This is a genomic window from Leisingera sp. S232, from assembly GCF_049800895.1.
GTDB lineage: Bacteria > Pseudomonadota > Alphaproteobacteria > Rhodobacterales > Rhodobacteraceae > Leisingera.
The window spans coordinates 168204-225237 of the sequence record NZ_JBNAFX010000001.1 but is presented as its reverse complement, the minus strand read 5'-3'; the positions used below and the strand labels follow the sequence as shown (position 1 = coordinate 225237).

50 protein-coding genes (2 of these 50 only partly in view) are annotated in these 57034 nt (G+C 61.5%); 30 read left to right on the top strand and 20 right to left on the bottom strand.

Annotated elements, in window-relative coordinates; all coding sequences use genetic code 11:
* Positions 1-153, bottom strand: partial view of an Asp-tRNA(Asn)/Glu-tRNA(Gln) amidotransferase subunit GatB gene (gene gatB, locus ACP151_RS01095; protein ID WP_424976976.1) — the 5' portion only. The gene continues 1452 nt to the left of window position 1, outside the view; only the first 153 of its 1605 coding nucleotides appear in the window; its start codon is at positions 151-153; its stop codon lies beyond the left edge, outside the window.
* 272 nt (positions 154-425) lie between these two features.
* Between gatB and ACP151_RS01090 the strand changes: the two genes are divergently transcribed.
* On the top strand, positions 426-2792 hold the full coding sequence (locus ACP151_RS01090; RefSeq protein WP_424976975.1) for a Tex family protein: 2367 nt from the start codon (positions 426-428) through the stop codon (positions 2790-2792).
* Positions 2793-2823: 31 nt separating this feature from the next.
* Here the strand turns inward: ACP151_RS01090 and ACP151_RS01085 are convergent, their stop codons facing one another.
* The 3 genes from ACP151_RS01085 to pepN all read right to left on the bottom strand — a co-directional run bounded on the left by ACP151_RS01085 (position 2824) and on the right by pepN (position 7271).
* Positions 2824-4107, bottom strand: coding sequence for a hypothetical protein (locus ACP151_RS01085; RefSeq protein ID WP_424976974.1), 1284 nt, complete (start codon positions 4105-4107; stop codon positions 2824-2826).
* 160 nt (positions 4108-4267) lie between these two features.
* Positions 4268-4726, bottom strand: coding sequence for a hypothetical protein (locus ACP151_RS01080; RefSeq protein WP_424976973.1), 459 nt, complete (start codon positions 4724-4726; stop codon positions 4268-4270).
* A complete protein-coding gene (pepN, locus tag ACP151_RS01075; RefSeq protein WP_424976972.1) occupies positions 4719-7271 on the bottom strand; it encodes an aminopeptidase N in 2553 nt (850 codons plus the stop codon). The genes ACP151_RS01080 and pepN overlap by 8 nt, the downstream gene beginning before the upstream one ends.
* 222 nt (positions 7272-7493) lie before the next feature.
* Between pepN and ACP151_RS01070 the strand changes: the two genes are divergently transcribed.
* The 3 genes from ACP151_RS01070 (at position 7494) to ACP151_RS01060 (ending at position 11066) form a co-directional block, all read left to right on the top strand.
* Positions 7494-9641: a malate synthase G gene (locus ACP151_RS01070; RefSeq protein ID WP_424976971.1), complete on the top strand. Its 2148-nt coding sequence runs from the start codon at positions 7494-7496 to the stop codon at positions 9639-9641.
* 114 nt (positions 9642-9755) lie between these two features.
* Positions 9756-10184, top strand: a complete 429-nt coding sequence (locus ACP151_RS01065; protein ID WP_424976970.1) for a GlcG/HbpS family heme-binding protein — start codon at positions 9756-9758, stop codon at positions 10182-10184.
* 102 nt (positions 10185-10286) lie between these two features.
* Positions 10287-11066 (top strand): gamma-glutamyl-gamma-aminobutyrate hydrolase family protein, encoded by a 780-nt coding sequence (locus ACP151_RS01060; RefSeq protein ID WP_424976969.1) that lies wholly within the window; start codon positions 10287-10289, stop codon positions 11064-11066.
* 21 nt (positions 11067-11087) lie between these two features.
* Here the strand turns inward: ACP151_RS01060 and ACP151_RS01055 are convergent, their stop codons facing one another.
* Both ACP151_RS01055 and ACP151_RS01050 read right to left on the bottom strand, forming a co-directional pair.
* Positions 11088-13328 (bottom strand): molybdopterin cofactor-binding domain-containing protein, encoded by a 2241-nt coding sequence (locus ACP151_RS01055; protein WP_424976967.1) that lies wholly within the window; start codon positions 13326-13328, stop codon positions 11088-11090.
* Positions 13329-13331: 3 nt separating this feature from the next.
* On the bottom strand, positions 13332-13796 hold the full coding sequence (locus tag ACP151_RS01050; RefSeq protein ID WP_424976966.1) for a (2Fe-2S)-binding protein: 465 nt from the start codon (positions 13794-13796) through the stop codon (positions 13332-13334).
* 92 nt (positions 13797-13888) lie between these two features.
* Here ACP151_RS01050 and ACP151_RS01045 point away from each other — a divergent pair, with 92 nt between their 5' ends.
* Positions 13889-14470: a TetR/AcrR family transcriptional regulator gene (locus tag ACP151_RS01045; RefSeq protein WP_424976965.1), complete on the top strand. Its 582-nt coding sequence runs from the start codon at positions 13889-13891 to the stop codon at positions 14468-14470.
* A 34-nt stretch (positions 14471-14504) separates the two neighbouring features.
* On the opposite strand, the gene kynA is transcribed toward ACP151_RS01045, so the two are convergent.
* From kynA to ACP151_RS01025, 4 genes are all read right to left on the bottom strand, one after another.
* Positions 14505-15338 carry a tryptophan 2,3-dioxygenase gene (gene kynA, locus ACP151_RS01040; protein WP_424976964.1) on the bottom strand — a complete coding sequence of 278 codons (834 nt, stop codon included), beginning with the start codon at positions 15336-15338 and terminating at the stop codon, positions 14505-14507.
* Positions 15339-15486: 148 nt separating this feature from the next.
* Positions 15487-16680, bottom strand: a complete 1194-nt coding sequence (gene kynU, locus ACP151_RS01035) for a kynureninase (protein WP_424976963.1) — start codon at positions 16678-16680, stop codon at positions 15487-15489.
* 86 nt (positions 16681-16766) lie between these two features.
* A complete protein-coding gene (locus ACP151_RS01030; RefSeq protein WP_424977070.1) occupies positions 16767-17150 on the bottom strand; it encodes an MmcQ/YjbR family DNA-binding protein in 384 nt (127 codons plus the stop codon).
* The gene (locus ACP151_RS01025; protein ID WP_424976962.1) at positions 17150-17902 is read right to left on the bottom strand and encodes an SDR family NAD(P)-dependent oxidoreductase; all 753 of its coding nucleotides are present in this window, start codon (positions 17900-17902) and stop codon (positions 17150-17152) included. Before ACP151_RS01025 ends, ACP151_RS01030 begins: the two co-directional genes overlap by 1 nt.
* Before the next feature lie 350 nt (positions 17903-18252).
* On the opposite strand from ACP151_RS01025, the gene ACP151_RS01020 reads away from it, so the two are divergent.
* The 4 genes from ACP151_RS01020 (at position 18253) to ACP151_RS01005 (ending at position 23352) form a co-directional block, all read left to right on the top strand.
* Positions 18253-18705, top strand: coding sequence for a methyltransferase family protein (locus ACP151_RS01020; protein WP_424976961.1), 453 nt, complete (start codon positions 18253-18255; stop codon positions 18703-18705).
* A gap of 137 nt (positions 18706-18842) precedes the next feature.
* Complete coding sequence (locus tag ACP151_RS01015; protein ID WP_424976960.1) at positions 18843-20414, top strand: Re/Si-specific NAD(P)(+) transhydrogenase subunit alpha; 1572 nt, start codon at positions 18843-18845, stop codon at positions 20412-20414.
* A 15-nt stretch (positions 20415-20429) separates the two neighbouring features.
* Positions 20430-21857, top strand: a complete 1428-nt coding sequence (locus ACP151_RS01010) for an NAD(P)(+) transhydrogenase (Re/Si-specific) subunit beta (protein WP_424976959.1) — start codon at positions 20430-20432, stop codon at positions 21855-21857.
* A 214-nt stretch (positions 21858-22071) separates the two neighbouring features.
* Positions 22072-23352, top strand: coding sequence for a DUF3422 family protein (locus ACP151_RS01005; protein WP_424976958.1), 1281 nt, complete (start codon positions 22072-22074; stop codon positions 23350-23352).
* Positions 23353-23424: 72 nt separating this feature from the next.
* Here ACP151_RS01005 and ACP151_RS01000 read toward each other — a convergent pair whose 3' ends face one another.
* The 3 genes from ACP151_RS01000 to ACP151_RS00990 form a co-directional block, all read right to left on the bottom strand.
* Positions 23425-24336, bottom strand: a complete 912-nt coding sequence (locus ACP151_RS01000) for an ABC transporter permease (RefSeq protein ID WP_424976957.1) — start codon at positions 24334-24336, stop codon at positions 23425-23427.
* Positions 24329-25336: an ABC transporter permease gene (locus tag ACP151_RS00995; RefSeq protein WP_271905908.1), complete on the bottom strand. Its 1008-nt coding sequence runs from the start codon at positions 25334-25336 to the stop codon at positions 24329-24331. The genes ACP151_RS01000 and ACP151_RS00995 overlap by 8 nt, the downstream gene beginning before the upstream one ends.
* Before the next feature lie 147 nt (positions 25337-25483).
* Complete coding sequence (locus ACP151_RS00990) at positions 25484-27187, bottom strand: peptide ABC transporter substrate-binding protein (RefSeq protein WP_424976956.1); 1704 nt, start codon at positions 27185-27187, stop codon at positions 25484-25486.
* 334 nt (positions 27188-27521) lie between these two features.
* Between ACP151_RS00990 and ACP151_RS00985 the strand changes: the two genes are divergently transcribed.
* The 4 genes from ACP151_RS00985 to ACP151_RS00970 all read left to right on the top strand — a co-directional run bounded on the left by ACP151_RS00985 (position 27522) and on the right by ACP151_RS00970 (position 33067).
* Positions 27522-29342 (top strand): ABC transporter ATP-binding protein, encoded by a 1821-nt coding sequence (locus ACP151_RS00985; RefSeq protein WP_424976955.1) that lies wholly within the window; start codon positions 27522-27524, stop codon positions 29340-29342.
* A gap of 4 nt (positions 29343-29346) precedes the next feature.
* The gene (gene argE, locus ACP151_RS00980) at positions 29347-30513 is read left to right on the top strand and encodes an acetylornithine deacetylase (protein ID WP_424976954.1); all 1167 of its coding nucleotides are present in this window, start codon (positions 29347-29349) and stop codon (positions 30511-30513) included.
* 190 nt (positions 30514-30703) lie between these two features.
* A complete protein-coding gene (locus ACP151_RS00975; RefSeq protein ID WP_424976953.1) occupies positions 30704-31870 on the top strand; it encodes a M20 aminoacylase family protein in 1167 nt (388 codons plus the stop codon).
* Positions 31871-31903: 33 nt separating this feature from the next.
* On the top strand, positions 31904-33067 hold the full coding sequence (locus ACP151_RS00970; RefSeq protein WP_424976952.1) for a M20 aminoacylase family protein: 1164 nt from the start codon (positions 31904-31906) through the stop codon (positions 33065-33067).
* Between the two features lie 94 nt (positions 33068-33161).
* Here the strand turns inward: ACP151_RS00970 and ACP151_RS00965 are convergent, their stop codons facing one another.
* The 3 genes from ACP151_RS00965 to moaA are packed head-to-tail and all read right to left on the bottom strand — an operon-like array spanning position 33162 to position 36541.
* Entirely contained in the window at positions 33162-34220 is a 1059-nt protein-coding gene (locus tag ACP151_RS00965) for a glycosyltransferase family 4 protein (protein ID WP_424976950.1), read from the bottom strand.
* Complete coding sequence (locus tag ACP151_RS00960; protein WP_424976949.1) at positions 34207-35529, bottom strand: 3-deoxy-D-manno-octulosonic acid transferase; 1323 nt, start codon at positions 35527-35529, stop codon at positions 34207-34209. The genes ACP151_RS00965 and ACP151_RS00960 overlap by 14 nt, the downstream gene beginning before the upstream one ends.
* Position 35530: 1 nt before the next feature.
* Entirely contained in the window at positions 35531-36541 is a 1011-nt protein-coding gene (gene moaA, locus ACP151_RS00955; RefSeq protein WP_424976948.1) for a GTP 3',8-cyclase MoaA, read from the bottom strand.
* Between the two features lie 91 nt (positions 36542-36632).
* Here moaA and ACP151_RS00950 point away from each other — a divergent pair, with 91 nt between their 5' ends.
* A complete protein-coding gene (locus ACP151_RS00950; RefSeq protein ID WP_424976947.1) occupies positions 36633-37082 on the top strand; it encodes a hypothetical protein in 450 nt (149 codons plus the stop codon).
* A gap of 57 nt (positions 37083-37139) precedes the next feature.
* On the opposite strand, the gene ACP151_RS00945 is transcribed toward ACP151_RS00950, so the two are convergent.
* The 3 genes from ACP151_RS00945 to glmU are packed head-to-tail and all read right to left on the bottom strand — an operon-like array spanning position 37140 to position 41007.
* A complete protein-coding gene (locus ACP151_RS00945; RefSeq protein ID WP_424977069.1) occupies positions 37140-37823 on the bottom strand; it encodes a DNA alkylation repair protein in 684 nt (227 codons plus the stop codon).
* Positions 37824-37828: 5 nt separating this feature from the next.
* On the bottom strand, positions 37829-39652 hold the full coding sequence (gene glmS, locus ACP151_RS00940) for a glutamine--fructose-6-phosphate transaminase (isomerizing) (RefSeq protein ID WP_424976946.1): 1824 nt from the start codon (positions 39650-39652) through the stop codon (positions 37829-37831).
* Positions 39652-41007, bottom strand: a complete 1356-nt coding sequence (gene glmU / locus ACP151_RS00935; protein WP_424976945.1) for a bifunctional UDP-N-acetylglucosamine diphosphorylase/glucosamine-1-phosphate N-acetyltransferase GlmU — start codon at positions 41005-41007, stop codon at positions 39652-39654. Before glmU ends, glmS begins: the two co-directional genes overlap by 1 nt.
* A gap of 132 nt (positions 41008-41139) precedes the next feature.
* On the opposite strand from glmU, the gene ACP151_RS00930 reads away from it, so the two are divergent.
* The 3 genes from ACP151_RS00930 to ACP151_RS00920 all read left to right on the top strand — a co-directional run bounded on the left by ACP151_RS00930 (position 41140) and on the right by ACP151_RS00920 (position 44438).
* Entirely contained in the window at positions 41140-41802 is a 663-nt protein-coding gene (locus ACP151_RS00930; protein WP_424976944.1) for an HAD-IA family hydrolase, read from the top strand.
* Between the two features lie 79 nt (positions 41803-41881).
* Positions 41882-43075, top strand: a complete 1194-nt coding sequence (locus ACP151_RS00925; protein WP_424976943.1) for a DegT/DnrJ/EryC1/StrS family aminotransferase — start codon at positions 41882-41884, stop codon at positions 43073-43075.
* 202 nt (positions 43076-43277) lie between these two features.
* Positions 43278-44438, top strand: coding sequence for an isovaleryl-CoA dehydrogenase (locus ACP151_RS00920; protein WP_424976942.1), 1161 nt, complete (start codon positions 43278-43280; stop codon positions 44436-44438).
* Between the two features lie 95 nt (positions 44439-44533).
* Here ACP151_RS00920 and ACP151_RS00915 read toward each other — a convergent pair whose 3' ends face one another.
* Entirely contained in the window at positions 44534-44749 is a 216-nt protein-coding gene (locus ACP151_RS00915; RefSeq protein ID WP_424976941.1) for a hypothetical protein, read from the bottom strand.
* Positions 44750-44897: 148 nt separating this feature from the next.
* Here ACP151_RS00915 and ACP151_RS00910 point away from each other — a divergent pair, with 148 nt between their 5' ends.
* The 13 genes from ACP151_RS00910 to ACP151_RS00850 all read left to right on the top strand — a co-directional run.
* Positions 44898-46424, top strand: a complete 1527-nt coding sequence (locus ACP151_RS00910; RefSeq protein ID WP_424976940.1) for an AMP-binding protein — start codon at positions 44898-44900, stop codon at positions 46422-46424.
* Positions 46425-46500: 76 nt separating this feature from the next.
* Complete coding sequence (locus ACP151_RS00905) at positions 46501-48105, top strand: carboxyl transferase domain-containing protein (protein ID WP_424976939.1); 1605 nt, start codon at positions 46501-46503, stop codon at positions 48103-48105.
* 9 nt (positions 48106-48114) lie between these two features.
* The gene (locus tag ACP151_RS00900; protein ID WP_424976937.1) at positions 48115-50052 is read left to right on the top strand and encodes an acetyl/propionyl/methylcrotonyl-CoA carboxylase subunit alpha; all 1938 of its coding nucleotides are present in this window, start codon (positions 48115-48117) and stop codon (positions 50050-50052) included.
* A gap of 66 nt (positions 50053-50118) precedes the next feature.
* Entirely contained in the window at positions 50119-50973 is an 855-nt protein-coding gene (locus tag ACP151_RS00895; RefSeq protein ID WP_424976936.1) for a hydroxymethylglutaryl-CoA lyase, read from the top strand.
* Positions 50974-51495, top strand: a complete 522-nt coding sequence (locus ACP151_RS00890) for an AAA family ATPase (RefSeq protein WP_424976935.1) — start codon at positions 50974-50976, stop codon at positions 51493-51495.
* Between the two features lie 3 nt (positions 51496-51498).
* Positions 51499-52281 (top strand): crotonase/enoyl-CoA hydratase family protein, encoded by a 783-nt coding sequence (locus ACP151_RS00885; RefSeq protein WP_424976934.1) that lies wholly within the window; start codon positions 51499-51501, stop codon positions 52279-52281.
* Positions 52282-52516: 235 nt separating this feature from the next.
* The gene (locus tag ACP151_RS00880) at positions 52517-52882 is read left to right on the top strand and encodes an NADH-quinone oxidoreductase subunit A (RefSeq protein WP_424976933.1); all 366 of its coding nucleotides are present in this window, start codon (positions 52517-52519) and stop codon (positions 52880-52882) included.
* Entirely contained in the window at positions 52873-53406 is a 534-nt protein-coding gene (locus tag ACP151_RS00875; RefSeq protein WP_424976932.1) for a NuoB/complex I 20 kDa subunit family protein, read from the top strand. The genes ACP151_RS00880 and ACP151_RS00875 overlap by 10 nt, the downstream gene beginning before the upstream one ends.
* 15 nt (positions 53407-53421) lie before the next feature.
* A complete protein-coding gene (locus ACP151_RS00870; RefSeq protein WP_424976931.1) occupies positions 53422-54030 on the top strand; it encodes an NADH-quinone oxidoreductase subunit C in 609 nt (202 codons plus the stop codon).
* Positions 54031-54175: 145 nt separating this feature from the next.
* Positions 54176-55399: an NADH-quinone oxidoreductase subunit D gene (locus ACP151_RS00865; RefSeq protein ID WP_424977068.1), complete on the top strand. Its 1224-nt coding sequence runs from the start codon at positions 54176-54178 to the stop codon at positions 55397-55399.
* Entirely contained in the window at positions 55396-55707 is a 312-nt protein-coding gene (locus ACP151_RS00860; protein ID WP_424976930.1) for a hypothetical protein, read from the top strand. Before ACP151_RS00865 ends, ACP151_RS00860 begins: the two co-directional genes overlap by 4 nt.
* Positions 55707-56852: an NADH-quinone oxidoreductase subunit NuoE gene (gene nuoE, locus ACP151_RS00855; RefSeq protein ID WP_424976929.1), complete on the top strand. Its 1146-nt coding sequence runs from the start codon at positions 55707-55709 to the stop codon at positions 56850-56852. Before ACP151_RS00860 ends, nuoE begins: the two co-directional genes overlap by 1 nt.
* A 44-nt stretch (positions 56853-56896) precedes the next feature.
* Positions 56897-57034: the 5' portion of a DUF5337 domain-containing protein gene (locus ACP151_RS00850; RefSeq protein ID WP_424976928.1), read on the top strand. It continues 90 nt past the right edge of the window; the window shows 138 of its 228 coding nt (coding positions 1-138); it begins with the start codon at positions 56897-56899; its stop codon lies off the right edge, out of view.

Here is a 57034-nt window from a genome sequence, read left to right as displayed (position 1 = left end):
CGGCTCGGCGCCGAAGCGTGTGGAGGCGCCGGAGAACAGCTTGGCATTGGAACTGACCTGGGCATGCACTTCCATGCCGATGACCAGTTCCCAGTCATGCTTGGCGCCCGCGATCACCTTGGGCTTGGGGAGTTCATATGTCAGGTCGAGCATGGTTTTCCGCCGTATCCGAATGTCTGTATCTGGCAAGCGTTCTAGGCCCGTGCGGGCAGAGGGGCAAGGGGGCAATGAGGCTTGCACCCGGTTGCAAAAGGCAATCTGGCACAGGCTGCAGGCCCCGGCTGCGCCCGCGCTTCCCCACAGAAGAGGGCATTCGCTCCATTCCAGGTCCGGGCGCGGTCCGCCGCCGGCAGTGAAACATTTCCTTGGCGGGGTCTTCCGGCAGGGCTAAGAAAGACATCCGAAATCAAGAAGGAGCAGCCGCCTTGGACACATCCGCCCGTATCAGTCAGACTATTGCCGGTGAAATCAGCGCCAGCGCACAACAGGTGGGCGCCGCCGTTGCACTGCTGGATGAAGGCGCCACGGTGCCCTTTGTTGCACGCTACCGGAAGGAAGCGACCGGGGGGCTGGATGACACCCAGTTGCGGACACTGGCGGAGCGGCTGGAATACCTGCGCGAGCTGGAAAAGCGGCGGGCGGCGATCCTGGAATCGGTGAAATCCCAGGACAAGTTGACTGATAAATTGGCCGCGTCAATTGCCAAGGCAGAGACCAAGGCGCAGCTGGAGGATATCTATCTGCCCTATAAGCCCAAGCGGCGCACCAAGGCGATGATTGCGCGTGAGAACGGGCTGGAGCCGCTGGCAGAGGCGATTCTGGGCAACCGCGGTGCCGATCCGGAGAAACTGGCCGAAAGCTATGTCACCGGGGCAGTCGAGACGGCGAAGGATGCGCTGAACGGCGCGCGGGATATTCTGACCGAGCGTTTGACCGAAAATGCTGAGCTGCTTGGTCGGCTGCGGGAGTTTCTGCAGCGCGAGGCGGTGGTCACCGCCAAAGTGATTGAGGGCAAGGAGCAGGAGGGCGCTAAATTTTCGGATTACTTTGCCCATAATGAACGCTGGGCGGACGTGCCTTCGCACCGGGCGCTGGCGATGCTGCGCGGCTCCAACGAAGGCGTTCTGACGCTGGACGTAGGCCCTGAGCCGGAAGAAGGCGCGGCACGGGCTGAGGCGATGGTCGCCGCCGTGCTGGGTGCGGGCGGCAATGGGCCGGGGGATACTTGGCTGCGCAAAGTGGCGGGCTGGGCCTGGCGGGTGAAGCTGAGCCTCTCGATGATGCTGGAGCTGATGGGGGATCTGCGCGGCCGTGCGCAGGAGGATGCCATTCAGGTCTTTGCCCGTAACCTCAAAGACCTGCTCTTTGCTGCGCCAGCCGGTGCGCGGCCGACTCTCGGGCTGGACCCGGGCATCCGCACCGGCGTTAAGGCGGCAGTGGTTGATGCAACCGGGAAACTGGTGGCCACCGAGACCCTGTACCCGTTTCAGCCCAAGAATGATCTGCGCGGCGCGCAGGTGTCGATTGTGAAACTGATCGCCGAACACGGGGTGGAACTGATTGCCATCGGCAACGGCACCGCCAGCCGTGAGACCGAACGGATGGTGGCGGAGGTGTTGAAACATCTGCCGGCCAAGGTGAAGGCGCCGACCAAGGTTGTGGTGAGCGAGGCGGGTGCCTCGGTTTATTCCGCGTCAGAGCTGGCCGCACGGGAGTTTCCGGATCTGGATGTCAGTTTGCGCGGAGCGGTGTCGATTGCCCGGCGCCTGCAGGATCCGCTGGCGGAGCTGGTGAAGATCGAACCCAAGAGCATTGGCGTCGGCCAGTATCAGCATGATGTAGACCAGCACAAACTGTCGAAGTCTCTGGAGGCGGTGATCGAGGATGTGGTGAACGCGGTGGGGGTTGATCTGAATATGGCGTCTGCCCCGCTGCTGAGCCATGTTTCGGGCCTTGGCCCCGGTTTGGCAGAGGCGATTGTGGCGCACCGCGACGTGAATGGTGCGTTCAAGTCGCGCAAGGAGCTGTTGAAAGTGGCGCGGCTGGGGCCGAAAGCCTTTGAGCAATGTGCCGGCTTCCTGCGGATTCGGGATGGCAAAGAGCCGCTGGATGCCTCATCGGTGCATCCCGAGGCCTATGATGTGGCGCGCAGGGTGGTGGCGGCCTGTGGCCGGGATATCCGCCAGATCATGGGGGATGAAAGCGCTTTGAAGCTCCTGCGGGCAGAGGATTTCGTGAGCGACAGTTTCGGCCTGCCCACCGTGCGCGATATCTTTCAGGAACTGGAAAAACCGGGCCGCGACCCGCGCCCGTCATTTGTGACCGCGTCTTTCAAAGACGGGGTGGAGGCGATCACCGACCTGAAACCTGGTATGGTGCTGGAAGGCACGGTGACCAATGTGGCGGCCTTTGGTGCCTTTGTGGACATCGGCGTGCATCAGGACGGGCTGGTGCATGTGAGCCAGCTGGCTGACCGCTTTGTGAAAGACCCGCATGAGGTGGTGAAAACCGGCCAGGTCGTGAAGGTCACCGTCACCGAGGTGGACGTGCCGCGCAAGCGGATTGGCCTGACCATGAAGAAGGACGGTGGCGCCTCGGCCAAGGAAGACCGCAACGCGCGTGGGGCATTAAAGGGCGGGGAGCAGCGTCGCGGCGGCAAGCCCGGCGGGCATCATGGCGGCCAGAAAGGCGGTATGAGCAAGATGTCCGCGGGGCCCAGGGGCGGGCAGGACCGGGATCAGGGAGCTGGCGCGCTGGGCGCTGCCCTGATGGACGCGTTCAAGAAAAAGTAAAGGAGCGGGGCCAACGGCCCCGTTACCGTTTTCAGGCCGGGCTGAACTGCAGACCTTGCTTGGTGAAGGCAATCCGTTGGCCGCTTTGGATTTCATCGCGGAATTGGGCGGCGATGGCTTGCAGCGCCCCTGCGTGACCCCGTGCGGCAAAGCGGCTGACGCAGCGGATGCGGGCACTGTTGTCAAAACCTTCGGCAGCATGCGCCCAGATCAGTGGGTGAAGTTCGCTGAGATGGCTGCGGATCAGCCAGTCAGCGGCGCCGGCGATTTTCAGCCGTGGCACGTCAGCCTGCAGATCCCGACCCAGCCCCTTGGGCAGGGCAATGGTGCAATAGGCGGCCAGCAGATTGATCATCTCCTGCGAGGGATTGGCCTGCACGATGTCGCGGAGCCCGTCCAGGAAGAACCGGGTATCGACACGGGCACAGGCCTGATCATCAATGGTGATGGTATCGAAATAGACCCAGGTGTAGCCGCCAGCACCCCAGGTGGCTTCGGTGCGCGCAGCAGTGCGGCGGGCCTCCAGTTCCAGTGCCTCATAAGAGCCGGAGGCGCGGGGCAGCATCTGGGTCCCAAGCGTGCGCATGTGACGGTGGTTGTCGGGAGCCAGGTCAATCAAAGCGCTGTAAGCGTCTGCAACCTGCATAGTGCCGCCTTTGCGGCCGGCATGGAGAGCGCATTGCGCGGCCAGAAGAAACGCGCTGTGCCGGCTGGCCTCTGCAATCGGGTCCAGCAGGGCTGCGGCGCGGTCGAAATGGGCGGCACAGCGCCGCTGGCTGGACTGCAGGGTTTTCTCGCTGGCGGCACTGCGCCAGGCCCAGCCGATGTCGATATGGGCCAGCGCCACAAGGGCTGTCAGATACGGATCGTGCCGGTTTTCCGCCCGCAGCGCCTCAAAGGCCATCAGGCCGCGGATCAGGGCGCGACTGCGGGCGTTTTGGTCTTCGGAAAGCGCATGCTCGGTTGCGGTAACCACATCGGCACGGGCGCCATAGGCGATGAGATCAGCCAGCGGCAGGCCGCAAGGGGCAGTGGCGCGGGTTTCATCGGCCTCGCGGATTTGCGAGGAGAGGTCGGACCAGAGCTCCTGCCGGGCCAGGAACTGGCCGCAGTCCTGGGCGTCGATGCACTCTGGATCACCCTGCGCGCTGCGTATTGGAATTGACAGGCTGTCTTCCAGGTGTCGGGGTAAGGGCTGGTCGGCAGGCGCCGGAGCCGGGACTGGTTTCCAGAACGCGGCGGGCCTGGGCCAGCTGGTGGCCAGGTCGGAAATCCGGGAGAGAAAATCCCGCGCCTGTCGTGACTGTGTGAGCATTTATGCTTCCTGATACGTGGCAGCTAATCGTTGTTCACAGTCTTGTCAGGCAATGGGGCGCAAAGATGGCGGCACTGAGGAAGTTAACGCACGCTGGCGGGGAATTGCGCATGGCGGCCTAAATCTGAACAGGTTCCGGCGGATGCTTGCCGGAAGGGTGTCAGAAAGCGGTAAAATGGTGGCGATCAGTGCGGATTTTACGGGTTTGAAACGCGGCATTGACCTCTGCGTAAGGTGGAGTGGCCTCCTGCGGTAAGCGGATGCGCTTGCCGCTGTGCAGGATCAGCGTAGTCCGCACAGAAAAGTCCCAGCGGGTGTCGAACCGGACCCGCTCGATTTCGCGCAGTTCTGCGGAAGCCGTCAGGCCGCCGGAAAACCATTCAATTCGATCGCCGGAAATCTTCAGTCCGGAGAAGGGGTTGCGGATCAGGTCAAAAAGCGCAGGAAGGACTGGCAGGGCCAGCAGGACAACAATCCAGAGCACGGCGCCGAGCCCCAGCCACAGCACCAGCAGTCCCGCCAGCCAGCCGCCTGTTGCCAGTATGGTTGCAAGGGAGCGACCCTGGCGGGAGAAGCTGTAGTCCTCCGCCGGAGGTTGAGTTTCAGGCGTTTCAGGCATCGAGAATCCGGGTGACCATTTCGTTGGTGTCGCGGCTGAGACCGTCTGTATCGGCGATCCGCGTCAGCTGTGCGCGGATCAGCGCCTGGCGGTCGTTGTCATAGCGTTTCCAGGTCTGAAAGGCGGCGCACATGCGGGCGGTGGTCTGGGGGTTCAGCTTGTCCAGCGCGATCAGCTTGTCGGCCAGCAGCTGGTAGCCTTCGCCGCTGGCTTGGTGAAAGCCTGCGTGATTGCCCGCCAGCGCACCCATGACGGCGCGGAAACGGTTGGGGTTCTTCATGTCAAACAGCGCATGCCGGGTCAGATCCGCTGCGATGCCCGCGGTTTTGTCCGGTGTGGCGCAGGCGATTTGCAGGGCAAACCATTTGTCCATCACCAGCCGGTCGTCTTTCCACTGATCGAAGAACGCCTGGGATTGGGCCGCACCGTTTTCGGCCTTCAACAGCGCCGCCAGTGCTGCGTATTGCTGGGTCATGTTGTCCGCGGCTTCATACTGGCGCGCGGCCTGTTCGCCGCCGTCCAGCCGGGTCAGCAGCGACAGAATGCGACCGTTGAGGGCGCGTTTGCCGGCACCGTCGGCATCCGGCGAGTAGCGGCCTTCGACCGTGGTGGCCGCATAAAGCCGGGGCAGGCTGGTTTCCAGCTGCTGCGCCAGCGTTTGGGTGAAAGTCTCTGCCGCGTCGTAGATTTTCTGCGGATCAGGTGTGAAACCACGCTCAAACAGGGTTTGGGCAATGTCGGCCTGGCTGGGCGGCGACAGCACCAAGGCACGAAAGGCGGCATCCTGTTCGTCGTCGCGCACCAGTTTCTCCAGCGCGTCCAGATAGGCGGCATCCGGTGCGGCGCCGTCCAGAACCATTGCCACGCGGGTTTCCTTGGCCAATGCGTTGCCGGCCTCCCAGCGGTTGAACGGGTCGGTGTCATGAGCCAGCAAAAAGGCGCGCTCAGCGTTGGTGGTGTCGCGCTCTAGGATCACCGGCGCAGAGAATTCGCGCAGGATCGAAGGCACGGGTTTGGAAGCGAGACCGTCGAAGGTGAAGCTCTGCTTGGCTTCGGTCAGCTCCAGCACCTGCGTGCCACGCAGCTCGCCACCGTTGGGCGATAGCAGGCCGACGGCAATCGGGATCACCCGCGGCGCTTTGTCGGGCTGGCCCGGCGTTGGCGGTGTCGACTGCTCAAATGTCAGAGTATAGGTGCCATCTGCATAGTCTTCGCTGACCTTCACCCGCGGCGTGCCGGCCTGGCTGTACCACAGCTTGAACTGGCTCAGATTGCGGCCGGTGGCGTTCTCGAACACTTTCAACCAGTCCTCGATAGTGCAGGCCTGGCCGTCGTGGCGTTCAAAGTACAGCTTCAGCGCCCTGTAATAATCCTCATCCCCGACCAGCCGTTTCAGCATGCCGATCACCTCGGCGCCTTTTTCATAGACGGTGGCGGTGTAGAAGTTGTTGATCTCCTGGAATTCCTCGGGCCGTGGCGGATGGGCCAGCGGGCCGTTGTCTTCCGGGAACTGGCGGGCGCGCAGAGTGATTACATCGTCGATCCGCTTGACCGATTCCGAGCGCATGTCAGAGGTGAACTGGGCATCCCGGAAGACGGTCAGACCTTCCTTCAGGCACAGCTGAAACCAGTCGCGGCAGGTGATGCGATTCCCGGTCCAGTTGTGGAAGTACTCATGCGCAATAATGGCTTCGATTCGTTCGAAATTTGCATCTGTTGAGGTTTCTGGCGACGCCAAAACGCAAGAAGAGTTGAAAATGTTCAAGCCCTTGTTTTCCATCGCCCCCATGTTGAAGTCATCCACGGCAACGATGTTGAACAGCTCCAGGTCGTATTCGAGACCGTAGACCTCCTCGTCCCATTTCATCGATTTCTTCAGCGCCTCCATGCCGAAGGCGCATTTGTTCTCATCCCCCGGGCGGACCCAAATGTTCAGTTCCACCTCTTTGCCAGAGCGGGTGGTGAAACTGCCCGGATGATTGACCAGATCACCTGCAACCAGCGCAAACAGATAGGCCGGTTTCGGCCAGGGATCATGCCACTCGGCCCAGCCTTCGCCTGCGCCCATCGGGTTGCCGTTGGACAGCATCACCGGTTCGTCGCCTTCGATCCGCACAGTGAAGGTGGACATCACGTCGGGGCGGTCGGGGTAATAGGTGATCTTGCGGAAACCCTCGGCTTCACATTGGGTGCAATACATGCGGTTGGACATGTAGAGCCCCTCCAGCGCGGTATTGCCGGCCGGGTTGATTTCCACTTCGGCCTCCCAGGTGAAAGGGGCGCCGGGCACATCGCATTTGAGACCGCCATCGACCAGCTGGGGTGTGACGGCGGTGCCGTCAATACTGGCCGAGATCAGCCGCAGCTCTTCACCGTGCAGAAAGAACGTCTTATCCACTGCGTCCACCTTGGGCACAAAGCGGATCTTGCTGAGGACCCGGGTTGTTTCCGGCGTCAGGCGGAACGTCAGGTGGACGCTTTCAACGTCGAACCCAAAAGGGGTGTAGTCTTTCAGGTAGAAGGTCTGGGGCGTGTCTTTGGCCATTCTCGTTCTCCTCTGCTCTGCTTCCTTTCAGGTGTAGCGGACAGGCGCGGGACTGCAAGCGGATTGGCAGCAGAATTGCGGGTTCAGAATAATCCGCAGCACTTTCTTGAAAATCAAGAAATTGAGTTCGGTTTCACAAGGCGCCAGTTTTGTTGCCGATCGGAAACCTCTGTCCTACACAGGTGTTAGCATACAGTGGTGTACCGCCAAAAGGAGCAGAACATGAGCCGGATCGGGAAACAAGGAATTCAGGTGGCGCCGGAGCTGGCGGAGTTCATTGAAAAGCAGGCGCTGCCCGGCACCGGGATCGAGGCTGAGACGTTCTGGACGGGTCTGGCGGAGCTGGTGAATACATTTGGGCCGGAAAACCAGGCGTTGCTGGCTAGGCGGGAAGAGATACAGGCCAAGATCGATGCCTGGCATATCGCCAATCGGGACAAGCCACACGACCACGAAGGCTATAAGGCGTTCCTGACGGAGATCGGCTACTTGTTGCCGGAGGGCGGGGATTTTGAGATTGAGACCCAGAACGTCGACCCTGAGATCGCATCGGTTCCCGGGCCGCAGCTGGTGGTGCCGATCACCAATGCCCGCTATGCGCTGAACGCGGCCAACGCGCGCTGGGGCAGCCTGTATGACGGGTTCTATGGCACCGATGCCATGGGAACGGCGGCGCCCCGGGGTGGTTATGACAAAGGCCGCGGCGCGCGGGTTGTGGCGCGGGCGCGGGTGTTTCTGGATGAAGCCTTTCCGATTGTTGGCACCAGCCATGCCGACGTGCGCCGCTATCATGTGCAGGACGGCCAGCTGCTGATCGACGACCTGCCGCTGGCACAGCCGGAGAAATTTGCAGGCTATCGCGGCAACCCCAAGGCACCTGAGGCCGTGCTGCTGCGCAACAACGGCCTGCATGTGGAGCTGGTGTTTAACCGCGCCCACGCGATTGGCGCCCGCGATCAGGCCGGTCTGGCCGACGTGCGGCTGGAAAGCGCGATGTCGGCGATCATGGATTGTGAGGATTCGGTCGCCTGCGTTGATGCCGAGGACAAGGTGCAGGCCTATGCGAACTGGCTGGGCCTGATGCGCGGTGATCTGGAGGCGGTGCTGGACAAGGGCGGTCAGACCATCACCCGCCGTCTGAACCCGGACTTTGGGTTCCTTGCACCGAACGGCTCGGCAATGACCGTCAAGGGCCGCGCGCTATTGTGGGTGCGCAATGTGGGGCATCTGATGACCAATCCGGCGGTGCTGGATCAGGACGGCAACGAAGCCTATGAGGGCCTGCTGGACGCGATGATCACCGTCACCATTGCCATGCATGACCTGAAACGCGACGGCGGCAACTCGGCCCATGGGTCGGTCTATGTGGTGAAGCCTAAGATGCACGGGCCGGAAGAGGTCGCCTTCTCTGACCGGATCTTCGCCAAGGTCGAGGATATCCTGGGTCTGCCACGCCATACGGTGAAAATCGGAATCATGGACGAGGAACGCCGCACCTCGGTGAACCTCAAGGAATGCATCCGGGCGGCCAAGCACCGGGTGGCCTTTATCAACACCGGTTTCCTGGACCGCACCGGCGACGAGATCCACGCTTCGATGGAGGCGGGGCCGTTCAGCCGCAAGGATTTCATCAAGCGCAAGGGCTGGATCGGTGCCTATGAAAACCTGAATGTGGACATTGGCCTGGAATGCGGCCTGTCCGGCAGGGCGCAGATCGGCAAGGGCATGTGGGCGATGCCCGACATGATGGCGGCAATGATTGAACAGAAGATCGAGCATCCGAAATCCGGCGCCAGCTGCGCCTGGGTGCCAAGTCCGACCGCCGCCACCCTGCACGCGCTGCATTATCACAAGGTCGATGTGCTGGCAGTGCAGGAACGGCTCAAGGCGGGCGGCCGCCGCGCCCATGTGGATGGCATTCTGGAAATCCCGCTGGCCACCTACCGCAAATGGACCCCGCGCCAGATCTCCCGCGAGGTGGACAACAACGCCCAGGGCATCCTGGGCTATGTGGTGCGCTGGGTGGATCAGGGCGTCGGCTGTTCCAAGGTGCCGGACATCAACGACGTCGGCCTGATGGAGGACCGCGCCACCTGCCGGATCTCCGCCCAGCATATCGCCAACTGGTTGCACCACGGCGTTGTCAGCGAAGACGAGGTGATGGGCAGCTTGCGCAAGATGGCCAAGGTCGTGGATGAACAAAACCGCGGCGACAACAGCTACCGCGCGATGGCGCCGGGTTATGACACCATCGCCTTTCAGGCCGCCTGCGATCTGGTATTCAAGGGGCGGGTGCAGCCTTCTGGCTATACTGAGCCGGTGCTGCACGCCCGGCGGCTGGAGCTGAAGGCGCAGGAAACCACAGTCTGAGCGCGGCAAACTGACCGGATGAAACAGTTTCCCTGGCAATAGGGGTAGTCAAAGGGGGTCAATTGGCCTCCTTTTCTATCTTGTAATGTCATTCAAACAAAAGGAACCACGCCCATGGCAAGGATTTCACTGGATCAGGCCCGCACGATTATCCGGGTGGCGCTGGAGAAGGGGCGAGAGCTGAACCTGAAGCCGCTGTCCGCAGTGGTGCTTGACGCGGGCGGTCATGTGCAGGCGTTTGAGCGCGAGGACGGTGCCGCGCCGGGCAGGTTCCCGATTGCACATGGCAAGGCCTATGGCTCGGTCATGCTGGGCATGGCGGGATCTGCGCAGATGGCGCGGGCTGAGGCGCAGGGATATTTCATGGCAGCGGTGAACGGCGTTTACGGCGGCCAGGTGGTGCCGGTGCCGGGCGGTGTGCTGGTGCGTGGGGCAGATGGCGCGGTGATCGGAGCGGTAGGCGTCACCGGCGACACCTCTGACAACGATGCGCTCGCCGCCGTGGCAGGGATCGAAGCTGCTGGCCTGCAAGGTGAAATCTGACCCACCCGTGCACCTGTGAACACTGCATTGCGCCGTCACAGCGGTTGAACACGGTCCCTGGCGGGGCTAGGTTTTCTGTCAGGGAACGGAGATAAGCAGAACATGGCGCGTCCAAAGGTTGGCATTATCGGAAACTCATACCTGGTCAATGATCAGTACCCGGTGCATGCAGGCGGCACGATGAATTCTGAAGCAATTGCCGAGGTCGCAGGCTGCATGCCGCTGATGATCCCGTCGGATCCACGGTTTGTGACTGTCGCGGAGTTGCTCGATACGTTTGACGGCTTTTTGCTGACTGGCGGGCGGCCGAATGTGCACCCCAATGAATATGGTGAGGCCGAGACAGAGGCGCATGGCGCCTTTGACCGGGCGCGCGATGCCATCACCTTGCCGCTGGTGCGTGCCTGTGTCGAGCGCGGCCAACCGTTCCTGGGCATCTGTCGCGGCTTTCAGGAGGTGAACGTGGCGATGGGCGGCACTTTGCATCCGGAAATCCGTGACCTGCCGGGCCGTATGAACCACCGGATGCCGCCGGACGGTACGCTGGAGGAGAAGTTCGCCCTGCGCCATATGGTCAGGTTTTGCGAAGGCGGCGTGTTTCATGGGCTGATGGGCGCCAAAGACGTGATGACCAACACGCTGCATGGTCAGGGCATCAAACGTGCAGGCGCGCGGGTGGTGATCGATGGCCATGCGCCGGACGGCACGCCGGAAGCTATCTATATCCAGGATGCGCCGGGGTTCACCTGTTCGGTGCAATGGCATCCGGAATGGGACGCGTCCAGTGATCCGGTGTCGCGGCCACTGTTCCAGGCTTTTGGGGATGCGGTGCGGGCATGGGCGGCAGCCGGGCCTCAGACGGGATTGCAAAAATCCGCCTGAAGCCCGGTGTCCGGGGCCGGGTCAGATCAGCAGATCGAAATCATGCATCAAGGGCAAGCGCCGTGCGCGTTTGCCGGTAAGGTCGAACAACGCGTTTGCGAGTGCAGGTGCTGCGGGTGGTGTGCCCGGCTCGCCCACACCGCCGAGATGCGCCTGGTTTTCCAGTACCTGTACCTGGGTGTTCGGCATCGTGTGCATGCGCATAGCGTCATAATCCGGGAAATTGCCTTGTTCCGCTGCGCCATCAGCAAAGGTGATTTCGCCGAAACAGGCCGCTGACAGTCCGTAAGCCATGCCGCCGAACATCTGCGCCCGGATGATCGACGGGTCAATGGCCTGGCCAACGTCACAGGCAATCCAGGCGTTGGAGATGCGGATGCTGCCATCCTCCTCGGTCACTTCGATGACCTCTGCCACCGGGGTGCCGAAGCTATAGCACATGGCGACACCGCGTCCGATGCCCTCAGCTGTCTTGCCGCTCCAGCCTGACATCTCCTTGACTGCTTCCAGCACGCCTGCCGCAGGCGCCCATTCCCGGCGGGCCATCTCCAGGCGGAACTCCAGCGGATCAGTGCCTGCCGCATGCGCCATCTCATCAATGAAACTTTCGACAAAGAAGGCGTTGAAGCTGTTGCCGACGGAGCGCCAGAAGCCGACGGGTATCTGAATGTCGGACAAATGCCCGGCCATGCGGAAGTTCGGGATCGCATAGGGCGGGTTGAAGAAGCCCTCTACATGCACCTTGTCCGGGCCGGCGGCAGGCAGATCAGCCAGCCGTTTCATCGCTTGCGCCACCGGCGAGGCCGCGGCGACCTTGCCGTCCAGCAGCACGGCCTGGCCGTCCTTCACCGCACCGCGCATCCGCGCCAGCGCGCCGGGGCGGTACATGTCATGGCGCATGTCTTCTTCGCGGCTCCAGGTAAGCTGCACCGGGGTGCCCGGCATCTGTTTGGCCAGACGGGTCGCAAGCACCGCATAGTCGAACTCCACCCGGCGCCCGAAACCGCCGCCGAGATAGGTGGTGCGAATGTCCACCTGATCGCTCTCCAGCCCGGCCTCTTCGGCGCATTTCATCTGGGTATAGGTCGGCATCTGGTTGCCACACCAGACGGTCAGCCTGCCGTCCTGCAATAGCGCAGTGGCGTTCATCGGTTCCATGGTGGCATGGGCCAGATAGGGAACCTGATAGTCCGCGGCCAGTTCCGTTGCACCTTCGGGGAGGGTGTCTGCATCGCCGTCATCGCGCAAGACTGAGTTTGGCCCATTGTCGAACGCCTCGGCGATCTTGGCAAAAACCTGTTCTGTTTCAGGCGGGTAGGGCGCGTCTTCCCAGTCGACCTCAATCGCGTCCAGCGCCTGCATGGCCAGCCAGGTGTTGCGGGCCACCACCGCTACGCCCGCGCCCATGTTCACGACCTGCTCCACCCCGGGCATGGTGTCAGCGGCAGAAGCGTCAAAGCCTTTCATGCCGCCGCCCTGGCGCGGGTTCATCCGGAGCGATGCAAATTTCATCCCCGGCAGCCGTATATCGACGCCGAACTCAGCGGTGCCGCTTGCCTTGGCGGCCATGTCGAGCCGGGGCTGAGATTTGCCGATCAGCCGCCAGTCGCTTTTGGGGCGCAGCTCGGTTTCAATCGGGTCCAGCTTGGCAGCTTCCAGAGCAAGATCCGAATAGGAAAGTTTGGTGCCATCCGGGGCGGTCACAGTCCCGGCTGCGGTTGTCAATTGGCCCCGTTCCACGCCCAGACGGTTCGCGGCTGCCTGTTTCAATGTTTCCCGTGCGGTTGCGCCCGCCAGACGCATCCGCTTGTAGCCGTCCTTCATCGAGGTGGAGCCGCCGGTGCCATGCAGGTTCAGGGTCTTGCCCAGATGGCCAAGCATCTCGCCGATGGCATGTTTGAAATTACCGGAGTCATATCCGCGGCCAGGCAGCCCGTCTGCGATGAAGGCAGAGTTGTAATAGGCGGCGGCCGCTGGCCCGTGCAGAACACGGACCTGATCCAGCTCGACGTCCAGCTCCTCGGCGATCAGCGCAGCCCAGCTGGTTTTCACGCCCTGGCCCATTTCCGCGCGCGGAGCAAACAGTGTGACACCGTTCTGGTCGATCAGCACAAAAGGATTGAGCGCTGCTTCGCCTTCACCCGGTTGCAGCGGGTTTGGGGCGGGACGGCTGACGTAGTAGGCGCCGAAGGCCACGCCGCCCACAATGGCTGCAGAGCCGATCAGAAATGTGCGGCGGGCGATTTTTGCAATACTGGCCATGGGTTACGCCTCCTGCATCTTCTGAGCAGCGGAATGAATTGCCGCACGGATGCGCGGGTAGGTGCCGCAGCGGCAGAGATTGCCCTGCATCGCCTCGTCGATCTCGGCGTCCGAGGGGGCAGGGGTTTCTGCCAAAAGGCTTGCCGCCTGCATGATCTGGCCGGATTGGCAATAACCGCATTGGGCCACCTGATGCTCCACCCAGGCCTGCTGGATCGCCGCCATCGCGTCCGGCGTGCCGAGGCCTTCGATTGTGGTTACCTCGCCCCAGACATCCGACAGCGCCACCTGGCAGGAGCGCACCGCCTCGCCGTCGATATGCACGGTGCAGGCGCCGCAGGCCGCCACGCCACAGCCGAATTTGGTGCCGGTGAGGCCAACCTCATCGCGCAAAACCCAGAGGAGGGGCACATCATCAGGCAGATCCACCTGATGGGTTTTTCCATTGATGCGCAGATCTGTTGACATGGCGGGACTCCCTTGCTGTGTTCTGACAAAAGTAACCAAAAGTGTCATTATGTCAATTGACATTTTTCACAAATTGTGTCAGATGGCAAATCATGAATATGGCAGGCATTGATCCCAAACAGCAGGCAATCCTTGAGTCCGCCTGGACGGCGTTTTCGAGTTATGGCTTCCGCAAGACCTCGATGGACGACATCGCCAAAGGGGCAGGCATGTCGCGGCCTGCGCTTTACCTGCATTTCAAGAACAAGGAAGCGATCTTTAGGGCGCTGGTGATGGCCTATTACGGTAACGCAGCGGCAGGCGTGCAGGCTGCCCTGGATGCCGGCGGCGCGCCGACGGACTGCCTGCAGACGGCCTTTGCCGCGCAGGGCGGCGAGGCGATAGAGCAGATGATGGCATCCGCGCATGGGATGGAGCTGTTTGAAGTCACCAAAAGCGTTGCCGGAGAGCAGATCGCGCAGGGGGAGGCTGCCCTGTGCGCATTATATGCTGCATGGCTGGAACAGCAGGCGGCGGCGGGACTGGCCGTGCTGAACGGCGAGGCAGAGGTGATTGCCCGTACTATCTGCGCCTCATTGAAAGGGATCAAGCAGACGGCTGTGGATTACGCGGCCTATCAGGCCGGGGTGCGCCAGCTGGCTGCCCTGATCGGGGCAGGGCTGGCGCCGAAGTGATGGCAGGGCCGACGGAACCGGCCCGCCTGCAAACTCAGAGCGTGGTGCGCAGGTGCCAAAGCTCGGGAAACAGTTCCACCTCCAGCATCCGTTTCAGATAGCTGACCCCGCCGGTGCCACCGGTGCCGCGCTTGAAACCGATCACGCGTTCCACCGTGGTCACATGGTTGAAACGCCAGCGGCGGAAATAGTCCTCGAAATCCACCAGTTTTTCGGCCAGCTCATACAGCTCCCAGTGGGTTTCAGTGTCGCGGTAAACCTCGGTCCAGGCGGCCTGCACCGCCTCATACGGCTGGTAGGCCTCTGATACATCGCGGTTTACCACCTCATCCGGCAGGTCAAAACTCTGCGCCAGCGCCTTCAGCGCCACGTCATACAGCGAGGGCTGTTTCAGTTCCGCCTCCAGCAGCGCCAGAATGTCCGGCCGGTGCGCATGTGGGCGCAGCATCGCCTTGTTGCGATTGCCCAGCATGAATTCGATCTGCCGGTACTGGTGCGACTGAAAGCCGGAGCTTTGGCCCAGTTCATCGCGAAAGGCGGTGTAATCGGAGGGTGTCATGGTGCGCAGCACGTCCCAGGCCGAGTTCAGCTGTTCAAAGATACGCGCCACCCGCGCCAGCATCTTGAGCGCCTGCCGCGCCCGGCCTGCCTGTAAATGTTCGCGTGCTGCTGTGAGTTCGTGAATGGCCAGGCGCATCCACAGTTCAGAGGTCTGGTGCTGAATGATGAACAGCATCTCGTCATGGGTGCTGGTCCATGTCTTCTGGGCGTTCAGCAGCATGTCCAGCGACAGGTAGTCGCCATAGGACATGCGCCCGTCAAAGGACATCTGGGCGCCGTCATTGGCGGGATCATAGGGTTTGGTCATCGGATCATTCCTTTTCCTGAGTATATCACGGCTTAGGGAAAGGAATGGTTTCTCCGGTTGAGGGTGCCGCATTGGGCCAGGCGGCGCCATTGCGCAACCCAGCCTGCCGGGCGGCAGAGCGGCACATGATATGAGGAGCGCAGCCGCATCAGGTGACGGCGTGGCGTGTTTTGTATTCGGCGCGGTCCCACAGGGCATGTGCCATCACGTCTTCCATGATCGCGACAGCGGCGCGCACATCATCTTCGTCAATATAAAGCGGTGTAAAGCCGAACCGCATGATGTCGGGCGCGCGAAAATCGCCGATCACTCCGCGGTCGATCAAGGCCTGCATCGCGGCATAGCCTTCGCGGAACTTGAACGACACCTGGCTGCCGCGTAAGGCGGCGTCGCGCGGGGAGGCCAGCTCCAGCCCGACGCATCGGGCCTCGACTTCGGCGATGAACAGTTCGCAGAGTTCAATGGACTTGGCGCGGACATTTTCCATATCGGCCATGTCCCAGATGTCCATCGCGGCTTCCAGCGAGGTCAGCTGAATGACTGGCGGGGTGCCGACGCGCATCCGGTCGATGCCGTGGCCCGGACGGTAGTCGAGGTCAAAGGCAAAGGGGGCCTCATGCCCCAGCCAGCCAGACAGGGCCGGGCGGGCAGTTTCCGCGTGGCGCGGTGCGACATAGATAAAGGCCGGCGCGCCGGGGCCACCGTTGAGGTACTTGTAACTGCAGCCGACGGCAAAATCAGCGTTGCAGCCTGCAAGGTCCACCGGCACGGCGCCTGCGGAATGGGCCAGGTCCCAAACGGCCAGCACGCCTTTGGCATGGGCCTGTTCTGTCAGCGCTTTCATGTCGTGCTTGCGGCCGGTGCGGTAATCGACCTCTGTGATCATCAGCACTGCGATCTCATCGGTGATGTTCTCCACGACTGCTTCCGGGTCTACCACTCGCAGCTCATATTCCGGCCCCAGAGATTTCAGCAGCCCGCTGGCCATATAGAGATCAGATGGAAAGTTGCCATTGTCCGACAGCACCACCTTGCGGCCCGGATTCAGCTCCAGCGCCGAGGCGACGGCCTGGTAGACCTTGATCGACAGCGTGTCGCCCATGATCACATGACCGGGTTCGGCCCCGATCAGTCGCCCGATGCGGTCGCCCAGATCCTTGGATTTCTGCATCCAGCCGGCCTTGTTCCAGCCAGTGATCAGCATCTGTCCCCATTCATCCTGCATCATCTTGCCGACGCGCCCGGTGGCGGCGCGGGGCAGGGGTCCCAGCGAGTTGCCGTCCAGATAGATCACCCCTGTGGGCAGGTCGAACATCGCCTTGGTTGCGGCAAAATCGGTCATTGCAGCCTCGCGTCTGATTGGTATTTTAAGCTTAAAGCTTTTACCTTCGTATCGGATCACAATGCGTCTGTCCAGAGGTGTCGCGCTTAGTCCCGCCGGGGCGCGGGCTGGGGATCCGGAATGCCAAACTCGGCGCGCTTCTTCTTGGACAGCTTCGCAGTCACCATCTGATAAGACAGCGTAATCTGCTCTTGCAGCTCTGTGTCCGAAAGACCGTCATCGGCGAATTGCTGAAGCCATTTCATACCGCGTGAGGCCAGATAAGGCGCCGGGCGAACACCTGGGCGTTCCTGCAGCACCTCATAGGCGATTTCACCCGCCTTGAAAGTAAACGCGTCCCGGCCATCGGCCCAGCCGCAGACGGCAAACAGCTTGCCGCCTGCTTTCCACACGTCTGAATTGCCCCATTGCACCACATGCTCCGCCGCCGGAAACGTGGCGCAGAAACGGTTGAACTCCTGACGGTTCATCACATCTGCCCGCCTGCAATTTCAATACATTGGCCGTTGACCGAACCGGACCCCGGACCACACAGCCACAGCGCAGCCGCTGCCACTTCGCTGGGTTCTATCAGCCGCTTGTGGCGGTTGGCATTCACCATCACGTCCAGCGCCTCCACTGCGCTCAACCCTGCGCGCTGGGCGATTGAGGTGATGTTGCGCTCGACAATCGGGGTGTCGACGTAGCCTGGACAGAGCGCATTGAAGGTGAAGGGCGTGCCCAGGTAGTCCTCGCTCAGCGCGCGGGTCAGCCCGATGAGCCCGTGTTTGCTGGCGGCATAGCAGGACGCGCCCTTCAGTCCACGCAGACCCGCAACAGAGGAGACGGCAATAACCCGTCCCCAATCGGTCTGCCGCATGGACTTGAAGCTTTCCCGGATGGTCAGAAAGGCGCCGTCCAGGTTGGTTGCCATCATATTGCGCCAGAATTCCATCGAGGTTTTGTGCAGCGCAGTACCTTCCGCGATGCCGGCATTGACGACACAGATCTGGATGGGGCCACGGGCTGCAGCTGCGGCGTCGATCTTGGTTGCCACATCCTCTTCGTTGCGCACATCCATCGCCAGGGGATGCAGCCCGTCGGTTGCGGCTTCTTGCAGCACCTCTTGCCTGCGGCCGGTGATGGTGACTGTCGCGCCTTCTTTGGCCAGTGCCTGGGCTATGGCCAGTCCGATGCCGGTTCCGCCACCTGTCACCAGCGCGTGTTTGCCTTGCAATGCCATGTTTCGCGGCCTCCCTGATTTACTGTTCAGCCTATCCGTGCACAGACCTGTGGCAAGACCGCCGTGCCGTCACGGCGTCCTTGGGATGGTGAAATACACAATTCAGCCGCAGCCACCGACGCGGCGCAGTCAGGGCGGCTTTCTGTACACAAAGAAATACATAGGCATCCGGACGAAACTATGCAGGATCATGCCGCATGCGGGAACAGATTCGCCGTTTTCGTGGCACGTGGGGCAAATTGTCCTTTTCTTTCAATCCCGGCCAAAGCGGGCTGGACGAGCAGGCCGGATAAGGGAAGGTTGCCCGCGATGGCGGACATTTCAGACAACATTCTGCAAGGGTGCAGCGCATGACACGGTGGCTGGATGTGCCGCCGGTCTGGCTGGCTGTTTTTGTCGTGGCAGCCTGGCTGCAGGCAGAGCATTTTGCCTTCGGCCTTTCGTTCGGCGGCGCCTGGGCAGGGTTTCTGGCGGGCATTCTTTTGGGCGGCGGCATCCTGCTGGCGCTGCTCGCGATCACTGAAATGCGGCGCCAGAAAACAACCGTGATCCCGCACCGGACACCCAGCCGTCTGGTGCAATCGGGGATTTTCAGCCGCAGTCGCAACCCGATCTACCTGGGCGACGTTCTGATCCTGGCGGGGCTCATCCTGTGGTTTGATGCCGTCCTGTCGCTGCCATTGATCTCGGTCTTTCTGTGGCTGCTGGAGAAGCGGTTCGTTGTCACGGAAGAAGACCGGATGCGGCGTGAATTCCGGGCAGACTGGGCCCGATACGAGAAGAAGGTGCGCCGCTGGATATGACTTTTATGCGGCAATGCGGCACAATATTGCGGCAGTGCGGCAAATTGCTTGCGCAATAAAATTGCGCAATGTAGAGACAATTATTGTGATCCGAACCCGGCGCTGCTGGCACGGGCAAGACGAGGGGGACCAAAAAGGTGAAAATAGGTACACCAAAGGAAACATTTGCGGGCGAAAACCGGGTCGGCATGACACCGGATTCAGCCAAGCAGCTGCAGAAACTCGGTTATGAATGCGCGATCGAAACCGGGGCGGGCGCCGCGGCAGGCTTTTCCGACGCAGTTTACGAGGCGGCAGGGGTTGAGATCATCAAGACCCCGGCTGCCCTGTGGAAAGCGTCCGACATCGTCGCCAAAGTGCGCCAGCCGGACGCGGCTGAGCTGAAGCGTCTGACCAAGGGCAAAACGCTGATTTCCTTCTTCAACCCGGCGGGCAATGAAGAGGGCATGGAACTGGCCAAATCCAAAGGCGCCAATGTGATCGCCATGGAAATGGTGCCGCGGATCTCCCGCGCCCAGAAGATGGACGCTCTGTCGTCGATGGCCAACATCGCGGGTTACCGCGCGGTGATTGAGGCAGGCAACAACTTCGGCCGCTTCTTCACCGGCCAGATCACGGCGGCGGGCAAGGTGCCCCCGGCCAAGGTTCTGGTGGTCGGCGCCGGCGTTGCCGGTCTGGCTGCCATCGGCACTTCAACCTCACTTGGCGCTGTGACCTATGCGTTCGACGTGCGCCCCGAAGTGGCCGAACAGGTCGAGTCGATGGGGGCCGAATTCGTCTATCTGGATTTCGAGGAAGAACAGCAGGACGGCGCGGCCACCGGCGGTTACGCCTCAGTGTCCAGCCCCGAGTTCCGTGAAGCACAGCTGGCCAAATTCCGCGAACTGGCGCCGGAAGTGGACATCGTCATCACCACCGCGCTGATCCCCAATCGCGAAGCGCCCGAGCTGTGGACCGAAGATATGGTCGCAGCAATGAAGCCGGGCTCAGTGATCGTCGATCTGGCGGCGGAAAAAGGCGGCAACTGCAAACTGACCGTGGCGGATGAAAAGATCGTGACCGAAAACGGTGTCACCATCATCGGCTACACCGACTTCCCCTCCCGCATGGCGGCGCAGTCCTCGACGCTTTACGCCACCAACATCCGCCACATGATGTCTGACCTGACGCCAGAGAAAGACGGCCAGGTCAACCACGACATGGAAGATGACGTGATCCGTGGCGCGACTGTCACCTTTGAAGGTGAAATCACCTTCCCGCCGCCACCGCCGAAAGTGCAGGCAATTGCGGCAAAGCCCAAGGAGGTCGTGCCGGAGCTGACGCCGGAAGAAAAACGCGCGCAGGAGGTTGCGGCCTTCAAGGCGCAGACCAAAAGCCAGGTCACCATGCTGGCTGGCGGCGGTGCGCTTCTGTTGCTGGTGGGCCTGTTCGCGCCGGTCAGCTTCATGCAGCATTTCATCGTCTTTGCACTGGCCTGTTTCGTGGGCTTTCAGGTGATCTGGAATGTTGCACACAGCCTGCACACGCCGCTGATGGCCGTGACCAACGCGATCTCCTCGATCATCATCCTGGGCGCGCTGATGCAGATCGGTTCGGGCAGCTTCCTGGTGATCCTCCTGGCCGCGCTTTCCGTTTTCATGGCGGGGATCAACATCTTCGGCGGCTTCCTTGTCACCCGGCGCATGCTCGCCATGTTCCAGAAATCCTAAGGAGGGGCCGGACTAATGGATTACGGTTTCACCACCGCCGCCTATGTCGTTGCGGCTGTTCTCTTTATCCTGTCGCTTGGCGGCCTGTCGAACCAGGAAAGCGCCAAGCGCGCCGTCTGGTACGGCATTGCGGGCATGGGGCTGGCAGTGTTCGCCACCCTGATCGGCCCGGGCTCGGGCCTGTGGCTCCTGTCGATCCTGCTGATCGCAGGCGGCGGCATCATCGGCACCTATGTGGCAAAAAAGGTCCAGATGACCGAGATGCCGCAGCTGGTGGCTGCGATGCACTCGCTGGTCGGCCTTGCCGCAGTGTTTGTGGGCTTCATCGCCCACTTCGAGATCGACAATGTGGCGGCAGCAGCCAGCACCGATGAGCTGGGCACCTTTGCCAAGCTGATCGCCAAGAAGACCCCGGCCGAAATCGCCTTCCTGCGGGTTGAGCTGTACCTGGGCATCTTCATCGGCGCCATCACCTTCACCGGCTCGGTGATTGCCTTTGGCAAGCTGGCGGGCAAAGTCACCTCGGCGGCCACCAAGCTGCCGGGCGGCCATATGCTGAACGCGACGGCCGCGGCGCTCTCCTTTATCTGCCTGATCTGGTACTTCAACTCAGGTGGCTTCCTGCCGCTGTTTGTGATGACGCTGGCGGCGCTGTTCATCGGCTACCACCTGATCATGGGGATCGGCGGCGCCGACATGCCTGTTGTGGTCTCGATGCTGAACAGCTACTCCGGCTGGGCTGCCGCAGCGATCGGCTTCTCCCTGGGCAATGACCTGCTGATCGTGGTCGGCGCGCTGGTGGGCTCCTCGGGTGCGATCCTCAGCTATATCATGTGCAAGGCGATGAACCGCTCCTTCGTCAGCGTGATCCTGGGCGGCTTCGGCGGTACCACCGGTCCCGCGATGGAAGTGGAAGGTGAGCAGATCGCCATTGACGCCGACGGTGTTGCCACCGCGCTGGATGAGGCCGACAGCGTCATCATCATCCCCGGCTACGGCATGGCGGTGGCACAGGCGCAGCAGAACGTGGCTGAACTGACCCGCCGCCTGCGGGCGAAAGGCAAGGACGTGCGCTTTGCGATCCACCCGGTTGCAGGCCGCCTGCCGGGCCACATGAACGTGCTGCTGGCCGAGGCCAAGGTGCCGTATGACATCGTGCTGGAAATGGACGAGATCAACGAGGACTTCCCGGAAACAGATGTAGCGATCGTCATCGGCTCCAACGACATCGTGAACCCGGCGGCCCAGGAAGACCCCAATTCCCCCATCGCCGGCATGCCGGTGCTGGAATGCTGGAAAGCGAAACAGGTCTTCGTCTCCAAACGCGGCCAGGGCACAGGGTATTCGGGCATTGAGAACCCGCTGTTCTTCAAGGAAAACACCCGCATGTTCTATGGCGATGCCAAGGCCAGCCTGGACACGCTGCTCACCTTGATCAACTAAGCAGCACGATCAGAAACGAAAGGCGCTCCACGGGGCGCCTTTCTCTTTTGCGCTTCTTTCTGGTTCCAAATACCCTAGGGAGGCCCGCGAAATCCGTCCCACTTCCGCTTCACTGTGTATACCACTGCATTCATTTAACATGTTGAAATAAAACATTTCTGTACATGGATTTCCGGCGCCGGTATGGTGCGCGGCGTTGCCCCGGAGACCAGCCATGCCCCCGATCCAGGATCACCCGTTGCGCTATCAGCTGACAAATGAGCTGCACGCCCGCCCGTTCCCCACCATGACAAGTCCCTGCACGGTTGCGTATCTGGCGGTGAAACAGCCGCAGGAAGCCGTGCATCGGGACCGTGCACAAGACATTCAACACCTGGTTCAACTTCTGGACCGTCACGGGGCGCCGCACCCTAAACCGGGATCCACGCACCACACGGCCCAGATTGGCCGCCATATGCTGAAATGGGAACAGCACACTGAATTTGTCAGCTACACCGTTTATTTCGATGGGGTCAGTGCCCGGGCCTTTGATCCCGCCGATTTTGATGTCTTCCCGGCGGACTGGCTGGCAGATGCGCCGGGGCAGCGGATCACCTCGGCGCTGATCCGGGTGGTGCCGCGCATTGCTCCGGTTCAGCTGAAGGCAACCCTGCGGGACTGGTTCGTGCCGGAAAGCCTGGCCGCTTCGCAAGTGCTGGATGACAGCGCTGTGGTCGCGGGGGATTTCCGTATCGATCCCGCCGGACATGTACGCTTTGCCATTCTTCCCGATCAGGATACCGGTAGCCAGCGGATTGGCCGGATCGTGCAGCGCCTGTGCGAGATCGAGACATACAGGGCGATGTCCATGCTTGGCTTCTCTCGCGCAGGCAGCCTGACGCCAGCCGTGGGCCGACTGGACACAAGGCTGAGCGAGATGATGGCGGAAATGACTGCCGGGACCAAGCCCGCCGAAGAAATCCTGACCCAGTTGCTGGCGGTCTCTGCCGAGCTGGAGGCGATGGCGGCACAAGCGGCATTCCGGTTCGGGGCTACCGGCGCCTATGACGCTTTGGTCAGCCAGCGGATCAGCCTGCTGCGCGAAGAGCGGCATCAGGGCTTTCAGACCTTTTCGGAATTCATGCTGCGTCGGTTTGAACCGGCGATGCGGACAGTGAACTCAACCGAAAAGCGGCTTGATACTCTTGCCAACCGGGCACGCCGGGCCGGGGAACTCCTGAGAACACGCGTGGATGTAGAGCGTTCGGCCCAGAACCAGGCGCTGCTGGCCAGTATGGACCGCCGTTCCGATATTGCGCTGAGGTTGCAGCATACTGTGGAAGGGCTGTCGGTGGTGGCGGTCAGCTACTATGCGATTTCACTGGTCTCAGACTTCCTGCTTCCCTTGGCCGAAAGCTATGGGCTGACCAAAAAGCTGCTGATTGCCGCCGTAACCCTGCCAGTGATCGGGCTGGTGTGGCTGGGCATCCAGCGGATCCGCAAGAAGCTGCACTGAGACTTCTCATGTCCGCGCAAAAGAAAAGGCCGCCCTGCCGGGCGGCCCTTTTTCTTTTCTGTGTCCAGCCGCTCAGCGGCCCCGGATCCGCGGGTCCAGCGCGTCGCGCAGACCGTCGCCCAGGTAATTCACGCTCAGCACTGTCAATGAGATCGCCATGCCAGGCCAGAACACCCGTTCAGGGTGCTGCTGCAGATAGTCGGTGGCATCAAACAGCAGCCGACCCCAGGTCGGAAAGTCCGGCGGGAAGCCGAGGCCAAGGAAGGACAGCGACGACTCGGTGATGATCGCGGTGGCAATGCCCAAGGTCGCCGAGACCATGATCGGCGACAGTACATTGGGCAGGATATGCCGGGTGATCAGCCCCTTGTTGGTGGTGCCGATGGAACGGGCTGCCATGACAAACTCGCGTTCTTTCAGCGCCAGCACATCGCCGCGCACAATCCGGGCTGTGGGCATCCAGCTGGTCACACCGATGGAGACCACGATCAGGATGAAGATCCCCTGTTCCGGCCCGAAGGCGGCGTTCAGCGGTTCGCGGAACAAAAGCATCATCACCAGCAGCAAAGGCAGCAAAGGCAGCGCCAGAAACAGATCGGTAAGGCGCATCAGCGGCCCGTCCAGCTTCTTGAAAAACCCGGCCATCACCCCGATGAAAGAGCCAAGGAACAGCGCCAGCAGCATCGCAGTCAGGCCGACCGAGACCGAGGTTGCGCCGCCTGCCATCATCCGGGCCAGCATGTCCCGGCCCAGCTGGTCGGTGCCGAAAGGGTGCGCCCAGCTGGGGCCCTGGTTGCGATGGCGGATGTTGATCTGGGTGGCTTCAATGTCCCAGAAGAACGGGCCGAGATAGACCGCCAGAGTGATGAACAGGAACAGCGCTCCGCCCATCAGCGCGCCGCGATGGGATTTGAACTGGTCCCAGACGTCCAGCCACTGGCTGCGCGGTGGCTTGGAGGGGACAGGGTCACTCAGCTCAGTCATAGCGGATCCTCGGGTCAAGAATGCCGTAGAGCACGTCGGCGATCAGGTTGAACAGCACAATCAGCACCGCAAAAATGAAGGTCAGCGTCTGCACCATCGGCAAATCATTGGCCTGGATAGCGCCGATCAGCAGCTGGCCAATGCCGTTCACCTTGAACACCTGTTCGGTGATGATGGCGCCGCCAAAGATCGATGGAATGCCAAGCGCGATTACCGTGACCACCGGGATCATGGAATTGCGCAGGACGTGCACCATGACCACGACATATTCGCTCAGGCCTTTGGCCCGTGCGGTGCGCACATAATCCTGGTTCAGATTGTCCAGCATCGAGGCCCGCATGAACCGGCTGAGCTGTGCGGTGATTTGCAGCGCCAGCACCATCACCGGCATGATCATCTGCTTCAGCTGGTAGACAAAGGCGTCCCAGCTGTCGACTACATGGGTGGTGTCATAGATCGACGGGAACCAGCCCAGCTGCACCGAGAAGATGACGATCACCAGCACGCCCGAAAAGAACGGCGGCACCGAGAAGCCGACCATCGACACGAAGGTGCCCATCTGGTCGAACCAGCTGTACTGGCGATAGGCAGAGTAGATGCCGATCGGCAGTGCGATCAGGATGGCGACCACATAGGCTGTGCCAACCACCCACAGGGTCTGCGGGATCCGCTGCACCACGATGTCCATCACCGGCGAGCGGGTCTGCCAGGAGATCACCCTGAGCTTGCCGTCAGCCAGACCGGTGCCGAAGATATTGTCGATCAGCACCTGCGGTTCGATCCAGAAGAACTGCACCAGCCATTTCCAGAACCGGATATGCATCGGTTCGCCCAGGCCCAGGGCCAGGCGCATCTTCTCTTTGACTTCTGCGGGGACGGTCAGGGGAACCTGCGCCATCGGGTCGCCGGGGGCGAGCTCCAGGAGCAGGAAGATCACGAGGCTGATGAACAGCAGTGTCGGAACTGCCAGGATCAGCCGCCGGATTGTAAAGGTCAGCATCTGCTAAGGGCCTTTGCAACTTGTATTGAATTCGGAACAGGCGGGGCGGGCGCCCTGCGTCCAGGCCACGCGCAGGGATGCATTGCAGCCCCAGCAGATGGCAAGAGGCCCCGGCATGTGCCGGGGCCCCGGAAAAGCACGCAGGGCTTACTTGATGCGGTACCAGTCAGCTGCGTTCCACAGCTCGCTGTCCCAGACATTCAGGTTGACACCGCCCAGGGTGTTGGAATGCGCCGACAGGCGGCCGCGGTGCACCAGCGGGATCATGCCGCCGTTTTCAACCATGATGTCGTTCAGGCGGCGGCCGATCTCGGCGCGCGCTTCCAGACCGGCGGTCTTGGCCAGCTCGCCATGCAGTTGGTCGAACTCCTCGTTGCAGAAGCGCGAAACGTTCTGGCCTTGCCACTGGGTATCCGGGCGCGGCGCCTGATCGCACAACCCGTTGCCCAGATAGGACTGGGGGTCGGTGCCGTCGAAGTTGTTGGCGTACATTTCTACATCGGCATAGAACTTCTGGAAAGTGTCGGGCGAACCCGGATCACCGCCAAAGAACACAGAGGCGTTGATGTTGCGCAGCTCGGTCTCGATGCCGATCTGGCTCCACCATTCCTTGATCAGTGCCTGGAAGTCCTGACGCACCGCGTTGGTCGAGGTCTGGTACAGGATCTTCATCGGCTTGCCGTCCGGGGTCTCCCGCACGCCGTCGCCGTTGGTGTCCTTGTAGCCGGCCTCTTCCAGCATCGCCTTGGCGCCTTCGATGTCCTGGGTGGAGCAGTCAAAGGTGTCGGACGCAAAGGCCGCGGGTGCAGGCACCCAGTTGCAGCTGACCGCGCCAGCCTTGCCATAGCCGATTTCCACCAGCAGCGGGCGGTCGATGGCCAGCGACATCGCCTTGTAGACCGCCGGGTCCTTCAGGAACGGATGCGGGTGCTTGGCGGTGGCGCGCTCGCCTTCCGGCAGCTCCGGCGACGGGTCGGTCTGGTTCAGCATGATGCGTTCCACCAGCGAACCGAAGCCCGCAACCGGCTTGCCCTTGCCGCCTGCTTCCATCTGCGCGATCACTTCCGGGGCCAGCTGCAGGTTCCAGGCATAGTCGAACTCGCCGGTTTCCATCACGGCGCGGGCCGCTGCGGTTGCATCGCCGCCGCCCTTGAACAGCACCTTGGCGAACGCCGGCTTGGCCGGATCACGGTAGTTCTGGTTGGCGGACATGGTGATCACGTCGTTCGGCTTGAATTCGTCAACCACAAACGGGCCGGTGCCGATCGGGCCAAAGTTGGCTTCGGTGCACTCGGGCGCCTTGGCACCGGTGCAATTCTCGAATTGGGCTTTTTGCAGGATCGGTCCCTCACCGCCCACAAACGGGCCATAGGGGAAGGGGGTTGGTTTGTCGAAGGTGACTTTGACAGACAGGTCGTCCAGCGCTTCAACCGAGACCACACCTTCGTATTTGGTCAGCTGGGCGCAGCCGCCTTCGGGATGCATGCAGTAATCTGCAGTGAACTTCACATCATGGGCGGTGACAGCGCTTCCGTCGGACCATTTCAGGCCGGGAGTGATTTTCCAGGTGACAGAGGTCAGATCGTCACTGACGCCGCCGTTCTCTACCGTAGGAATTTCCGCAGCCAGATAAGGGACCATGTTGCCCTGCGGGTCGTAGCGGGCCAGGGGTTCGATCACCAGCGACGAGGACTGGATGTCCTTGGTGCCGCTTGACAGATACGGGTTCAGGATCGACGGCGCTTGCCAATAGATGATGTTGACCTGGCCGTCCGAGCCGCGTTCCGCAAACGCGGCAGGCGCCAGGGAGGCCGTGGCCACGGCACCCAGCAATAGGGATTTGATTTTCATCACACTCTCCTTGTCGGACACATTTCGTGTCTTTTTGTTGGCCGGGCTGGGCCCGGAATTTGCCGCATCTCTGCGGAAGGGCAGCGCTTGCGAGCGGATGTTCAGCTGCAAAACGAAGCAGTCTTATTATTGTGCCGGGCAGCCCGGCATGTAACGCCCCTTGCAGGCAGCTGCTAAGGGCATCGAAAACCACTTCCCTAGAAATTGCAAATTCCAATTTTGGAATCCTTATGCATTATTTGCATGAGCATTTTTGTACAAAGTAGAGTTAACTCCGGAAACTGAAGCCCAGTTTTCCAGCGGGCTAAAGATATCTACAGGCAGGGGAACCGTCATGCTCGACAACGCAATCGCGTCCATAAGAAACTTGCGGGTGGAGTTCCAAACCAAGGACGGCCCGGTTGTCGGCGTCGAGGATGTTTCCTTTGATGTGAACCCGGGTGAAACCGTCTGCATCGTGGGCGAATCCGGTTCTGGCAAGTCCGTTTCCTCGTTGTCGCTGATGCGGCTGGTGGAGTTTGGCGGCGGCAAAATTGCGGGCGGCGAGCTTCTGTTCAACCGCCGTGAGGGCAGCGATACCAATCTGGCAGACTCCGAACAGGAGATGATGAAGCAGATCCGCGGCAACGAAATCGGTATGATTTTTCAGGAGCCGATGACCGCGCTCAATCCGGTGTTCACCGTCGGCCGCCAGCTGACCGAGGGCCTGCGCATCCACAAGAAGATGACGCAATCCCAGGCCGAGGAACGGGCGCTGGAACTGCTGCGCCAGGTCCGCATCCCGGAACCGGAGCGCCGCTTGAAACAGTACCCGCACGAACTGTCGGGCGGCATGCGCCAGCGGGTGGTGATCGCCATGGCGATGGCCTGCGAGCCGCGGCTGCTGATTGCCGATGAACCCACAACCGCGCTGGACGTGACCATTCAGGCGGAGATTCTGGCGCTGATGGACCGGCTGAAGCGCGAAACCGGCACTGCGGTGATGTTCATCACCCATGACATGGCGGTGGTGGCGCAGATGGCCGACCGTGTCGTCGTCATGTTCCGCGGCAACAAGGTTGAGGAAGGCACCGTCGAGGAGATCTTCGAGAACCCGCAGCACGACTACACCAAGGCATTGCTGGCGGCAGTTCCGAAACTGGGGGAGATGCGCGGCAAGCATTATCCCGAGCCGATGAAGCTGATGGGCGTCGAAAACCAGAAGATCGAGCCGATCAAAGGCACCGAAGAGGTGCTGCTGGACGTGAAGAACCTGACCACCCGCTTTCCGGTCAAGGGCGGTCTCTTGCGCCGGACCATTTCCAATGTGCACGCGGTGGAAGATGTTTCTTTCAAGGTGTTCAAGGGCCAGACCCTGTCGCTGGTCGGGGAATCCGGCTGCGGCAAATCCTCCGCCGGACGCTCGATCTTGCGGCTGGTGGAACCGCAGTCGGGCAAGGTGGAATTTGAAGGCCGCGATGTACTGCAATTCAACGGGTCTGAAATGCACAAGGCCCGGCAGGATATGCAGATGATCTTTCAGGATCCTTTTGCCTCGCTGAATCCACAGATGCAGCTGATCGATCAGGTGGCGGAACCGATCCGGAACTATGGCCTTGCCTCCGGCTCCGAACTGCACGACCGGGTTGCCGGCCTGTTCGACCGCGTCCACCTGCCGCGCAGCTTCATGCGCCGCTACCCACATGAAATGTCCGGTGGCCAGCGCCAGCGCATCGCCATCGCTCGCGCCTTGGCGCTGAACCCAAAATTGATTGTCGCGGATGAGGCCGTCTCGGCACTTGATGTGTCGGTGCAGGCGCAGGTTCTGAACCTGATGATGGAACTGCAGGCAGAACTGGGGCTATCGTTCCTGTTCATCAGCCACGATATGGCAGTGGTCGAGCGTGTCTCACATCAGGTTGGTGTGATGTATCTGGGCCGGATCGTTGAGATCGGCCCGCGCGAGCGTGTTTTTGAAAACCCGCTGCATGCCTATACTCAGGCTTTGATGAAGGCGGTCCCCATCGCAGATCCGCGCCGGCGCAAGTCGGAGAAAGAGCTGAATTTCAAACCGATCCCGTCACCGATCCACGAAGTTGGATATCGGCCAGCCCCATCGGAGTATCTGGAGCTGGAGCCTGGCCATTTTGTGCTGACCACTGACAGCGGGTACTGACGCCATGGCCGTGAAACTGACGCCGCTGGAGATCATGCAAATGCTGGTCTCCTTTCCGACCGTGAGCCGGGACACCAATCTGCCACTGGTGGATTGGGTGCAGCAATACCTGTCCTCCCACGGTATCGAAAGCCACCGCTGGGTGGACCCGGAACAGCCCCATAAGGCTGCTGTATTTGCCCATGTCGGCCCTTGGGAAGAGGGCGCTCTGGTACTCTCGGGCCATACCGATGTCGTGCCGGTGGACGGCCAGCCCTGGGACACTGACCCTTTCACGGTGGTCGAAAAAGACGGCAAATATTTCGGCCGCGGCACCTGCGACATGAAGGGGTTTGATGCCCTTGCTATCTGGGCGCTGGTAGAGGCGCATACACAGGGCGTGACGCGCCCACTGCAATTGGCGCTGAGCTTTGACGAGGAGATCGGCTGTACCGGCGCCCCGCCGATGATCGAGGCGATGCAGCAGGCGCTGCCCAAGGGGACTGCGGTGATCGTGGGGGAGCCGTCAATGATGCAGGCGGTGTCTGGCCATAAAGGCGGCACCGGATACGCGACCCATCTTGTCGGGTTCGAAGTCCACAGCTCGCTTATGCACACGGGCGTCAGCGCCATCATGCAGGCTGCCCGGCTGATCGACTGGGCTAACCAGCGAAACACCGAGAACAGTGCCAGGGCGCCGGGTGACGTGCAGGCGCTGTTCTCCCCGCCATGGACCACTTGCCACGTCGGCATGATCGAGGGCGGCACGGCCCATAATATCACCGCCAAGGATTGCCGGTTCATGATGGATTTCCGGGTGCTGCCGGGGGAAGACACGGCAGGTTGGGAAGCGGCTTACCTAGCGAAGGTCCGCGAAGTCGAGGCGGACATGCAAGCCGTGCACCCGGAGTCCCGCATTGATGTCTCCAAAAAATTCGCCGTTCCCGGCCTGGTACCGGAGCAGGACGGCGAGGCGGAGACAATGGTGCGCGCCCTGACCGGTGACAATGGCTCTCATGTGGTTAGCTACGGTACTGAAGCGGGCCAGTTCCAGCAGGCCGGTTACTCAGCCGTCATCTGCGGTCCCGGCGACATTGCCCAGGCGCATCAGCCGAATGAATTTGTGACTGTGGCACAGTTCAACGCTGGCCACGAGTTTATGCGCGGACTGTTAGAGAAGCTGCGTGGATAGTCTATGCACCTTGAATCCTGGCGTTTCATGCGCAGATAGATGCCAAGAAGAGTACGGGCGGCCCATGCAATTCCCCCCTCTCGGTTTGACGCATTCCGCCACGTCCCGGCGGGGGCGGATACTTGCGAAGCTAAGTTTTATCGCGGACAGTTTGCCACAACGGAACCTGAAACAATGAGGGGCGGAGAATATGCCGGTTAAGAACCGCTTTGCCGAGATGCACCAGGAAATCACGGCCTGGCGCCATCACCTGCACGAAAACCCCGAACTGATGTATGACGTGCATGAAACGGCCGCCTTTGTGGTGGAGCGGCTCAGGGAATTCGGCATCAGGGATATCACCACAGGCATCGGCAAGACCGGTGTGGTTGCGGTGATCGAGGGGAAGAGCAATACGTCGGGCCGTGCCATTGGCCTGCGTGCTGATATGGACGCACTGCCGATCCCCGAGGCCTCTGGTGTGGACTATGCGTCCAGGACACCGGGCGTGATGCATGCCTGCGGCCATGACGGCCATACCTCGATGCTGCTTGGAGCGGCCAAGTATCTGGCGGAGAACCGGAATTTCGACGGCAAGGCAGTGCTGATCTTCCAGCCGGCCGAGGAAGGCGGAGCCGGCGGCAAAGCAATGTGCGACGACGGGCTGATGGACCGCTGGGGTATTCAGGAGGTCTATGGGCTGCACAATATGCCAGGACTTCCGGTGGGCGAATTTGCCATCCGCACCGGTCCATTGATGGCGTCCTCGGATGAATTCACGATCACAGTCACCGGCAAGGGCGGCCATGCCGCCGCCCCGCATGAGGCCATTGACACGACGTTGGCGGCATCGCAGATCGTGGTCTCTCTGCACGCGATCGTGTCGCGCAATGTGGACCCGATCAAGCGCGTGGTGCTGACTGTCGGCACCTTTGAAACCGACAGCACTGCATCGAATGTGATTGCCCATACCGCCAAGCTGCAGGGCACCGTACGTACTTTGGATGCCGAATACCGCGCCCAGGCCGAAGGCTGGGTGCGCCGGGTCGCCGAAAGCACCGCCGCCGCATTTGGCGCAACTGCGGAGGTTGAGTGGAGCCCCGGCTATCCAGTTACAATCAACGACGAAAACGGCACCGCCCATGCGATAGAGGCGGCGCAGGCGGTCTCTGCCAAGGTCGATATCGAAACCCCGCCGATCATGCCGTCTGAGGATTTCGCCTACATGCTCGAAGAGCGTCCCGGCGCCTATATCTTCCTTGGCAACGGTGACACCCAGATGTGCCATCACCCGGCCTATGTTTTTGACGACGCGGCGCTCCCGCTGGGATGCAGCTGGTATGTCGAGCTGGTGGAACGAAGAATGCCCGCAGTCTGAGGGTGCGGGGCAAGACAACCAAAGGAGACAGAAATGCCGGTCAAGAACCGCTTTGCCGAATTGCAGGATGAAATCACCGCCTGGCGCCGTGACATTCACGAGAACCCGGAAATCCTGTTCGAAACCCATCGCACCAGTGCATTGGTGGCTCAGAAGCTGCAGGCGTTCGGCTGTGACGAAGTGGTGACCGGCATCGGCCGCACGGGCGTGGTTGGCGTGATCAAGGGCAAGGCGGACACATCGGGCAAGGTCATTGGCTTGCGCGCCGATATGGACGCGCTGCCGATCCACGAGCAGACCGGGCTGGACTATGCCTCAAAGACCCCCGGCGCGATGCATGCCTGTGGCCACGACGGCCATACCGCGATGCTGCTGGGGGCCGCCAAATACCTGTCCGAGACCCGCAATTTCGACGGCACCGTGGTGGTGATCTTCCAGCCCGCCGAAGAAGGCGGCGGCGGTGCCAAGGTGATGTGCGACGACGGGCTGATGGACCGCTGGGGCGTGCAGGAGGTTTACGGGCTTCACAATTGGCCGGGCCAGCCGTTGGGCTCTTTTGCGATCCGTCCGGGATCGTTTTTTGCCGCAACCGATCAGTTCGACATCACATTCGAGGGCCGCGGCGGCCATGCGGCCAAACCGCATGAGACAATCGACACCACTGTTCTGGCGGCGCAGGCCGTGCTGGCGCTGCAAACCATCGCCGCGCGCAATGCCGACCCGGTGGAGCAGATTGTCGTTTCCGTGACGTCGTTTGAGACGTCTTCAAAAGCGTTCAACGTGATCCCGCAGAAGGTGCAGATCAAGGGCACTGTGCGCACCATGTCGGGGGACATGCGCGACCTGGCCGAAACGCGGATCAACGAGGTCTGTACCGGCATCGCGGCGACCTTTGGCGGCACCGCGGACATCACCTATTACCGCGGATATCCGGTGATGGTGAACCACGAGGAGCAGACCGAGTTTGCCGCCAAAGTGGCGGCCAGCGTCTCAGGTTCCTGCGGGGATGCGCCGCTGGTGATGGGCGGCGAGGATTTCGCCTTCATGCTGGAGGAGCGCCCTGGCGCCTATATCCTGATGGGCAATGGGGATACCGCAATGGTGCATCACCCGGAGTACAACTTTAACGACGATGCGATCCCTGCGGGGTGTAGCTGGTGGGCAGAGATCGTTGAACAGCGAATGCCTGCGGCGTGAATGAAACGGGGGGAGGGGGCTGCCTGCCCCCTCTTGAGCTTTCAGCTCAATTCACCCCTGGGGGTATTGATCACCAGAAAGAAGCGGGGACGGTTTAGGGCGCCAGCAGTTCGCGGTAGATCTGAACCAGCGTACCGGCCTCTTTTTCCAGTGCGAAATTGGTCATGGCGTGTTTGCGCGCCGCATCTGACCAGGCTTCCAGCCGACCTTTAACCGACAGCACGTCGTCGATGGCCGCGATCATCTGCCCGGTTTCGCCGGGATCGATCAGCTGTCCGGTTTGGCCCGGGGCGATCAGTTCCTCGAAGGCTCCGACGCGGGTGGCAACGGCAGGCACGCCGCAGGACATCGCCTCAAGCGGGGTAAGGCCGAACCCTTCCCAGCGCTGGGGTGCGACATAGAGATCCAGCGCCTGATACCAGCGCGAGACGTCCCAGACCGGGACTTCCGGCGGGAACAGCAGCCGGTCCTTGAGGCCTGCGGCCTCTGCCTTGGCGCGCAGGCTCTTCTCGAAAGCAATGTGTTTTTCGGTGGCACGGCCCATGACGATGCCCACGGACTTTGGATGCGCCTTCAGCACTTCCAGCATGGCGTCGACAAAGACGTCCGTTCCTTTCTGCGCCCGGATGCGGCCATAGCAGCCGATTAGGATGGCCTCTTTGGGCAAGCCCAGTTCACCGCGCAGCGCTGATTTGTCGGCAGGCGGCGAGAATTCCTGGGTGTTGATGCCGTGATGCACAACCTGTGCGGCTTCGTCCAAATAGGCAGCCCCTTTGGCCGAAGTGGCGATGACCCGGTCCATCTTGGAAATCAGCCATTTGGTATAGCCGGAGTGCTGCCGCTGCGAGGCAGAGGTGAACAAGAGCTTCAGCCGCTTGCGCAGAAGATACTTCAGTGCCAGGCCGCCCAGCATTTCGATATTGCGCCGGGCGTGCCAGACACGGGCGCCCGTGGGGCCGTTGCGGCGCATCAGGATCAGCTGGGCTGTGGTGAGATGCGGCATGTCGTCCGGCAGGCCGCTGCCGGCAGTGGCAATGGCAATCTGCTGCTGTTGCAGCGGAACCAGCCGCACGATCGTCGACGTCACACCGGACAGGCGCCGTTTGAAGTTCGGGGCGATGACTTCGATTTTATTGGCGTCAGCCTTGGCCATCGCGGCCTCCTTGTTGCGGGAGCAATGCCAGCAGGGCATCCACCGTCTTGTCCAACTGGTTTGACTGCCGGGAAATGAACTGTCTGGCGGCCGCACGCGCGGTTTCAAGACCCTTCGGCTGTTCCAGCCATTTTGAGATCTGCCCGGCCAGTTCAGGTGCTGAGCGGATTTCGACAGCGGCTCCAAGCCCGGTCAGTTCGGCATAGGTTTCGGCGAAATTATAGTGGCCGGTTCCGGTTATGACGGCTGCGCCGGCCTGCATCGGCTCAAAAGGGTTGTGGCCACCGATTTCGCGCAGCGATCCGCCGAGGAACACAAGCGGGCTGAGCGCATACCAGGTGCCGACTTCACCCATCGTATCGGCCAGATAGACCTGCGAGGTGGTGCCGGGCATCACGCCTTTGCTGCGGCGGGCACAGCTGAGGCCGGCCTTCTTGACCAGGGCTTCCACTGCATCGCCACGCTGGGGGTGGCGCGGAGCAAGCAGCAGACAAAGGTCCGGATGGTCCATTAGCAGCGTTTTGTGGGCGTTCAGAACGGTCTCTTCCTCACCCTCATGGGTCGAAGACGCAATCCAGACCGCACGGGTGCCGATGTCTTCGCGGACCTTCGACAGCGTGCCTTTATCCACCGGCAGGGGGGCTGACACGGCTTTGAGATTGCTGCCTGGCTGGATGCAGTCATCCGTGGCGCCCATTGCCCGCAGATTGTCTGCGGTTTTCTGGTTCTGGGTGACCAAAAGGCTGAACTGATCAAGGACGTAACGTGCCGTTTCGCGGCGCTTTTTCCAGCTTTCGACTGAACGGTCCGACAGTCGCGCATTCAGCAGCACCAGCGGGCAGCCGGCCTTGCGGGCCCGCACCAGCATCTGCGGCCAGAGTTCGCTTTCAACAAATACACCAAGATCAGGCTGCCAATGGGTCAGGAAACGGTCGACGGCAGCGGCTGTGTCCAAGGGCGGGAACTGGTGGCGGCAGCGCGGCGGCATGCGTTTGGCAACAAGTTCGGCTGAGGTGGGCGTTCCAGATGTGATCAGGAATTCCGCTTCCGGCATCTGCTCGCCCATGCGGGCAATCAGGGTCAGTACGGACAGGCTTTCGCCGACCGAAGCAGCATGAAACCAGATCAGCCGCCCGGCGGGGCGGGGCAGGGAGGCATGGCCAAGGCGCTCGCGGACCCGTTCCTCTGGCAGGCCGTAGCCGCGCAGCTTGCCTGCGACCTTGCGCCAGGCCAGGGGGGCAATCAGCCTGCTGACACCGCAGTAAAGAGAATAGAGCAGCGTCCGTTGCGCTGGAGAGGTGCGAGGCATGTCAGCCGCCGGTATGGCTCATGTGGCGGGACATCTGGCCGCCGGCTTCCTGCCGGGAGTAATCGAAGTCATGGCCGCGGGGTTTGTCGCCGATGGCAGCGCGGATGGCGGCCTCCAGCGCCCCTGCGCCTTCTTCGTTGGCGCGCAGCGGCGCGCGCAGATCTGCTTTGCCTTCCTGTCCTAGGCAGGTGTAAATTTCGCCTGTGCAGGTCACCCGCACCCGATTGCAGCTTTCGCAGAAATTATGGGACAGGGGGGTGATGAAACCGATCTTCTGGCCGGTTTCCTCCAGTCGCACATACCGCGCAGGGCCGCCGCTGCGTTCGGCCAGATCAGTAACGCAGTAGTGGTTTTCATATTCCGCGCGCACATCCTTAAGCGACCAGTACTGGCCGATGCGCTGCATGGCCCCGATATCCTCGCCCATCGGCATCACTTCAATCCAGGTGAGATCCAGGCCGCGTTCCGCGCACCATTCAGTGATGCGGGGCAGCTCTTCCTCGTTGAAGCCTTTGAGGGCGACCGCGTTGATCTTGATTTTGAGGCCAGCCTTCTGTGCTGCATCAATGCCTTTCATCACCTGGGGCAGTCGGCCCCAGCGAGTGACATCAGCGAATTTCTGTTCGTCCAGCGTATCGAGCGATATGTTCACCCGGCGCACCCCGGCGGCGTAAAGGTCATCAGCGTATTTGGCCAGCTGCGAGCCATTGGTTGTCAGGGTCAGTTCCTTCAGCGCACCGGTGTCCAGATGGCGGCTCATCGACTGGAAAAAGGTCATGATGCCGCGGCGCACCAGCGGTTCGCCGCCGGTGATCCGCAGTTTCTCGACGCCAAGCCGGATGAAAGTGGAACACAGCCGGTCCAGTTCCTCCAGCGTCAGCAGATCCCTTTTGGGTAAAAAGGTCATGTTTTCCGACATGCAATAGACACAGCGAAAGTCGCAGCGGTCGGTAACCGAGACACGCAGATAAGTGATTGCGCGGGCGAAGGGATCGATAAGGGGTGCCGTCATGCCTCCTAGGTAAAGCGGGGCATCGCCCGCGGCAAGGGGGAGGCGGCATTTGTGTCTGGCAAAGCGTTTCACAGCTGGATAGGGTCGCCTCATGCGTATGACAGTCTTTTCCCTTGCTTCGATTTCCCTGCTGGCAGCCTGTAACGGCATCCAGCTGAATTCCTCCATACTGAACGGCGCAGGCGGTCCGGTAGCGTCAGAGCCGCAGGATCCTGTGCTGCAGCCTGCACCCGGCGTGGATGTCGCCGAAGCGGAGCCACTTTTGCCAACGGCGCCTTCCGCGCCGCCCTTCCGCGGCTCTGCCACGACCGTTGCTTCGCTGGGCGATCCGTCGCTGCCGGGGCTGTGGATGGAGACGCCTCTGGTGGCGGCCGAACAGCAGGCGCTGATCCGTTCCAATCGCAGTACCCAGGTGGTGGTGACGCTGAAGCCGATCCCCGGTGCGGAGTCCGGCGGCAGCCGCCTGTCTATCGGCGCCATGCGGGCACTGGGGCTGCCGCTGACAGAACTGGCCGAAGTGCAAGTTCTGCCCGCAACGTAAAAATCCTGTAAGAAAATGATAAAGGAGGCCGCCCTAGCTGCGGCTTCCAGAACCCGGTCAGGCGTCTTTGAGGTATTTTGCCGCTTCTTTTCGGGCAAAGTTCTTCATTGAGCCGCCGTGATCGGCCAGAAATGCACGGGTGCGCTCCGCATCATGTTTGCTAAGGTCGCGCAGCCACCAGCCGATGGCCTTTTGAATGAACCAGTCCCGGTCCGCGACGTAACAGGCTGCCCATCCGAGGATGCGTTCACGGCGTTCCTGATCTGCCGGTTTCAGGTTGTTCATCTTGGCCCAGGGCAGGGTGGCGACCAAAGCTGCGCGGCGGGTCCACATGAGGTCCGACCGTGTCCATGTTTCAACCGCGTCCAGCCGGTCCGGCGCCGCCAGCAGTCTCTTTGAAATGGCGGAACAGGCATGATCCGCTATGGCCCAGCTGTCGAACGCCGCGACCCAGGACTGCAGCAGGTCCCAAACTGGACCGTCTTCCTTGATCCGTGCCTGGGTCAGCAGTTTGGCCGCCGCGATGCGCGCTTCGAAGATGTCGGTGGCCCACAGCGCGCTTGCCAGATCCCTGCGGTCGGCAACGCTTAATGACTGGCGCCAGGCTTTGGTCAGCTCATTGGTCGCAGGATTGGGAACGCCCAGCACTTTGCGGTTTTGCTTGTGATAGGCCGCCATCTGTTCAGCCCGGCCAGGCTCAGCCTTGGCACTCAGCTGCGCCAAGGCTTCTGAAACGTCCAAGATGCTCACTCCACGGTCACCGATTTTGCCAGGTTGCGCGGCTGGTCCACGTCGGTGCCTTTGGCAACCGCGGTGTGATAGGCCAAAAGCTGTGCCGGGATTGCGTAAAGGATCGGGGTCAGTGCCTCCTTCACCTTTGGCATGCGAATGGTGCACCAGACATCAGCGCCAGCTGCGTCGATCCCGTCCTGATCAGAGATCATCAGCACCTTGCCCTTGCGGGCCAGCACCTCCTGCATGTTGGAGACGGATTTGTCGAACAGCGAATCCCGCGGTGACAGCACCACAACAGGCATATGCTTGTCGATCAACGCGATGGGGCCGTGTTTCAGCTCGCCCGAGGCATAGGCTTCTGCGTGAATGTAGCTGATTTCCTTCAGTTTCAGCGCGCCTTCCAGTGCCAGCGGAAACATCAGGCCGCGACCTAGGAACAAAACATCGCGGGCTTCGCTGACCTTTTGTGCGGATTGGCGGATCGGTTCGTTTTGTTCCAGTGCGGCAGACAGCACATTGGGCAAGCCGCGGATCGCGGTGGCGTATTCAGCCATCTCCTGCGGCGAAAGCTGCCCGCGGTCGCATGCCGCCTTGAGCGCCAGGGCCAAGAGCACCGTCAGCTGGCAGGTGAACGCCTTGGTGGAAGCGACGCCGATCTCAGGCCCGGCAAAAATCGGCAGCGCCAGATCGCTTTCTCGCGCGATGGAGCTTTCGGGGACATTGACCACTGACAGGATCTTGTCCGCCTTTCCCTGGCAATAGCGCAGCGCTGCCAGCGTGTCGGCGGTTTCGCCCGACTGAGAGACAAAGAGCGCGGCAGTTTTACCCGGGATCGGCGGTTCGCGGTAACGGAACTCAGAGGCGATATCGACTTCGACCGGCAGGCGGGCGATCTGCTCAAACCAGTATTTCGCTGTCAGGCAGGCATAAAAGGCGGTGCCGCAGGCAACCATTGTCAGCCGCTCGACCTGAGAGAAATCGATGCCATCACCGGGCAGGCGGACGGTGTCTTCCTCGACCGGCAGATAGTGGCGGATGGCCTCGGCGATCACATGCGGCTGCTCGGCGATTTCCTTGGCCATGAAATGTTTGTGGCCGCCTTTGTCCACCTGGGCGGAATCAATGTGTATGGTCTTGGTTTCGCGATTGACCAATGTGCCTTCGGCATTGCGGATTTCGGCGCCCTGACGGGTGACAATCGCGCGGTCGCCTTCCTCCAGATAGGTGATCCGGTCGGTGAGCGGTGCCAGCGCGATGGCATCGGATCCCACAAACATTTCGCCATCTCCATGGCCGATGGCCAGCGGCGAACCCTTGCGGGCGGCAACGATCAGGTCCTCTTCGCCGTCAAACAGAAAGGCCAGCGCAAAGGCGCCCTCCAGCTGGTCCAGTGTCTTGTAGGCGGCATCGGCGGGAGAGAACCCCTCCTGCAGGTAGCGCTCGGTCATCAAGGCAACGGTTTCGGTGTCGGTCTCGGTGCGAAATTCGAGGCCGCAGTCCAGCAGCTCGGCGCGCAATTCCTTGTAGTTCTCGATGATGCCGTTGTGGACAACCGCCACTGCACCGGCGCGGTGCGGATGCGCATTGCTGATCGACGGCGCGCCATGGGTGGCCCAGCGGGTGTGGCCGATGCCTGCCTTGCCTGCCAGCGGTTCATGCACCAGGAGATCGGAGAGGTTCACCAGCTTGCCCACCGCGCGGCGGCGGCGCAGTTCGCCCTTGTTTACGGTGGCGATGCCAGCACTGTCATAGCCGCGGTATTCCAGCCGCTTCAGCGCTTCGACAAGGATTGGGGCGGCTTCGTGATTGCCCAGTACGCCGACAATTCCGCACATCACTTGGCTCCCTTGTTCAGGCGCGCTTTCTTGGCGCGCAGCATATCCATCAGTTTGCGCGCGCGGCCCGGTTTGTTGCTTTGTTCAGCGCGGGCAATCGCCAGGTCGCCGTCTTCGACATTCCTGGTCACCACTGCACCGGTGGCCGTCATCGCCTCATGGCCGACCCGGACCGGCGCCACCAGCATGGTGTTGGAGCCGATAAAGGCGCGCGCGCCGATTTCAGTGCGGTGCTTCATTACCCCGTCATAGTTGCAGGTAATAGTGCCTGCGCCAATGTTGCTGGCCTCGCCAACCGATGCGTCGCCGATGTAGCTAAGGTGATTGACCTTGGCGCCCTCGGCAATCTCGGCGTTTTTGATCTCGACGAAATTGCCGATATGGGTGTCTTCCGCCAGCTCGGCGCCGGGGCGTAGGCGGGCATACGGGCCAACCTTGGCGCCGCGGCTGACATGGCAGCCTTCCAGATGCGAAAACGCCCGGATCAATGCGCCGCTTTCAACGGTGACGCCGGGGCCGAAAACCACGTTGGGTTCAATCACCGTGTCCCGGCCGATGAAAGTGTCAAAGGCCAGATAGACGGTGTCCGGCGCCATCAGGGTGACGCCCAGTTCCATCAGATCCGCCCGCGCCTGCGCCTGGAACAGGGCATCCGCCTGCGCCAGTTCGGCGCGGGAGTTGACGCCCAGTGTTTCGGCTTCATCGCAGGACACGGCGGTGACTTGCAGGTTCTCGGAACGTGCCAATGCCACCAGATCGGTCAGGTAATACTCGCCGGACGCATTTGCATTGCCAACTTTGGCGATCAGATCGAACATCGCGCTGGCCTTGCCCGCCATCAGGCCGGAATTGCAGAATCGGACTGCACGTTCGGTTTCGCTTGCGTCCTTGAACTCGACAATCCGTTCCAGGCTATCGCCATTCATCAGCAGGCGCCCGTATCGGCCTGGGTCGGCGGCCTCGAATCCCAGCACCACCAGATCTGCACGCTGGCGCGCCTCGACCATGCGTTCCAGTGTTTCGGCGCTGACAAATGGGGTGTCGCCATACAACACCACCACGTCGCCCTCGAAACCTTCCAGCGCGGCGCGGGCCTGATCAACCGCATGGGCGGTGCCAAGCTGTTCTGCCTGCAGAACAACTTCAGCCTCGTCGTCGATATCGGCGACTGCGGCACGCACCTGATCCGCACCGTGCCCTGCAACGACAATGGTGCGCTCGGGCGCCAGCGCGCGGCCCGCGGCCATTGCATGTTCCAGCATTGGCGCCTGTGCGATCGGATGCAGCACTTTTGGAAGGTCGGAGTTCATCCGGGTGCCTTTTCCGGCCGCCAGGATGACAAGGGCAATGCTCATAATCGCTTTTCTCTTTGTCTTTTTAACGCTCCCGTTTTATCCGCTAACCGGCGGGGCGCAAGAGATAGCACCATCAAACAAGATTGCGGCCTGCAACATGCGGCGGCGAAAATGCGCCGAAAGGGGCGGTATATGCGAACAGTTATCTTCGATCTGGACGGCACGCTGGCAGATACTTCCGGTGATCTTCTGGCGGCTGCCAATGCGTGTTTCCGGCAGATGGGGCTGGGCGATGTGCTGAGCCAGCCGCGAGATGCGGCTGTGTCGCTGCGCGGCGCCCGGATGATGCTGACGCATGGGCTGAAACGTTTGGATCAGTATGATCCGGCGGTGGTGGAGGCCTATTACCCGGTGTTTCTGGACGTCTACCGTGACGCAATCGACCACCACACCGTGCTCTATCCCGGCGCGATGGAGGCTGTCGAGATGCTCAAGACCGCAGGTTTCGGGGTTGGCATCTGCACCAACAAGCCTGAAGGCCTGGCAGAGCAGCTGATGCGCAGCCTGGGTGTGCGGGACGCCTTTGCCTCGCTGGTCGGAGCGGACACGTTGCCGGTGAGCAAACCCAATCCTGAACCGCTGTTCGAGGCCGCCCGCCGCGCCGGCGGCGATCCGGCGCGGACATTGCTTGTGGGCGACAGCGACACCGACCGCAAAACCTCTGCCAATGCCGGTGTGCCCTCTGTGCTGGTGACATTTGGTCCTTCCGGCGAAGACATGGCGGCGTTGAAGCCCGAGGCGTTGCTCAACCGGTTCGAGGATCTTCTGGAAGTCGCCGACCGGCTGATTGCGTGATCTCGCAACTCAGTTTCGGGAATATCGTCTGTCCTGCTTCCCCCTTGACCACTGGCCGCCTGCGGCTCACAAACGCCGCATGAGCGAGACATTTTCCGGGTCTTTCACCCAGCAAGAACCCATTCCCGAAGACGCCATCGAGGCCGCGCTGGCGGTGCTCCGCAGCGGGCGGCTGCACCGATATAACGTGGCAGAAGGCGAAGCGGGCGAAACCGCGCTGCTGGAACAGGAGTTCGCGGCGCAGATCGGCGCAAAATACTGCCTGGCAGTGGCATCGGGTGGCTATGCGCTGGCCACATCTCTGCGCGCGGTCGGGGTGAAACCCGGCGACAAGGTTCTCACAAATGCCTTCACTCTGGCACCGGTGCCGGGGTCCATTGCCTCTGTCGGAGCAGAGCCGGTGTTTGTCGAAGTAACTGAAAACCTGACCATCGATCTGGACGATTTGGCTGCCAAGGCGGATCAGGCCAAGGTGCTGATGCTGTCGCATATGCGCGGTCATCTGTGTGATATGGACCGGTTGATGGAGATTTGCGACGGGGCTGGTATCACCGTGATCGAAGATTGCGCGCATACCATGGGGGCGTCGTGGAATGGGCAGCTTTCAGGCAAGCATGGCGCGGTGGGCTGCTATTCCTGTCAGACCTACAAGCATGTGAACTCAGGCGAAGGCGGTCTGCTGATCACCGATGATGAAGAGATTGCTGCTCGCGCCATCATGATGTCGGGGTCCTACATGCTGTATGGCCGCCATCTGGCTGCGCCAGGCCCGGATGTATTCGAGCGTGTGAAGTACGAGACCCCGAATATCTCTGGCCGCATGGACAATCTGCGCGCGGCGATCCTGCGGCCGCAGCTGCGCGATCTGGGCACCCAGGTGGACCGCTGGAATGAGCGCTACTGCACCATCGAAGAAGGGTTGCGCGGAACGCCTGGCCTGACAGTGGTGGAGCGCCCGGAGCCGGAGGTCTATGTCGGCTCTTCCATCCAGTTTCTGCTCCTGGACTGGTCCGAGGAGGCAGTGCAGGAGGCGGTCCGCCGCTGTGCCGCGCGCGGGGTAGAGCTGAAATGGTTCGGTACGCCGGAACCGGTGGCCTTTACCTCCCGCTATGACAGCTGGCGTTATGCGGACAGCCCGCGGCTGCCGCAAAGCGACCGGGTGCTGGCGGGCATCATCGACATGCGGGTGCCGCTGACGTTCAGCCTGGAAGACTGCGCGCAGATCGCCCGGATCATCCGCGCCGAAGTAGGCGCCGTGTACCAGGGCGCCTAGAGCGTCACTGCATATTCGCTGGCGCAACAGAAAACTGGCCTGTCTCCTACGAATGGAGGCGGGCCTTTTCATGTTTGTCTGTGCAAAACAGAACCGGACGTCACTGTTGCTGGCGGTGCGCTGTGGTTGACGCGAATCGAAGGTTCCCCTAATGAATTGAACAGGTGTTCATATAATCGGCTACGGCTGGAGGAATTGCAGGATGTTCAACGCAAGCATGACTTTTGACCTGGGCGAGGATGTCAACGCGCTGCGCGACATGGTCCACCGCTGGGCGCAGGAGCGCGTCAGGCCGATGGCGCAGGAGATCGACCAGAACAACGAATTCCCGGCTGAGCTGTGGCAGGAGATGGGCGAGCTGGGCCTGCTGGGCATCACCGTGCCAGAAGAATTCGGTGGCGCCGGGATGTCTTATCTGGCGCATACCGTCGCGATCGAGGAAATCGCCCGGGCCAGCGCCTCTGTCTCGCTGTCCTACGGCGCGCATTCGAACCTCTGCGTCAACCAGATCAAGCTCAACGGCAATGCCGCGCAGAAGGCCAAATACCTGCCGCGGTTGCTCTCGGGGGACCATGTTGGGGCTTTGGCAATGTCCGAAGCGGGCGCGGGCTCCGATGTGGTATCGATGAGCCTGCGCGCCGAAAAGCGCAACGATCACTTTCGTCTGAATGGCAACAAATACTGGATCACCAACGGTCCGGATGCTGACACGCTGGTGGTCTATGCCAAGACCGATCCGGAAGCCGGCTCCAAGGGGATCACCGCTTTCCTGATCGAAAAGGAATTCAAGGGATTCTCTACCTCCAAGCATTTCGACAAGCTGGGCATGCGGGGCTCCAACACCGCTGAACTGGTGTTTGAAGACGTGGAGGTGCCGTTCGAGAACATTCTGGGCGAAGAAGGCAAGGGCGTGCGCGTTCTGATGTCCGGTCTGGACTATGAACGCGTGGTGCTGGCAGGCATCGGCACCGGCATCATGGCCGCCTGCATGGATGAAATGATGCCCTATATGAAAGAGCGTAAGCAGTTCGGCCAGCCCATCGGGACCTTCCAGCTGATGCAGGCCAAGATCGCGGATATGTACACGGCAATGAACACTGCCCGCGCCTATGTCTATGAAGTTGCCAAGTCCTGCGACAAAGGCACCGTAACACGCCAGGATGCCGCCGCCTGCTGCCTCTATGCTTCTGAGGTCGCCATGACACAGGCGCATCAGGCGGTGCAGGCCTTTGGCGGCGCGGGTTACCTGTCCGACAACCCGGTGGGCCGGATTTTCCGCGATGCCAAGCTGATGGAAATTGGTGCGGGCACCAGCGAAATCCGCCGGATGTTGATCGGCCGAGAGCTGATGGGCCGCATGTAACACAGAAGCCCCGCGCATCCGATGTGGTTCGCGGGGGGGCAAAGCAGGTCGGCGGCACAGGGCCAGCCGGCGGGCCATTTCCGGATTGTCAGGGATCAGAAGCGGTGCACAAAGGCAGACTTCACGACCAGCGGATCGATCCCGGCGGTGCTGATGGCAGCGCCGTTCAGGGTTGCGTCATCGTCGATATTCATCCAACGGATGTTGATCTGCAGCGCGTCCTTGCCGGAATTCGGGTTCACCTTGCCTGTGCCAACGCCGACAGGTCTGTCGCCTTGTTTCAGCGCAAGCGCAGACAGCATGCGCTTCATGGGCAGCCTCCCCATACATGTGTTCGTCGGCACGAGATGCGCCCAAAAAGGCGCGAAAACCCTGGCTTGAGACAGGGCAAAAATCCATTACCTATTGAAATTGCGTTGGAAAACGCCTTTCAAATTTGCCTTTCAGGAATGTCTATTCATGCATGAAATCTGCAACATCCCGGGGCTTCGCGCAGATGGCAGCTGGAACCTGCCGGAACGGCTGAATATGGCCGCGCAATGCCTGTCGCAGCCGGACGAGGCGCTGGCACTGATCGATATGACCGGTCCTGAGCGCAGGGATATATCCTATGGTGACTTGACCGCGATGACAGACGGGCTGCTGCGCTATCTGCTGACCCGCATCCAGCCGGGCGATCGCGTGGGTGTGCTGCTCAGCCAGTCGCCGTGGTGTGCAGCGGCGCATCTGGCGGTCTGGAAGGCCGGCGGCATATCCGTCCCGCTGTTCAAACTGTTCAAACATGACGCCCTGGCGTCGCGCGCTGGTGACGCCGGAGTGCGCTTTGTTCTGACCGACGCTGAAGGGGCCGGGCTGCTGGGTGATCTGGCAGAGGCGGTGATGGTAGATGCGGCCGGCATCGAAGGCGATCCGATGCCTTTTGCCAATACGGCACCGGAAACACCCGCAGTGCTGATCTATACATCCGGGACCACCGGCAGTCCCAAGGGTGCGCTGCATGGGCATGGGGTGCTGACCGGCCACCTGCCGGGCGTGGCCATCAGCCACGACCATATGGGCCAGCCCGGAGATGTCCTGTGGACTCCGGCGGATTGGGCCTGGATTGGCGGGCTGTTTGATGTGCTGATGCCAGGGCTGGCGCTGGGCGTGCCGGTGGTGGCCGCGCGGCTGGACAAATTCACGCCCGAGGCCTGTGCCGATCTGATTGAACAGGCCGGTGTGCGCAATATTTTCTTCCCGCCAACCGCGCTCAGGATGCTGAAGGCAGCCGGGCAGGGGCTCCGCGGTCTGCGTTCCGTTGCCAGCGGCGGAGAGCCCCTGGGCGCCGAGATGCTCGCCTGGGGCCGGCGGCAGCTGGGCGTGACCATCAACGAATTCTACGGCCAGACCGAGTGCAACATGGTGGCCTCGTCCTGTGCTGCGGATTTTGAGCCGCGTCCGGGCTGCATCGGCAAGGCGGTGCCGGGGCATGACCTGGCGGTGATCGACGAGGCAGGCAACCCGACGGATGCAGAGGGCGACGTCGCCATTCGCCGCGGCTCGGCTTCGATGTTGCTGGAATACTGGAACCGGCCCGAGGCGACGGCGGCCAAGTTCCGAGGGCCGTGGCTGGTGACCGGCGACCGCGGCATCTGGGAGGGCGATTACCTGCGCTTTGTGGGCCGCGAGGATGATGTGATCACCTCGGGCGGCTACCGCATTGGCCCGGCGGAAATTGAAGATTGCCTGCTGACCCATCCGTCCGTGGCGACGGTGGGCGTGGTTGGCAAACCCGATCCCCTGCGCACAGAAATCGTCAAGGCCTATGTGGTGCTGAAAACCGGTTCAGAGGCCTCGGAACAGGACTTGCAGGACTATGTCAAAGAGCGCCTCGCGCATTATTCCTATCCGCGTGAAGTGGCGTTCGTTGAGGCGCTGCCGATGACTGTAACCGGCAAGGTGATCCGCAAGGCGCTGAAGGCGCGGGCCGCTGGGGAAATGGAATGACCCATGGTGTTGCAGGCCCGGCGTACGCTGCCCCAACAGGAAATAAAGATCTCAACCCTATAACGGGAGAGTGGACATGAAACTCACATCCAAGGCGATGCCCTCCTCGGACGGCTTCAAGCAGAACCGCGCCTCACATTTGGACGCGCTGGCGCAGATCAGCGAGGTGGCGGAGGCTGCACGCATGGGCGGCGGCGAAAAGTCCCGCGCCCGGCACGAGTCCCGCGGCAAGATGCTGCCGCGCCGCCGGGTGGCGAACCTCTTGGACCCCGGCTCTCCGTTTTTGGAGATCGGCGCAACTGCCGCGCATGCCATGTATGATGGCGCTGCGCCGTCTGCGGGCGTGATCGCGGGCATCGGCCGGGTGCAGGGGCAGGAGGTCATGGTGGTCTGCAACGATGCCACCGTGAAAGGCGGCACTTATTATCCGATGACGGTGAAGAAACACTTGCGGGCGCAGGAGATTGCCGAGGAAAACCGTCTTCCCTGCATCTATCTGGTGGACTCGGGCGGCGCCAACCTGCCGAACCAGGATGAGGTCTTTCCGGACCGCGATCACTTTGGCCGTATCTTCTACAATCAGGCGCGAATGTCGGCCAAGGGCATTCCGCAGATTGCTGTTGTCATGGGCTCCTGCACTGCGGGCGGCGCCTATGTGCCGGCGATGTCGGATGTCACGATCATCGTGAAGGAGCAGGGAACGATCTTTCTGGCCGGTCCGCCGCTGGTGAAGGCCGCCACGGGTGAGGTGGTCAGCGCCGAGGACCTGGGCGGTGGCGATGTCCACACGCGCCTTTCCGGCGTGGCGGATTATCTGGCCGAGGATGACGCCCATGCGCTGGCGCTGGCGCGGCGTGCGGTGCAGTCGCTGAACATCACCAAGCCGCTGACGGTGAACTGGGCCAACCCCGAGGAACCGGCCTATGACCCTGAGGATATCCTCGGCGTGGTGCCCGGCGATTTGCGCACGCCCTATGACATCCGCGAGGTGATTGCGCGGCTGGTCGACGGCTCCCGCTTTGACGAGTTCAAGCCGCGTTTTGGGGAAACGCTGGTCACTGGCTTTGCCCATCTCAAAGGCTGCCCGATCGGCATCATTGCCAACAACGGCGTGTTGTTCTCGGAAGCCGCCCAGAAAGGTGCGCATTTCGTGGAACTGTGCAGCCAGCGCAAGATCCCGCTGGTGTTCTTGCAGAACATTACCGGATTCATGGTGGGGCGTCGTTACGAAAACGAGGGCATTGCCCGCCACGGCGCCAAGATGGTGACGGCGGTGGCCACCACCAATGTGCCCAAGATCACCATGCTGGTCGGCGGCTCCTTTGGCGCTGGCAATTACGGCATGTCGGGTCGGGCTTATAGCCCGCGCTTTCTGTGGAGCTGGCCGAATTCGCGCATCTCGGTGATGGGGGGCGAGCAGGCGGCGGGTGTTCTGGCGACAGTGAAGCGCGACGCCATCGAACGCCAGGGCGGCAGCTGGAGCATTGAGGAAGAGGCCGAATTCAAACGCCCCACCATCGAGATGTTCGAGGAGCAGAGCCACCCGCTTTATGCCTCGGCGCGTCTTTGGGATGATGGCATTATCGACCCGCGCAAGAGCCGCGACGTGCTGGCGCTGTCGCTGAGTGCTGCCCTGAATGCCCCGATTGAAGAGACGCGCTTTGGCGTGTTCCGGATGTGAGGACTTCTGATGTTTGACAAGATCCTGATTGCCAACCGCGGGGAGATCGCCTGCCGCGTGATGGAAACGGCCCGTGCCATGGGGGTGCGGACGGTGGCGGTATACTCAGATGCGGATGCGGCTTCGCAACATGTGGCGCTGGCGGATGAGGCGGTGCATATCGGCGGCGCGGCCCCGGCACAGTCGTATCTGCTGGGCGACCGTATCATCGGGGCCGCGCAGGCCACCGGCGCGCAGGCCATCCACCCGGGCTATGGCTTTCTGTCCGAGAACCCTGAGTTCGTGGATGCGGTGGAGGCTGCGGGGCTCACTTTTGTCGGCCCTTCGGCGGATGCGATCCGCAAGATGGGGCTGAAAGATGCCGCCAAGACATTGATGGAAGAGGCTGGGGTGCCGGTGGTGCCGGGCTATCACGGGGCCAGCCAGGATCCGGATTTTCTGGCAGGCGAAGCAGAGAAGATCGGTTACCCCGTGCTGATCAAGGCGGTGGCCGGCGGTGGCGGCAAGGGGATGCGGCTTGTTGCAGCGTCCAGCGAGTTCGCGGATGCCCTGAAAAGCGCCCAGGGTGAGGCGACCACTGCCTTTGGCAATCCGGATGTGCTGATCGAGAAATATATCCAGCAGCCGCGTCACATCGAAGTTCAGGTGTTTGGCGACGGTGAAACCGCGGTGCATCTATTTGAACGCGACTGTTCCTTGCAGCGCCGCCATCAGAAGGTGATCGAGGAAGCGCCGGCGCCGGGCATGACGGCAGAAGTACGCGAGGCTATGGGTCAGGCCGGTGTGCGCGCGGCTGAGGCTATCGGTTACAAGGGCGCAGGTACGGTGGAATTCATCGTCGACGGCTCTGGCGGGCTGCGTCCCGATGGGTTCTGGTTCATGGAAATGAACACCCGCCTGCAGGTCGAGCACCCGGTAACGGAGCTGATCACCGGCGTTGATCTGGTAGAATGGCAGCTGCGCGTTGCCTCGGGGGAGCGGCTGCCTGCCAGGCAGGAAGATCTTACTATCACCGGTCATGCGTTTGAGGCGCGCCTTTATGCAGAAGACGTGCCAAAGGGCTTTTTGCCCGCAACGGGTCGGCTGACCCATCTGTCCTTTCCGGCCGTGGCCCGCGCCGACAGCGGTGTACGGGCAGGGGACACCATCAGCCCCTGGTATGACCCGATGATTGCCAAGGTGATCGTGCATGGTTCTACTCGCAAGGTGGCGCTGTCGCGGCTGGCGCGTGCATTGGCGGACACGCAAGTCGGCGGTACTGTCACCAACCTGGCTTTCCTTGGCGCGTTGGCGGCGCACAGCGGGTTTGCAGACGGCGACGTGGATACCGGCCTGATTGCGCGCGATCTGGACGCGCTGACCACGGCACCGGCGGTTGAATTACGCCACAGGGCGGCAGCAGGCATGGTGGCGCTCAACCTGCTGGAGCCTGCGCCTGAGGTCGGCTTCACTCTCTGGGCGTCCTTGCGTCGGGCTGTCACATTGTCCCATGCGGGTGAAGAATTCACTGCCGAAGTGCAGGTGGATGGGGCGGACCGACAGCTGTGGAGCGTTGGTGGTGAAACTGTTGTGGCCGAGCGAAGCCAAGGCCAATGGCGCATTGGTGGGCGCCGGATGCCTGCGGTGTCGCAGTCAGGATCGCTGATCACTGTGCATGATGCCTATGGTCTGGAGTTCACCGCAGTTGACCCGCTGGACCGCGACGCGGTGGCGGGCGGCGACGGCAATGTCATCGAGGCGCCGATGCCGGGGCTGGTGAAGGCGGTTTTCGCCGTGGCGGGCCAGGCTGTGCAGGAAGGCGACCGGCTTGCCATTCTGGAAGCAATGAAGATGGAACACGCGCTGCTGGCGGCCCGCGATGGCGTGGTGGCTGAGGTCCTGGCGGCTGACGGCGATCAGGTTGAGGCCGGTGCGGCGCTGGTGCGGCTGGAAGTGGGTGACGGCTGACCGCGCGCCCGCGGCAGCTGTCCGAATTTGGGTATTTGGGACCAGAAAGAAGCAGGAGGTGCCGCCATGGGTGAGCGTGCCGAGATTTTCGAAGTGGGCCCGCGCGACGGGCTGCAGAATGAGAAACGCGAGATTCCGGTGGCGGAAAAGGTGGCGCTGGCCAATTGCCTGAGCCGCGCAGGGTTCAAGCGCATCGAGGTTGCCAGTTTCGTGTCGCCAAAATGGGTGCCGCAGATGGCGGGCAGCGCAGAGGTGCTGGCGGGTATCTCTCGTGCTTCCGGGGTGCGCTATGCGGCCCTGACCCCCAATTTGCGCGGCTATGAAGAGGCGGTGGCTGCCAAGGCGGATGAGATCGCGGTCTTTGCCTCTGCGTCCGAAGGGTTTTCCAAAGCCAACATCAATGCCACCATCGAAGAAAGCATAGCCCGCTTTTTGCCCATTCTTGACGAAGCCAGGAAAATCGGGCTGCCAGTCCGGGGCTATGTCTCCTGCGTCGTTGACTGCCCCTATGACGGGGTCACGCGGCCCCAGCAGGTGGCGGAGGTGGCTGAACGGCTGTTCTCGCTCGGATGTTACGAGATCTCGCTGGGTGATACCATTGGTCAGGGCACCCCGGAGGCGATCACAGCGATGCTCAGGGCAGTGAGCGCGCGCGTGCCTGCGGGAAGGTTGGCAGGCCATTATCATGACACGGCGGGTCGGGCGCTGGACAATATCGAAGCGTCGCTGGCGCAGGGCGTGCGGGTATTCGATGCGGCCGTTGGCGGCTTGGGCGGTTGCCCCTATGCGCCGGGTGCTGCAGGCAATGTGGCAACGGAAGCAGTGCACAGGCGCCTGACCGACCTGGGCTATGACACAGGGCTGGATGCAGAAGTGCTGGAGGAAGCCGCAGCACTGGCCCGGTCGATGCGGACGGACTAAATGCCGGTGCTGATGTGTTTCTCAGGTTTGCCAGGTGTGGGTAAATCCACCATTGCAAGGCGGTTGGCCCAAGAAAGCGGTGCGTTGTGGCTTTGGATTGATGAGATAGAGACAGCTATGCGTGCGTCGCATATGCGTACCGATGACTTGGCTGACGGTGGTTATGCGGCCGCTCAGGCGGTTGCGCGCGGCGTTTTGCGGCAAGGCTATAATGTGATCGCGGATTGCGTGAACCCAATCGTCTTAACGCGTAAGGCTTGGGAGCAAGTCTCCTCTGATACTGGTGCGCGGCATTTGAACGTCGAGTTTGTTTGCTCGGATATGGAGGAGCACCAGCGGCGCGTTAAGCAGCGTTCAGTAAGCGCACCTGGATGCGAAAGTTCGGAATGGGAAGCGATCCTGCAGAGAGACTACACACCGATGACAGAGGCTGAAATCCGGATCGACACAGCCGTTACAAGTGCTGAACAGGCGGTTTTTCAGCTTTGTGCCGCGATCCGAGTCCATGATCAGGAGAGTTAGAAGATGTTCGAGACGATCACTTTGGGCACCGATGGCCGCGGCGTCTGCACCCTGACCCTGAGTAGGGCAGAAAAGCACAACGCCATGTCCCGCCAGATGCTGCTGGAGCTGACGCAGGCGGCCCAGCAGCTGGCGCAGGATGACAGCATCCGCGTGGTGGTGCTGACCGGTGCAGGCAAGAGTTTCTGCGCGGGTGGCGATCTTGCCTGGATGCGGGCGCAAATGGATGCAGATCCCGAAACCCGGGCGCGCGAGGCGCGGGTGCTGGCGGATATGCTGATGGCGCTCAATACGCTACCCAAGCCCTTGATCGGAGCGGTGCAGGGCAATGCCTTTGGTGGTGGAGTTGGCTTGGCGTCGGTCTGCGACGTGGCCATAGGTGCGGATCATTTGAAGATGGGCCTGACCGAAACCAGGCTGGGACTGATTCCCGCCACCATCGGGCCATATGTCATTGCCCGCATGGGGGAGGCCAGGGCGCGCCGTGTATTCATGTCGGCCCGTCTGTTCGGTGCGGCAGAGGCCCTGGAACTGGGGCTGCTGGCCAGGGCCGTAGCCTCGGATCAGCTGGCTGAGGCGGTTGAGGCAGAGGTTGCCCCCTATCTGAGCTGCGCCCCGGGTGCGGTTGCTGCTGCCAAGAAGCTGGCCCGCGATCTGGGTCCGCAGCTGGATGACCGCGTGATTGACCATACAATCAAGGCGCTTGTGGAGCGCTGGGAAGGGCCGGAGGCGGTGGAAGGGATCGCCGCATTCTTTGAAAAACGCAAACCCAGCTGGCACGGCTGAAAAGCTGCATATTTGACTTGTGTTTAACGAGCGGCAGCACCTTTACGTGTTGCCGCTTTTCTTATGAATTCACTAAGAAATTACATGCATGTTGCGGCTGTGCTGTTTCCTGTCACAAACCCTTGTTGATTAACCTTGCTTTAGTTGACGCTGTGGGGGCGGAGGGGTATGCACGGATCAAATCAACACGCCAATTGACGCCGCGCGGAATTCCGCCCGGGGAAAGGAGCTGCTCTTGGAAGAGATGTTGAGGGAATACCTGCCGATCCTGGTCTTCCTGGCCGTTGCGACAGGTTTGGGGGCAGTCCTGATCCTGGCAGCCGTCGTGCTGGCGGTCCGAAACCCGGACCCGGAAAAGGTCAGCGCCTATGAATGCGGGTTCAATGCTTTTGACGATGCCCGCATGAAATTTGATGTCCGTTTCTATCTGGTGTCGATTCTCTTCATCATTTTCGACCTGGAAATCGCTTTCCTGTTTCCCTGGGCCGTCGGTTTCAAGGACATCAGCGACCTCGGCTTCTGGTCGATGATGGTGTTTCTGGGCGTGCTGACCATCGGATTCGCCTATGAATGGAAGAAAGGGGCCCTGGAATGGCAGTGATGACCGGACCCAATGCGGCGGGCGTGGACAAGGAAGTTGTCACCCGGGCCATCAACGCCGAGCTTCAGGACAAAGGGTTCCTGCTCACCTCGGCTGAGGATATCATCAACTGGGCACGTACTGGCTCCTTGCACTGGATGACCTTTGGTCTGGCCTGCTGCGCGGTTGAGATGATGCATACGTCGATGCCGCGCTATGACGCGGAACGTTTCGGCATTGCGCCGCGTGCCTCGCCGCGCCAGTCGGACGTGATGATTGTGGCGGGCACGCTGACCAACAAGATGGCGCCGGCTCTGCGCAAGGTCTACGACCAGATGCCCGAGCCGCGCTATGTGATCTCGATGGGTTCCTGCGCCAACGGCGGCGGGTATTATCATTACAGCTATTCTGTGGTGCGCGGCTGCGACCGGGTTGTGCCGGTTGATGTCTATGTGCCCGGCTGCCCGCCGACGGCAGAGGCGTTGCTGTACGGCCTGATGCAACTGCAGCGCAAGATCCGCCGCACCGGCACCCTTGTTCGATAAGGCGGGAGAGAGCAGATGACAGAAGCATTGCAAGAACTCGGCGCCCAGATCGAAGCCAAACGCCCCGATTGCGTGGTGGCCTGGGATGTGGCTTTTGATGAGCTGAACATCGACGTCACACCCTCGAACATCGCCGGCCTGGCGGAGTTCCTGAAGTCGGACCCCAACTGCAAGTTCTCCACTCTGGTGGACATCACTGCGGTGGACTATCCCGAGCGTGGCAAGCGGTTCGACGTCGTCTACCACTTTCTGTCGATGTACAGAAATCAGCGCATCCGTCTGCGCGCCGCCATCCGCGAGGATGAGATGGTGCCGTCGATCGTATCTGTGCATCCCTCGGCCAATTGGTTCGAGCGTGAGGTTTACGACATGTTCGGTATTCTGTTTTCGGGCCATCCGGACCTGCGCCGTCTGCTGACCGACTATGGCTTTCGCGGCTATCCCTTGCGCAAGGATTTCCCGACCACCGGCTACACCGAGGTCCGCTATGACGAGGCGCAAAAGCGTGTGGTCTATGAGCCGGTGAAGCTGGTGCAGGAATACCGTCAGTTCGATTTCATGTCGCCATGGGAAGGGGCCGAATATATCCTGCCGGGCGACGAGAAGAAGGAGGGCGCAAACTGATGTGGTTTGAACCTCTGGCCGAAGTGGGAACCTTGCTGGTTGGCTGCGCGGCCATGCTGGGCGCGGCTGTGCCGCTTCTAAAAAAACCTGTGCCTTTCCTAAATAAAGGAATTGACACGAACACTCGCAGTGGAGGTCGCAAATGATGGACGGCTCCAAATTTGACGACGGCAGCGTGGATGCGCTGAGCGGCGAGCAGAAGATCCGCAATTTCAACATCAACTTCGGCCCGCAGCATCCTGCGGCGCACGGGGTTCTGCGTCTGGTGCTGGAATTGGACGGCGAAGTGGTTGAGCGTTGCGATCCACATATCGGCCTTCTGCACCGCGGCACCGAAAAACTGATGGAAAGCCGCACCTACCTGCAGAACCTGCCGTATTTCGACCGCCTGGATTACGTAGCGCCGATGAACCAGGAACATGCCTGGTGCCTGGCCATCGAAAAACTGACCGGCACCGAGGTGCCGCGCCGTGGCCAGCTGATCCGGGTGCTTTACTCGGAAATCGGCCGGGTACTGAACCACCTCTTGAACGTTACCACGCAGGCGATGGACGTCGGCGCGCTGACCCCGCCGCTGTGGGGCTTTGAAGAGCGTGAAAAGCTGATGGTCTTCTACGAGCGAGCCTGTGGCGCGCGTCTGCATGCAGCCTATTTCCGCCCCGGCGGCGTGCATCAGGATCTGCCGGACGATCTGCTGGACGATATCGATCTTTGGGCGATGGAATTCCCCAAGGTTCTGGATGATATCGACGGTCTCTTGACCGAAAACCGCATCTTCAAGCAGCGCAACTGCGACATTGGTGTGGTGACCGAGGAAGAGATCCAGCAATACGGCTTCTCTGGCGTCATGGTGCGCGGCTCCGGCCTGGCATGGGATCTGCGCCGCGCGCAGCCTTATGAATGCTATGACGAGTTCGAGTTTCAAGTGCCCGTCGGCAAAAACGGCGACTGCTACGACCGCTACCTCTGCCGCATGGAAGAGATGCGCCAGTCGACTTCGATCATCCGTCAGGCGATTGGCAAACTGCGTGAAGCCACCGGCGACGTGATGGCGCGCGGGAAACTGTCCCCGCCCAAGCGCGGCGACATGAAAACCTCGATGGAAAGCCTGATCCACCATTTCAAGCTCTACACCGAAGGGTTCCACGTCCCGGCCGGCGAGGTCTACGCTGCCGTCGAAGCCCCCAAGGGCGAGTTTGGCGTCTATCTGGTGGCGGATGGGTCCAACAAACCCTACCGCTCCAAGATCCGCGCGCCGGGCTTTTTGCACCTGCAGGCAATGGACCACGTTGCTAAGGGCCACCAGCTGGCCGACGTCGCCGCCATCATCGGCACCATGGACGTTGTGTTCGGGGAGATTGACCGGTGAGGCTGGTTGGCGCGCTTCTTCTGTCAATGCTTGCTTCAACTGCTTCCTCTCAGGAAGTGGAAGGTCAAGGTGATGCTGAGGGCGTAGCCCAGTATGTTGTGGAAGCGGCTACGTCACCGGAATTCCAAGAGTTTCATTGCCGCGGCTTGCTGGATCGAGCTGAGATGGAAGTGGCTCGTGTTTTGAACGACTTAGACTACAGTTTGGTGCTTTCCGCCCGCGGAAAAGGCGGTGCCATTGGCAATGTTGAATGCCATCTCTCTTCGTCGAGAACGGTAACTAAAACCTATGAAGGTGTGAAAGACTGATGCTTCGCAGACTGCACCACGAACAACCCGACAGCTTTGCCTTCACCCCGGCCAACCAGGCCTGGGCTGAGGCGCAGATCACCAAGTATCCTGAGGGCCGCCAGGCCTCCGCGGTCATTCCGCTGCTCTGGCGCGCGCAGGAGCAGGAAGGCTGGGTCACCAAACCCGCGATTGAGCACATCGCCGATATGCTCGGCATGGCCTATATCCGGGTGCTGGAGGTTTGCTCCTTCTACTTCATGTTCCAGATGCAGCCGACCGGGTCTGTTGCCAATATCCAGATCTGCGGCACGACCTCCTGCATGATCTGCGGCGCCGAGGATCTGGTGGCGGTCTGCCAGGAAAAGATCGCCGAGAAGCCGCACACCCTGTCTGCAGACGGCAAGTTCACCTGGGAAGAGGTCGAGTGTCTGGGCGCCTGTACCAACGCCCCGATGGCACAGATCGGCAAGGATTATTACGAGGATCTGACTGTCGAGAGCTTCACCAAGCTGCTGGACGATCTGGCTGCGGGCAAGGACGTGATCCCAGGCCCGCAGAACGGCCGTTACGCGGCAGAGCCGAAGTCCGGCCTCACCTCGTTGACCGAGTTCGACAGCGGCAAGACCCAGTACAATGCTTCTGTGCAGCTGGCGACGGATATCAAAGATGGCGTCAAACGCATTCAGGGTGACGAAGTCCCGCTGCTGACCCCCTGGGTTGGCAAGGACGGCGTTGTGGCTGGCCGCGCCGCCGCAGATGCACCGCCAAAAGCGCCCGAAGCGCCGAAGCCTGCGGTGAAACAGGCAGCAGAAGCCAAGGCCGCCAAGCCGACGGCAAAAGAGGCCGAAGCGCCTGCGGCTGAAGAAAACGAGCCCGAAGTGCTGAAGGAGGCCCGCGGCGGCCTGCCGGATGACCTGAAACTGCTGAAGGGCGTTGGACCCAAGCTGGAGCAGACCCTGAACGAGCTGGGTTTCTTCCACTTTGATCAGATCGCCGACTGGACCGAGGCCGAAGTGGCCTGGGTTGACGCACGGCTCAAGTTCAAGGGCCGGATCGAACGCGACGGCTGGATAGAGCAGGCCAAGCGCCTGCAGGTCGGCGATGAAACCGAATTCGCCAAACGTGCCAAAGAAGACGGCATCTACGAAGACGACGCAGAATAATTGGCAGCGGCCCATCGGGGCCGCAGCAGGGTGATAGGGAACAGATGAGCAAGGAACAGGACCAAGCCATCGCAGCAAAGGGGCGGCACATCGCATTGGTGATTGCCGGGACCATTTCGCTGTGGATCGTTGTCTCGCTGTTCATCGGCCCCATGCTAGGGCTGCCAGGGCGCTATGCGCTG

What these genes read in the sequence shown, in the direction of transcription:
- ACP151_RS01085 (WP_424976974.1), bottom strand. Translation starts at nt 4,107, where the DNA reads ATGCTCACACAGTCACGACAGGCGCGGGATTTTCTCTCCCGGATTTCC.
- ACP151_RS01080 (WP_424976973.1), bottom strand. Translation starts at nt 4,726, where the DNA reads ATGCCTGAAACGCCTGAAACTCAACCTCCGGCGGAGGACTACAGCTTC.
- pepN (WP_424976972.1), bottom strand. Translation starts at nt 7,271, where the DNA reads ATGGCCAAAGACACGCCCCAGACCTTCTACCTGAAAGACTACACCCCT.
- ACP151_RS01070 (WP_424976971.1), top strand. Translation starts at nt 7,494, where the DNA reads ATGAGCCGGATCGGGAAACAAGGAATTCAGGTGGCGCCGGAGCTGGCG.
- ACP151_RS01065 (WP_424976970.1), top strand. Translation starts at nt 9,756, where the DNA reads ATGGCAAGGATTTCACTGGATCAGGCCCGCACGATTATCCGGGTGGCG.
- ACP151_RS01060 (WP_424976969.1), top strand. Translation starts at nt 10,287, where the DNA reads ATGGCGCGTCCAAAGGTTGGCATTATCGGAAACTCATACCTGGTCAAT.
- ACP151_RS01055 (WP_424976967.1), bottom strand. Translation starts at nt 13,328, where the DNA reads ATGGCCAGTATTGCAAAAATCGCCCGCCGCACATTTCTGATCGGCTCT.
- ACP151_RS01050 (WP_424976966.1), bottom strand. Translation starts at nt 13,796, where the DNA reads ATGTCAACAGATCTGCGCATCAATGGAAAAACCCATCAGGTGGATCTG.
- ACP151_RS01045 (WP_424976965.1), top strand. Translation starts at nt 13,889, where the DNA reads ATGAATATGGCAGGCATTGATCCCAAACAGCAGGCAATCCTTGAGTCC.
- kynA (WP_424976964.1), bottom strand. Translation starts at nt 15,338, where the DNA reads ATGACCAAACCCTATGATCCCGCCAATGACGGCGCCCAGATGTCCTTT.
- kynU (WP_424976963.1), bottom strand. Translation starts at nt 16,680, where the DNA reads ATGACCGATTTTGCCGCAACCAAGGCGATGTTCGACCTGCCCACAGGG.
- ACP151_RS01030 (WP_424977070.1), bottom strand. Translation starts at nt 17,150, where the DNA reads ATGAACCGTCAGGAGTTCAACCGTTTCTGCGCCACGTTTCCGGCGGCG.
- ACP151_RS01025 (WP_424976962.1), bottom strand. Translation starts at nt 17,902, where the DNA reads ATGGCATTGCAAGGCAAACACGCGCTGGTGACAGGTGGCGGAACCGGC.
- ACP151_RS01020 (WP_424976961.1), top strand. Translation starts at nt 18,253, where the DNA reads ATGACACGGTGGCTGGATGTGCCGCCGGTCTGGCTGGCTGTTTTTGTC.
- ACP151_RS01010 (WP_424976959.1), top strand. Translation starts at nt 20,430, where the DNA reads ATGGATTACGGTTTCACCACCGCCGCCTATGTCGTTGCGGCTGTTCTC.
- ACP151_RS01005 (WP_424976958.1), top strand. Translation starts at nt 22,072, where the DNA reads ATGCCCCCGATCCAGGATCACCCGTTGCGCTATCAGCTGACAAATGAG.
- ACP151_RS01000 (WP_424976957.1), bottom strand. Translation starts at nt 24,336, where the DNA reads ATGACTGAGCTGAGTGACCCTGTCCCCTCCAAGCCACCGCGCAGCCAG.
- ACP151_RS00995 (WP_271905908.1), bottom strand. Translation starts at nt 25,336, where the DNA reads ATGCTGACCTTTACAATCCGGCGGCTGATCCTGGCAGTTCCGACACTG.
- ACP151_RS00990 (WP_424976956.1), bottom strand. Translation starts at nt 27,187, where the DNA reads ATGAAAATCAAATCCCTATTGCTGGGTGCCGTGGCCACGGCCTCCCTG.
- ACP151_RS00985 (WP_424976955.1), top strand. Translation starts at nt 27,522, where the DNA reads ATGCTCGACAACGCAATCGCGTCCATAAGAAACTTGCGGGTGGAGTTC.
- argE (WP_424976954.1), top strand. Translation starts at nt 29,347, where the DNA reads ATGGCCGTGAAACTGACGCCGCTGGAGATCATGCAAATGCTGGTCTCC.
- ACP151_RS00975 (WP_424976953.1), top strand. Translation starts at nt 30,704, where the DNA reads ATGCCGGTTAAGAACCGCTTTGCCGAGATGCACCAGGAAATCACGGCC.
- ACP151_RS00970 (WP_424976952.1), top strand. Translation starts at nt 31,904, where the DNA reads ATGCCGGTCAAGAACCGCTTTGCCGAATTGCAGGATGAAATCACCGCC.
- ACP151_RS00965 (WP_424976950.1), bottom strand. Translation starts at nt 34,220, where the DNA reads ATGGCCAAGGCTGACGCCAATAAAATCGAAGTCATCGCCCCGAACTTC.
- ACP151_RS00960 (WP_424976949.1), bottom strand. Translation starts at nt 35,529, where the DNA reads ATGCCTCGCACCTCTCCAGCGCAACGGACGCTGCTCTATTCTCTTTAC.
- moaA (WP_424976948.1), bottom strand. Translation starts at nt 36,541, where the DNA reads ATGACGGCACCCCTTATCGATCCCTTCGCCCGCGCAATCACTTATCTG.
- ACP151_RS00950 (WP_424976947.1), top strand. Translation starts at nt 36,633, where the DNA reads ATGCGTATGACAGTCTTTTCCCTTGCTTCGATTTCCCTGCTGGCAGCC.
- glmS (WP_424976946.1), bottom strand. Translation starts at nt 39,652, where the DNA reads ATGTGCGGAATTGTCGGCGTACTGGGCAATCACGAAGCCGCCCCAATC.
- glmU (WP_424976945.1), bottom strand. Translation starts at nt 41,007, where the DNA reads ATGAGCATTGCCCTTGTCATCCTGGCGGCCGGAAAAGGCACCCGGATG.
- ACP151_RS00930 (WP_424976944.1), top strand. Translation starts at nt 41,140, where the DNA reads ATGCGAACAGTTATCTTCGATCTGGACGGCACGCTGGCAGATACTTCC.
- ACP151_RS00925 (WP_424976943.1), top strand. Translation starts at nt 41,882, where the DNA reads ATGAGCGAGACATTTTCCGGGTCTTTCACCCAGCAAGAACCCATTCCC.
- ACP151_RS00920 (WP_424976942.1), top strand. Translation starts at nt 43,278, where the DNA reads ATGTTCAACGCAAGCATGACTTTTGACCTGGGCGAGGATGTCAACGCG.
- ACP151_RS00915 (WP_424976941.1), bottom strand. Translation starts at nt 44,749, where the DNA reads ATGAAGCGCATGCTGTCTGCGCTTGCGCTGAAACAAGGCGACAGACCT.
- ACP151_RS00910 (WP_424976940.1), top strand. Translation starts at nt 44,898, where the DNA reads ATGCATGAAATCTGCAACATCCCGGGGCTTCGCGCAGATGGCAGCTGG.
- ACP151_RS00905 (WP_424976939.1), top strand. Translation starts at nt 46,501, where the DNA reads ATGAAACTCACATCCAAGGCGATGCCCTCCTCGGACGGCTTCAAGCAG.
- ACP151_RS00900 (WP_424976937.1), top strand. Translation starts at nt 48,115, where the DNA reads ATGTTTGACAAGATCCTGATTGCCAACCGCGGGGAGATCGCCTGCCGC.
- ACP151_RS00895 (WP_424976936.1), top strand. Translation starts at nt 50,119, where the DNA reads ATGGGTGAGCGTGCCGAGATTTTCGAAGTGGGCCCGCGCGACGGGCTG.
- ACP151_RS00890 (WP_424976935.1), top strand. Translation starts at nt 50,974, where the DNA reads ATGCCGGTGCTGATGTGTTTCTCAGGTTTGCCAGGTGTGGGTAAATCC.
- ACP151_RS00885 (WP_424976934.1), top strand. Translation starts at nt 51,499, where the DNA reads ATGTTCGAGACGATCACTTTGGGCACCGATGGCCGCGGCGTCTGCACC.
- ACP151_RS00875 (WP_424976932.1), top strand. Translation starts at nt 52,873, where the DNA reads ATGGCAGTGATGACCGGACCCAATGCGGCGGGCGTGGACAAGGAAGTT.
- ACP151_RS00870 (WP_424976931.1), top strand. Translation starts at nt 53,422, where the DNA reads ATGACAGAAGCATTGCAAGAACTCGGCGCCCAGATCGAAGCCAAACGC.
- ACP151_RS00865 (WP_424977068.1), top strand. Translation starts at nt 54,176, where the DNA reads ATGGACGGCTCCAAATTTGACGACGGCAGCGTGGATGCGCTGAGCGGC.
- nuoE (WP_424976929.1), top strand. Translation starts at nt 55,707, where the DNA reads ATGCTTCGCAGACTGCACCACGAACAACCCGACAGCTTTGCCTTCACC.